Here is a 57671-nt window from a genome sequence, read left to right on the forward strand (position 1 = left end):
AAAAGAAAGGGAAAATATGTTAAAGAAATTTAAGTCATTAATATTTCTGTCTCTTGCTTCACTATATCTTATTTCTGGAACTAACTGCATTTGCCGCACAAGGCTCATGGTTTTCTGATTTCCAATTTGACGCAAACGGTGTTTCAGGAGTAGGGAACACTAATGCTTTTACTGAGGTAGGTCACTTTACTTTTAGAGTTATCCGAGCAAATGGTTCGTGGATTGGCTATAGTAATCACACAATAGGACCTCATCAATCGGCGTCTAATAATTACTGGGGGCAACCTGCTTTAGATAGACAGGGGCAGGTTATTATAAACGGTAGATATTGGCATTCACCTTGGTTTGATTCATAAAAACTTTATGTGTCTGAATATTAGTGCTTTTTAAGCTAATGTCTAACCCTTCAAAATAGCAAAAATCTATCAGTTGAGTTACATTAGTATTATTCTAAATAACTCAACTTTTATTTTGGGGAAAATATATTATATATCCGTAGTGCTTAGTCAATTAAAAATAGTAAAATCATACTGACATAAATTTGAACTATTTTAAAATTAACTAGTATCGTGATTCTACAGCAGGTTCTCATATTATTTTTAGATGTCACTGGAGAGTAAAAGGTATGTTAAAAATTTCAAATCTTAACAAAAAATACAAAGAAAAAATAGTTTTGGATTCAGTTACATTTAATGTAGAAGACTCAAATAAAATTTATTCATTAATAGGTGAGAGTGGAACAGGTAAATCGACATTGTTTAATATTCTGTTTGGTTTAGATCAGGAATATGAAGGAGAGTATACTTTATTCAATCAAAACGCAAAAGAATATAGTTTAGATACATGGGCGAGGTTAAGAGAATCCAAGATAGGGTTAGTTTTTCAAGATTATAAACTTTTGGAAGACTTTACTGTTTTTGAAAATTTAAAATTAGCAAGTAATGCATCGGATTCAGATATCGAAAGTATCATGAAAGAATTAGATATTTTTGATTTAAAATCTAATTTTTGCTTTGAGTTAAGCGGAGGGCAGAAGCAGAGAGTAGCTCTTGCACGTGCAGCCATAAAAAACCCAAAGATTTTACTATTAGATGAACCTACAGGAAACTTAGATGGTTTAACTAGCCAATTAGTTTTTAAATATCTACAAAAACTTCGAAATCGTGGAATTCTTATTTTCTATATCACTCATGATAGAGAGTTGGCTAATTTGGCAGATGTTGTATATGAGATAAAAGAGAAAACAATTAAAGAAGTCAGGAGAACAGAGGAAAATATAAAGTTATCTGATAACTTCAACGAAAATAATCGAAAAATTCCCTTTAACTTTACTATAGATTATGTAAAATTAAAGTCAATTCGAAATATGAAAAGGCTATTACTTCTAATAGTTCCTATGACTTTAATAATATCTATTTTTATACTAGGCTTTACTGCGTATCGTTCAGCTTCTTTACTTAGTTTTGAGCGTTTTTTTACAGGAATAAGTGAAAGAGTCATAATGGTATCTACTCAGCAACTCAATACAGATACAATAAAAGATTATACCGAAAATAATATACAAAGTTCTTATGATGGTAAGAGGATAGGCTTTTCAGAGAAAGATAAACAACAAGTTGAATCTATTGATGGAATTGAGAAGGTAATTTTATTTAATTATGGTGTAAAATCTAATTATAACAATGCTTATAATAGTTTAAATTTAAGTTTTTCTGAAAAAGATTTTTCTAGTAAAATAGGAAAGTTTAACTATGGCTGGAATAAAATTTCTTCACTTTCATTCAATTTCCAAAAACTCAATGTTCCTAAATACTTTATTCCAGATTATAATTCGGAGAATATAATCCTGTTATCAGGTGACTATCCAAAAGATGACAGTAATGAAGTTTTAGTACCAGATACTTTTGTTTTGCAACATTTCAATACTGAAGACTATCAAAAAGTTCTTAAAAAAGAAATTGATTTGGAAACAACAAATATATACTCTAAGGAAAAAAAGAATGATAAAGTAATAATTAGTGGTGTTTATCAAACCTATTATCAAAATAGTTTGAAATCAAATTATCCAATTTACTCATCTTATTTTGAAGAATCTAATCTTGAATATTTTTTAAGTCAAGAATCATATGAGCATCACAAACATATATTATCGTTGACTCCTGAAACTTCAAAGGCTAGTAAAGAAATTATAGATAGTTATGATAATTATGTAAATGCTGTAGGGACAAGTAAAGATGGACTGTTAATAAAAATAACTGGCGATGTAGAGACTATTTCTAAAAATCTGCAAAAACTATTTCCTAAGTATCGATTAGCTTCCAGATATGATATGAGGTCGGGAACTTTTAGTGATATTTATGGTGGCTTAGTGAGAATATTGATAGTTGGTTCGACTGTAATTTCTCTGGTCATAGGAGCAGTAATTGCATTTTTAAATAAAGGGTATATAGTCAATAGATCAAAAGAGCTAGCTATTTTATATAGCTTGGGGTATAAGAAAAAGTATATTTTTTCAATAATATTTTTTGACAATATATTAATTTTTCTTTTATCTTTCCTTAGTGCAATGCTAATAACTACAGGATTAAATTTAGTTTATATCAGTAGGACTGTGTACTTCTCCTATTTTTCATCATTATTATCATTATCAAATATGGGATATATTTTTGTACTTGTTATGTTGATGATGTTAGTATCAGATATATGGGGATTGAACACTGTTAAACAAAGGCAACTCCGGAAATTTTTGAATAATCAATTTTAACAATGTTAATCAAGAGGTTATTACAGCAAGTTTTGTGAATACTCTTTGGTTTTAGTTAAAATGCCTCATTGTCAAGGATACTGGGAGGCTTAAGATTTTAAAAGCGAGGGACTTGAACTCAGTAATATCATTAAGTTAGTGAGCTAACTATTTGAATAGGAGATATGATTGAAATCATCAAAGTGATTCTCTATCCCATCTTCTATTTTTTGCATAACAAATAGAGGTTTTTACCCCATTTTTTGAGATTTATAGTAAATTGAAATTAAAATAGTACATAACGACTGCTAAAACATTTTTAGAAACTAATTTGCACTCCCCAGTTGATTTGTCCATATCTTATTTCAATCCACTATATGTTACTCTATAGATGAAATCAACTACCGATTGGGCCTTCATCTTTCTTGAATATTTTCGATTCGGTCAATGAAACTGTTTTCCTATTTTTCTTTCTAAAATTACGGATTTTCTTCTATATAAATTAAATTCTCTTTACCTCACATTTATCTTCTGATTGTTTCACTAGAATGTCCGCCCTTGACTCAGTTTCTTTATAGTAGTGTAGATATTGCTCTCGTCTCATCTGATGGCTAGCCATTATAAAGGATGCATCGCGATTTCTCACTGCCGTATCTCGAGCTAGACGCCTCTTTAATTCTGTTTCTTCATCCGTGTAGAAACAGATGGTTTTGTCAAAGAGTTTCTCGGGTAGAAAGCCCACAGACATCCCTTCAACAATCAGAATTGGTTTGGCTCCAGATAAAATTTCGCTAGCCTTCCACGGTTCATCGATTGTTAAGACATCCATACCTGCCTGCAAGGCGAGAATATCTCTCTGTAAACTTGCCAGTTCATGCACCACTGGGAGACAAGCTGTCACCTTTTGATCTGGCGCTTGCTTTGGTACTACTAGGTGACGTTCTGAAGTGATACAGGAATCTGTTTCTAGTAAATTTACTTTAGAGCTTGATGTAATTCCTGAGCGAAGGTTGACTTGCATGAAGCCCCATGACCGTAGATCCCTAGCATCCTAATTCTTCCCGTTTCAATCTCTGAAACCAGTTGTTCTATCAGGTCTTTTTTCTTCATTCTCTCTTCACCTGTTCATAGCTTTCTTTTCCGTCATTAAGCTTGTCCCAAATCACTACTTGCCCACTTTGGAGCGATTTTTGTACATCGATGATGCGTTGATTGGACGAACCTCGAAACTGAAGCATGAGATTGCGCTTAGTTCGATCATACCGCCCATCGACAAGAATGTCAATCAGTGATAAGAGTTCCAGTTTATCTGGTGTCTCCAGCATCATTTCTTCCCAAGTGTAGCCGGTCCAGGACCAGATGTCTTTGTTTGGCAATTCCTTTCGGATGCGTTTAACAAGAGGCAAGAGAATGCCCGTATTGAGAAAGGGCTCTCCTCCCAACAAAGTCAAGCCCTGAACATAAGGTTGAGCAAGATCTGCCATGATCTGTTCTTCTAATTCTGCGGTATAGGGAATCCCAGCATTAAAAGACCAAGTCGCAACATTATAACATCCCTCGCAGTGAAACATGCAACCTGATACATAGAGAGAGTTACGCACTCCTTCTCCATCTACAAAGTTAAAGGCCTTGTAGTCAATGATACGCCCTTGACTAAGCTCCTCGCTTTTCCATTCACCTGGTTTTGGTGTATTCCATGTCATCCTTCTACTCCAAATCTATCCAATAACGTTCTACGCCATTGCGAACATCCTCAAGGAGACCTCCATTTGCTAGAATGACTGCTCTGCTAGCAGGATTATTCACGCTACAGGTCACAAGAGCTTTCTCGATGTTCTTTTCCTTAGCAACTTGCAAGCCCTGACGGAGAGCTTCCTTGGCATAACCTTTGCCTCTTTCTGATGGACGAATAGAATATCCTATATTCCCTGCATAATTCAGCAGTCCTTCATTCAGTCTCAATCGCAGATTCAAAAATCCTAGAGCACGACCTACATCATCAAATGATACAAATTGAATAGAAGGAACACGATTTTCAGGCAAGTTTATTCCCATCTCTTTATTACGGTTACCTTCTAGCCACTCCTCGTAAGAAAAATCCTCAACATCCCAAAAGCCCCCATCATGGGCTGAATGGGTCTGCTCAAACTCTGCCATCATGTCTAAAACAGCTTCTCTATCTACTATTGTCGGTCTGCGTAGTTCCATCCTTACCTCCCACTAAGAGAAAAGCGAGAGTTGACTCTCACTTTTATTTTTTCTTATTCTTGTTTAAAAATTGTTCTCTGAGGCTAAGCAAACGTTCTTTCTTACCAGCTCCGCCCTTAGAGTGTTTCTCGTGATAACGAGTTACTTGTGCACGTCCCTTATCATCTAATTGGTATTTCCCCATTTCATTTCTTTCTAATTTGTTACTTGATGCCCAGCTATTTTAATCGTTGAACCATTCATATGTTTCACACGCGCAGCGATTTCCTTGTGACGACCGTTGACCATCGGACGCGCTTGAGGATTGCCTAGATAGCCACAGGTTCGTTTCACCACATCTACTGTTTTAGGGTCGCTATTACCACAGTTGGGACAAGCAAAGCCCCTCTCTGTCGGTTCAAAATCCCCTTCAAAGTCACACTTATAACAACGGTCAATCGGAGTATTGGTTCCTAGATAGCCGACACGGTCATAGGCATAGTCCCAGACAGCTTCCAAGGCTTTTGGATTTTGCTGGAGGACTGGATACTCACAATAATGGATAAAGCCACCTGATGCACCTGCTTCCGGATAGACTTTTTCAAAGTCTAATTTTTCAAACGGTGTTGGATTTTTACGAACATCATAGTGGAACGAGTTGGTGTAGTATTCCTTGTCTGTAATATCAGGAATAGAACCGAACTTTTCTGTATCCAAGCGACAGAAGCGATCTGTCAAGCTTTCAGACGGTGTTGAGTAGATAGAGAAATGATAGCCATATTGGTCAGACCACTCTTCTACCCGACGTTTCATATCGCGAATGATATCCAGCGTGAATTCCTTGGCTTCTGGATTGTGTTCCCAGCTATTTCCAAAGAAGACTGTCGCTACCTCGTACAAACCGATGTAGCCCAATGAAACTGTCGCACGACGATTCTTAAAGAGCTGATCAACGCTCTCGTCTTTTCCAAGACGGCGTCCGAAGGCCCCGTACTGATAGAGAATAGGGGCGTTTGCTGGTGTTGCTTCCTTGGTCCGTTCAACACGGTAAACTAGAGCATCTTCTGCGATATTCATACGCTCGTTGAAGATTTCCCAGAACTTATTCATGTCGCCCTCAGACTCAAGGGCAATGCGAGGAAGGTTGACCGTCACAACACCTAGATTCATCCGACCAGAATTGACTTCTACGCCACCATTCTCATCCTTCCATCCTTGAAGGAAAGAACGGCAGCCCATAGGTACCTTGAAAGAACCAGTCAACTCGATAATCTTATCATAGGATAAGACATCCGGGTACATCCGTTTGGTTGCACACTCGAGGGCCAACTGTTTGATGTCATAGTTTGGAGTTCCTTCTTCCAAGTTAAGGCCTCTTTTAAGCGTAAAGATGAGTTTAGGGAAGATGGCTGTACGGTGTTCTGAACCAAGCCCCTTGATACGAATGGTCAAGATAGCTTTTTGAATTTCCCGCTCAAAACGACTAGTCCCTAGACCAAAACCTAGTGAAGTAAAAGGTGTTTGTCCATTTGAAGTGAAGAGGGTGTTAATTTCATACTCAAGAGATTGCATGGCATCATAGATGTCTCTTTGGGTTTTCTTCCAAGCATAATCATCCCGTTTTTCAGGCAAGACCCATTCTTCCGCATCTTTGAGGTGCTTTTGGTAATTCTTCTCTGCATAAGGTGCCAAGACTTCATCGATACGGTCAGCTGAACAACCCCCGTACTGGCTAGAAGCAACGTTGGCAATGATTTGCGAAATCTGAGCTGTCGCAGTCTGGATAGACTTGGGACTCTCTACCTCTGCATTACCAATTTTAAAGCCATTCTCCAACATGCCTTTAAAATCAATCAAACAGCAGTTGGTCATAGGTGTATAGGGACTATAGTCCAAATCATGATAGTGGATATCCCCTTTTTGGTGAGCATTGGCTACGTGCTTAGGAAGCATTTGCAATCCGATTGATTTCCCAACAATCCCTGCTGTCAAATCACGTTGAGTGTTGAAGACATCGCTGTCTTTATTGGCATTTTCATTGACAACTGCCTGATCTTTATTGAGAAGTTTATGAATGCTAAAGTTGATATCTGTCGCTTTTGAGCGCTCAAAATCCCTCTGTGTCCGATAAGTGATATACTCCTCAGCCAAAGCATATTCTTTGGCTTCGAGAAGTTCATGTTCTACGATATTCTGAATCTCATAAATCTTCACACCTTTAGGGAAACGACTGTGAATTTCGGTAACGATTCTTTCAACTAGACCATTTAGGCGTTTTTCTACTAGAGGCGTAACGTCCATAACCTTTTCCGCCGCCTTGTGGAGAGCCTTGTCAATCTTGTCTACATCAAATACTACACGTCTACCATCTCGTTTTTCAACGAACAAGGTGGGAACGGTTGCAAGCTTTTCTTCTAATACAATCATATCCATGCTCTTTTCTAAAATGTTGTTCTATGAAGTATTATACCACTCTAAAAATAAAAATCAATATCTTGTGGTAAAAATCCTAAAATTTTTAAAATTCCACAAGATATTGATTTTGTTATTTGGATTTATAAAGCTTAAACTCGCTAGTATCTGTCTGAACAAGCTCATAGTTTTCACTGAGCCAGCTCTCTACATCTGACCACAAGGCAACTTTTTGATTGACCATAATCATCTTCGGTTCATTCTCCTTCAGGTCATTCATCAGTTTGGTTTTATTTTCGTCACTTGCAGTATAAAGTGTTGGGGTCACTAGAGAGGTCGGTGCTAAGCGTTCACTTGTACGATAGAAATCTGGACGATCATCCCATGCATAGACACGCTCTTCAGAACTCGTCTGTTGTTTGACTACGCTAGCAAGTCGCTCTCTCTCCTGATAAGTCACCGGGTGCGAAAGGTAGCGACTCGCGATAGGGAGAACAATGAGGTAGGCAAGGGCAATCAGTGGTAGATAGAAATTTCCTTTGAGGAAAGAGGTTTTTTTCTCACGTCTTCTTCTACGACGACTGCCTCCATCAGAAACATTTTCTTTGATCCCTGTCAGAAGGAGTAGGGTCAAGAAAGGAAGGAGAATAACGAGACGTGTACCATTGACAGGTTCTTTTGAGAAAACCAAGAGCCCCAAAGAAAGCAATAAGCCCAAACTAGCAGCAATTGATAGGGAATACTGCTTAGCTGGCTTTGACTGGAATAAACCAGAAAAGAGCAAACTAAGGGAACCTAGCCCAATAGCAAGTAAGCCGTAGAAGGCTGCATTTTCAAGCAAATGTGCATTTGAAAAGAGGCTAAGAGTATTTACTGGATACAAGACCTGGCTAATGGCATCCCCAAAACTACCTGTTAATACTGTATAGTAGCCCAAAGGATAGAATAAGAGTGAGAAGCCTAAGGGTGACGCAAAAAATTGATATAAGCCATGAACAAAGTGACCTTTGCCTAAGTTAAAACCGATAATTCCCAAGGCTAGTGTAGCTGCAAATAAGGCTGTTGGGATTGGCGCAAGGAAGAAAGCGAGAGCAAGGCTCATACCAACACGTAAAAATCCTTTGTCATCGTTTGGATAAGCTAGATAGTTCGTAACAATGCTAAGTGAATAAAATAGGAAAGGCAAGGCTAGCAAGAGAGCATAGCCACCACCAAAAGCGAGACCTGCTACCAACAAATTAAACACAAACACAAGCTGCTTGGCTTCTTCTACACGGCCCGTAAGAGTATCCGCAGATTTAAAAAGAAAAACACCTGCTCCAAACAAGGCCAACCACTCAACCAAAGCAATCAGAATACTGCCTTGTGAAAGATAGGTAAGCAGGTAATAGAGCAATCCCTCAGTCCCAAAATAATCTGTATATATTTGACCATTTTGATACAAGGCCCAACCGGTATAAAGTTCCTGACTTTGTTGCGGGCTTGCTAAACCAAAAATAAGGGGGATAACCACAGAAATAGCTGTAGCCGCTAAACTCCAAAGCAAGATACTAAAAAAGGGAATCGGAGCTCCTTCTCGCTTTTCTGGAACGAACCAGTCTTGGTAATAAGATTCTTCTTTTTTCTCATCTATTTTCCCGTATACATTCATTCAATTTCTCCTCTAAGTTTATCTGTTTTAGTATATCAAAATCTTACAGGAATGTCAGCTTGGGATTGATATTTGCTGAATTTCTTATCCAATAGCGCAAAGCGTTCGATTTCACGAAAACGGTGAAATCGACTATTTCTATACTCTCTGATAAAATCATCATCTTCTAGATTAAGCATGGTTTTCTCCTTTACTTATCTATTCGTAAGAAAACAAAAAAGATCCAGCCTTGGGCTAGATCTTGATGGATAGTTAGAGCATAGGCGCAAACAACTGGACAATTTCCTTGATCAGGCTTTGATACCAGCTTGTTTTGATGGTGTGGGGATAAATTTCTTGAGAAACTTTAAAAATCTCTTCGAAGTCCCTTTCAATATCGATGATGGACTGCGTCCTATAAAGCAAGACGGCATTTTCATAGTGGTGAAGCAAACTCCGATAGTCAAAATTGATGGTTCCCACAGTAGCTGCCTCTCCATCGACAAGCATTTGCTTGCTATGAAGGAATCCCGGGCTGTACTCATAAATACGAACCCCTGCAGATAACAAGTCTGGATAGGCTCCTCGGGTAACTAACTGAATAACCTTCTTATCTGGGATACAAGGCGTCACAATTCGCACATCTACCCCTCTCAGAGCTGCATTTTTGATACTTTCTGTTAAATCATAGTCAGCAATCAGATAGGGAGTCGTGATGTAGACGTAGTCTGTAGCTTGATTGATAAGATTTTGATAGACCGTTTTTCCAACCTGAGATCGGTAGATGGGTTTTGGCCCGCTACTGTAGGGAATACAGAGCCCCATCCCATCTTTTGGTTGATTCTCGAGATGGTATTGGTCAAAGTCGCTAATTTCCCCACGGTTGATATACCAGGTTGACAAAAAGAGTCTAGTAAAAGCCTTAACTGCTGATCCATCCAGGCGAATACCGCTATCCTTCCAATAACCAAAGCGTTCGATATGGTTGATATATTCATCTGCCAGATTGACACCACCTGTATAGGCAATTTGACCATCGATAATCATGATTTTACGGTGGTCACGGTTGTTATAGGCGACGGTTAAGCGCGGAATCACCTTGTTAAATTTGTGGGCTTCAATTCCTCGACCGCGAAGGTGAATGGTATAATCTCCAGGCAAGGTTGCCATACAACCAATATCATCATAAAGGAGCTTCACTTCTACCCCTTGAGCTGCCTTTTCTTCCAAAATTTCCAAAATACTATTCCACATCAAACCTTCTTCGATGATATAGTATTCAAGAAAGATAAACTTCTCGGCTTTTTTGAGATCCTCTAGCATCTGATGCCACATACTTTCACCAGATGCAAAAAATTGTGTGTCCGTTCGATTATAGACATCGGCATTCGTGTCCATGCTGAGGAGAGATTTGATAACCCCATAAGCCGACTTGTCCTGCTCTTTTAACTCCAAACGGAGAGCTCTGCTATTATCCTCTCGGTGAACCATTGATTGGAGCTGCTTTAGCTGCTTCATTTCTTTTTTAGATGAACGGCGTTCTCCAAACATGATATAGAGTAAGGGGCCAAATACTGGCACAAAGGCTACTAACAGCCATGTTACCTTACTCTCAGGATTCATGGACCGATTGACAATCGATACAATGGTCGCTAAACTCACTAAAATGACTAGGATAATCCAGACAATCGGAGCCATCTGCCCTAGATAGAGAAATAAACCAAAAACGATAAATAATTCTGCCAACATAATGGTAATGCTAAAACCATATTTGGACATGAGTAGCTGTATTTTTCTAGCTGTCATACATCTCCTTTCTTTTCTAACATTCTCCTTAACTGCTTAATAAACTAATATTTCTACTAGTATACCTCAGTTTAGGGGTAGATGGCAACCTTTTACCTTTTTCTATTCAAACCATTCCAAGAACTGCAAGATTCTTAAACTACTCCTTCACTATATCATGCGCTATCCCTTTTTATACTTTTAACTAGGATAGTAAGAGGCTTAAAAAGAACTACCAAAATGATAGTTCTTTCCAATATTATTTGTATTTTGAGGAATAAGTCTCTTCTACTCTACTTGATATTTAGAAGAGTTCTTTGTAGAGAGCAATGGTTTCTTCCAGAGTTGGCATAAATGGATTTCCAGGTGCACAGGCATCAATCAAGGCATTCTTAGAAAGGTAGTCAAAGTCAAAGTCTTTTTCTTGGATACCGAGTTCAGTCAGTTTCTTAGGAATACCTACTGTTTCAGACAGTTTCTCAATTTTAGCGATAGCATAGGCAGCACATTCTTGGTCTGATTTACCTTCCACATGAAGTCCCAAGGCCTTGGCAACATTGCGGAAAGCTTCTGGTACACGTTTAGCATTTTCACGTTCTATAACTGGTAGCAACATGGCACAGCAAACACCGTGTGGCAAGTTATATACTGCGCCGAGTTGGTGAGCCATTGAGTGAACATAGCCAAGACCAGCATTATTAAAGCTCATACCACCAAGGAAGATGGCATTGACCATACCTTCACGCGCTTCAATATCGTGTCCGTTTGCTACCGCACGAGGAAGGTATTCCTTGATAAGCTCAATAGCACCAATAGATAGTTTCTTGGTCACATCATAAGCACCCGGTGTTACCAAGGCTTCGACAGCGTGGGTCAGAGCATCCATACCAGTAGCAGCAGTCAAAGCTTGAGGTTTTGAAATCATCAATTCAGGGTCATTGACAGAAATCAAGGCAAGGCTATTCTTATCAACCATTACCATCTTAACCTTGCGTTCTTCATCGGTAATGACATAGTTAATGGTAATTTCTGCAGAAGTTCCTGCCGTTGTATTGATAGCCACAACTGGCAAGCCTTTTTTAGCAGACTTATGAAGCCCCTCATAATCCTGTGGTTTTCCACCATTTGTAGCCATGATAGAGATACAACTAGCTGCATCCTGTGGAGAGCCCCCACCAAGACTGATAATAAAGTCACATCCATGCTCTTCCAAAGCAGCAACCCCATCTGTGACATTCTTACAAGTAGGGTTTGGCTCTACATCGCTAAAGATGACATATTCGATTCCTTCTGCATCTAGCGGTTTTAAAACCTTAGGCAAAATGTCACTTCCTTCGATGAACTTATCTGTCACCAAAAGTGCCTTTTTATAGCCAAGTTCCTTGATATAAGGACCCACTTCATTTACAACACCTTTACCAATAAGGTTGACTGCCGGAACATAAAATGTAGCCATATAATTTTCCTCCTGCGTATTTGCGCTATTTGATTATTTACCATAAGTATACGACCTTATAAGAAGTTTTACAAATTTTTATAAGCGCTTTAAACAAAAAGTTAGTAAAGAACAGACAGCCACTTTTTCAAGAAAAAAAGCTCCAAAAAGACAGATTTCAGCTCATTGGAACTTTTACTTACTCATTATTGCTTCGTTAAGACTACTCGGTCTGATGTCTCTCGGTCCATGTCATCAATAATCATTTGATTACCATTAACCGCGTAAATTTTAACATCATCACCGATAATGACACGTTGATTTCCTTATCTCCATCTGACTCGACCTCAGTCCATGTACCAGTTTTACCTGTTACAACAAGAGTAATCTGGTCATTCTCATCTTTTCCAGTGTAGGTACCATCGATGTTAGTCGGTTGAGCTACAGTCGTGTCTTGGCTTGAGGGTGCCTGTGGTTGACTAGCACTGGTTGCAGCGCTAGAAGATGATTGCTGTTGACTAGATGGCTGGGTAGGTGCTTGTTCCTTAGGTTCACAAGCTGCTAAAAGACTAAGAATTGCTAAAGAAGCAATAGAAAGTGTGAATATTTTCGTTTTCATAGCGATTCCCTTTCTTTTATGCTAATGTATTTCTAAAATCGTTTTCGAGTTTTCCTATCTCCAGTATAGCAACTTAAGTCTAGAAGCTCAACTAATCTCATGCTCTCCCACCAAACCCGCTCGTACTTCTGAGATAAAGTAGAGTGAGCCCGTCACGAAAAGTAAGTCCTGATCATTGGCATTTTCTTCAAATTCGCTGATAAAATCACGATAAGAGTCAACCAGTTTATAACCAGAAACATCGCTTTCTTTTATAGAACCTTGGTAATCAAAGCCAGTCACCTTGACTTCCACCTCTGGCAAAACATCCGTTAAATAACCTAGCATCCCTTGATAATCCTTGCGTTTAAGAGCTCCAAAAAGGACACGAACCTGGTGACCTTGCTGGATTTTCTCCTGGATAAACTCGACCAGACGAGTTAAAGCTGGAAGATTGTGAGCCCCATCTAGATAGATCTGTGGACGAATCCGTTCCAATCGACCTGCCCAGTGTGTCTCCTTCAAGGCCTGTCTCACAAGCTCTTCTTCAACTTTTTCCTCTCTTGATGCCATAAACAGAAGAAAAGTTTGTAAAGCCAAGGAAGCATTTTCTTGCTGATAAGCACCTTCCAAACCAATTTCAAGCTGGGAAAAACTTGCTAGCTTACTTGAAAAATCCCCAGCTTTCAAAGCGAAGTCTCGCCTAGCTTGGTAAAGGTCTACATCTAACTCTCTTGCTTTGCTTTGGCAGACAAGCTCCGCTTCTGGAGAAAGCTTGGCAATGACCGCCTTCTTTCCAGCCTTGAAAATACCAGCTTTCTGCTCTGCTATTTCTTCCAAACTATCGCCCAAGGTCTCCTGATGATCTAGACCAATCGAAGTAATAACTGCAATCTCGCATGTTACGACATTAGTCGTGTCAAGCAAACCACCAATCCCCACCTCTAGCAGGACTAGATCCACTCCCTGCTCTTTAAAGTAAAGCAAAGCAATCAAGGTCAACAACTCAAAGAAAGACAATTGATCATGTGTTTCTAAAAGAGTTTTTTCCATCTCCTTAACTTGGTTAGCTATACGGATAAAGTCTTCATCTGCGATTGATTGCCCATTGATACAGATTCGATCATGGATACTGATGATATGAGGAGAGGTAAAGGTGCCAACTTTTTTACCATGAGCTACGAATAGCTCCCTCATAAAGGCAATAGTTGACCCTTTACCGTTAGTCCCTGTTACGTGGATAATAGGATAAGTCCTCTCAGGATTCCCCAGCAAATCCACCGCTCGCTGCATTCGTCCAAGTCCAGATCTAAAGTTTAAACCAATTCGACTATGAAGCCATTCTTCTACTTCAAACATACATATCTCCTTAACAAAAGTCCACTCAACTACCGCATCAAAGTATGATTACAAATCGAGTAGGGAGGACTTTCTCCTCCCTCTCACACCACGGAGCGTGCCGTTCGGCACTCCGCGGTTCAATTCAAATAGTAATCTAAACAACTAATGAGTCCTCGTTTTGCGAGGATTTCTTTTGTTATCTTGCGAAGTCCCGCTGTTTTGGCTGCCGCCTGATAATAGTCTGTAAATCCTACGGATTGTCTAGCCATCCACTCTGGTACACCTAGCTTTCTTAGTCCCCACATCCTGTTCTTGCTAGTTTTCCATTGTTTCCATATAACTATCCTCATACGATTACGAAGATGTTTGTCTATTTTAGTCATATTTTGTTTCATCTTACCTATCCTAAAATAGTTTATCCATCCTCTTATCACCTGATTTAATCTCAGTATCCTCTAGTCCATAGGCACTGACCACGAACGATAGGTTAGTTTCTTGAGCTTTCTCTTGAATCTGTTTATTGAATCTTTATGTGGTCTGGCTTCCCATTTTCCATTCATTTTCACAAAGCCAAATCCTAGGTACTTGAGCCTTGTTGGTTTTGTGACTTTGGATTTAGTAGCATTTACCTTAAGGCTTAGCTTCCTCTCTATCCACGATGTGACCGTATGCATCACTCTATTTGCAGCTGCACTGCTTGCAACGGTTATTATACAGTCATCTGCATATCTAACAAAGTGCAAGCCTCGTGCTTCTAACTCTTTGTATAGTTCATTGAGCATTATCTTACTAAGCAAAGGGGATAAGTTACCTCCTTGCGGAATTCCTATAGTGGTTTCTTCGTATTTCCCTTTTACCATAACTCCTGCTCTTAGATACTTAGTTACAAGAGATATTACATCTGGGTCTTTCACCGTTTTACCTACCAAGTACATAAGCTTGTCCTGTGGTACGTTATCGAAAAATTTTTCTAGGTCAATATCCACTATGTATGTGTATCCATCATTTAGATATTCTAGTAGCTCTACTATTGCTTGTTGTGCTCTTCTACCTGGTCTAAAGCCATAACTATGTTCACTAAATTGTGGCTCAAACATTGGTATTAGAACTTGGGCAATTGCTTGTTCTATGATTCTATCTACTACTGTTGGAAGTCCAAGATTTCGTACTCCACCGTTTGGTTTTGGTATTTCTACTCTGAGTACTGGTTGTGGTTTATATTTCCTTTTCAGGATTTTCGTTTTGATATCTATCCAGTTTTCTTTGAGGTATTTGTTAACATCTTCGACGCTTATACCATCTATGCCTCCGGCACCCTTATTGGCTTTTACCTTTTTGTATGCCATTTTCATATTTTCTCTGGATAATATTTGGTTCATTAGTTGTCCCATAGATTGTCTCACTTTCCTAATTTTCTTTTGTACATATTAGTCCTAGCTCCTGTGAAATGTTCACTCCGTTACGTCTTTGCTACTATGTTTCTTGTCGGACTTATATACTCAGTTTGATTAAGTCACTTTGACTTTTAGAATTGTTCAGCCCTTCGCTCCATTTCCATTACAGAAACTTCCCCACTACTATGGCTTCTGCTGACTTCTCACAGTTCGTTGTTACTAGGTTTTCCCTCTGTGAGACCTCACGGGATAAGTCGTCAGTCTTTCCTCATCTACCTGCCTAATTTACTTACATCAGTTACGTTTGCCTTTTGGACTTTGTGACTTTATGCCCACTCATCCTTTATGTAAGCCTTGATATTAGGTTTCTGTACGTCAGGCTACGATTTTGCTATTGCTTCTTCTCGCCATCACCTCACGATGATAACCTTGCAAGTTGCTATGAGGTTCGTCGGAAACTACGCCCTACGTGGACTTTCACCACAGACTGACGGCATGCCCGTCATACATAAAAAGCGAGGTCGGGACAAAATCCCAACCTCTTACCTGGTTAGCTAATCACTAGCTACTATGAATTTCAACGTGGACTAAAAACAACCTCCGGACTTACTGACGGTTTTTTGTTTTTAGCGTAAGGGTAAAAATATCCCCCAGACGTTCCTGCGTTTCTAATTTCTGGCGCAGGGCTAAAAACATCCACTGGATGTTCCAACTCTTCCAATTTTTAGGAGTTGGGCTAAAAACGTCCCCCGGACGTTTTTACTCCTCCATAAAGCTGTTGAAGACTTCTTCAATCATGTTCCATTCGTCTTCTGAGTCTTCTGGGATTGGTTGTAATTCGCCTTCTGTTCCGTCTTCATTTTCGATAAATGAGTAGGCTTGGATTTCAACTTCACCATTTTCATCTTCTTCTGCATTAACTGGCACTAGCAGAACATAGTTTTTTCCAAATTCTTCTTTCCCATCGATAGTCAAAAGAATTTCAAACAAGGTTTCATTACCTTGCTCATCTACTAGTGTAATCAATTCACGTTCTTCGTGGTCATGGTTGTGATCGTGTGACATAGTTTCTCCTCTGTCTTAAAATTTTCTATCTAAATAATTTTGCAAAATCAGCTGAGCAGCCAGCTTATCAATAACTTTCTTGCGTTTGTTACGGCTGATATCTGCTTGTTCAATCAACATACGCTCCGCAGCGACCGTTGTCAAACGCTCATCCTGATAGTCTACTGGCAAACCAAAGAGTTCTTCTAATTTTGCTCCATAGGCTTGACTAGCTTCTACTCGCGGACCGCTGGTATTGTTCATATTTTTAGGCAGACCTACTACAAAGCGTTCCACCTTATAGCTGTCAACCAATTCCTTGATACGGTCAAAACCAAACTGACCTTGATCCTCATTGATTTGGATGATTTCAAGTCCCTGAGCGGTGAAGCCTAGGGGATCGCTAATCGCCACCCCTACTGTTTTTGAACCGACGTCCAATCCCATAATTCTCATAGATTATAGATCGACTCCTTGTCCCTTAAGGTAGTAGCGTACCAATTCTTCAACAATCTCATCACGCTCATACTTACGGATTTGATTTCGTGCATTGTTGTAACGAGGAACATAGGCAGGGTCTCCACTCAATACATAACCGACGATCTGGTTAATCGGATTGTAGCCTTTGTCATTCAAAGAAGCATAAACATCTGTCAACGTTTCGCTAATTTCTTTCTTATTGGAATCATCCAATTTAAACCGCACAGTTTCTTCAGTAAATCCCATTCTAACACCCTCTTTCCTTAGAATAGTACTATTATAGCACATTCCCTGACGTTCTACAAATAAGTCAGTCTATTTATTTGGATTTTCTATTGTTCTGTCGCCCCATTTGCCACTCTATCTGCGATATATTGGCTAGGTTCGTTTTTTAAGAGATTTTCAAGACCGATATTTTTTAAATATTCTAGCTGAGATGCCTTTTTGACATCCAATACTTGAAAATCATAAGTCGTTGTAGTCTGGATTTCTGTCTCGCTGAGTAGCTTGGTTTCCAGTGTAAATCCTGCTAGTTTGCGCGCCTCTTGGATGGTCTCATCCTTCTCTTCAGCTTCTAGAACCGCTTTTTGCGTCTCCTCTAGGCCATTTTCAGAGATAAAGGTCTTGAGTTCATCCCCGACAGGTCGTTTTTGCTGAATAGTCAAGGTCAAAAATTGATTGCCTTTATAGGTAATAGTCTGAATCTGCTGCGTTCCATTTTCTGACTTCGGCATCAACAGGGTCTTGGTGACAACCGTATTCTTTTCGGCATTGTCTAAAACGGGAAGATTTGATTGGAGAGGTTCAGATGCTGTTGTAGAAGCAACAGAAGTTTCCTTTTTTTGCCCACATCCCGCAAGCAAAAAGAGGAGAGCAAAACTAGCAATTAGTAACTTTTTCATAATTCCTCACATGATTTCAAAACAAAAGAGCAAACAAGACCAGGAGTCACTCCCAGCCTTGATGTTTTATAGAGCTGCACGTAGACGCGCTTCTGCATTTTCTACATTACGGACAGAGCGTGGTAAGAAGGCACGGATATCATCTTCTTTATAGCCGACTTGCAGGCGCTTCTCGTCAACGAGAATCGGACTCTTTAAGATCCGTGGTGTTTCCATGATTAAGTTGAGCACTTCATTGACACTCAAATCCTCGATGTCAACTCCAAGTGCCTTAGCGTAGCGGTTTTTTGACGAAACGATACTGGCAATTCCATTATCTGTTTTCGTGAGAATATCTAATAACTCTTCTCTTGTAATTCCTTCTTTACCGAGATTTTGTTCTTTATAACTTAACTGGTGGGCATTGAGCCAGGTTTTCGCTTTTTTACAGCTAGTACAACTTGAGACTGTATAAATTTTGATCATGTACCTACCCCTTTCGCTACATGTTACTATCAGTTTAGTCTATTATACCATAAAAAGCATCCGACTTGCGACCTATTTTTAAAAAAATTTAACTTTTCCGCGATTTTCGTACTTTTTTCTTGACAAATTCAATTTATAACCAACTTCTAAATTTTTTGATATAGATTCGTTTCACAATTGTAACACTTATCATATAAAGAATAATTATCAAAAGCAAAAAGAGGAAATAAATTGGTTTCAAAGGGGTTAAACGAAGGAGGTTAGCAATTGCAGAATAGGGAAGGAAGGTCACAAAGGCTGCAGCCAATAAGGTTGTCACAAGGACTAGCCAAGCTGGACGACTTTGTAAAAAGGGAATTTTGGCTGAACGCAGCATATGAATAACCATGGTCTGGGACCACATGGACTCGATAAACCAACCTGTCTGAAACAAGACAATAAAGCCTACGGCCGACTCTGCTCCATGAACATAGGCATGACCTGTCGTCATGCGTACAATGATAAAATAAAGCGAAATGAAGGTCAAAATATCAAAGGCAGAAGAAATCGGAGCCATCCAAATCATAAAGCGAGTAATAGACTTGGCTTCCCACTTATGAGGATGCTTCAAAAAGTCTTCATCCACATTATCAAATGGCAAGGGTATCAAGAAAGGTCATAGACTAGGTTTAACACAATCAAGTGAATCGGAGCCATAGGGAGGAAAGGTAAAAAGATACCAGACACTAAGAGCGAGAGAATATTCCCGAAATTAGAGCTGACCGTCATCTTGATATATTTGGTCATATTGGCATAGACCTTACGCCCTTCAACAAGTCCTTTTTCAAGTACCATGAGATCCTTATCAAGTAGGATAACATCAGCTGTTTCTTTAGCAATATCTACTGCTGTATCAACAGAAATCCCCACATCTGCGACTTTCATGGAAGGGGCATCATTGATCCCATCTCCTATATAGCCGACACAATGTCCATTAGATTTAATTTGTAAAATGATTCGTGCTTTTTGATCCGGAGAGAGTTTGGCAAAGACGGTCACATGTTCAACTGTTTGGGCCAACTCTTCGTCCGCCATAGCATCAATATCAGAACCCAACAAGATTTGATTAACGTCTAAACCAACTTTTTCGCATACTGCTTGGGTTACCTTCTCATTATCCCCAGTCAAGATCTTGGTTTGAACACCATACTCTAATAAAGCTTGGATAGCAGGTACTGCTGATGGTTTTGGTGGATCTAGGAAGGCAAGATATCCTGTTCGAATCATCTCCTTTTCATCTTCAACAGAGTAAGCAAAACCTTCCTTTAAGCCTGTTTTATAGGCGACTCCCGAGACTCGTAAGCCCTGTTGATTGAGTTGGTCTTCCACTCGGATATCATCCGTCAGAGGGCTAATCTGACCTTTATATTCCACATGGGTTGAAATCGCAAGCATTTCCTCTAGGGCACCCTTGGTTACCAAACTAACAACTTCGTTCTCATCCTTGACGATGACACTCATCCGTCTGCGTTCAAAATCAAAGGGCAATTCATCTATTTTTTGAAAGCTAGTTTCCAATTTTTGTAGAATAGCGTGTTCTTTAGCTTCTTTTTCAGTTCTACTGATAATGGCACGGTCCATCAAGTTTTTCAAACCGGTTTGAAAATAGGAATTGAGGTAGGCTCGTCTCAACACAGATAAATCCAAATCTCCATGTATATCCAAAGGATATTCAAGGACAATTTCGTCTTGGGTAAGGGTTCCGGTTTTATCCGTGCATAGGATATCAATAGCACCTAGATCTTGGATGGCATTGAGTTTTTTAATGACGACTTTTTCCTTGGCCATGATAATGGAGCCTTTTGCTAGACTGGCCGTGATGATCATGGGAAGCATCTCAGGTGTAAGCCCAACTCCTACGCTCAAAGCAAATACGCCAGCCTCTAACCAATCTCCATCCGTCAAACCATTGGAAAGAAATACGATGGGAACCATGACCAACATCAAACGGATTAAAAACCAGGAGATACTGTTCATATCCCGTTCGAAAGAGGTGGGCTCGTCATAAGTATAGAGAGTCTGCTCTATTTCCCCATCATGGTGTCATCACCAACTGCTAAAACCACAGCCTTGGCACTACCAGACAAGACATTGGTTCCCATAAAGGCGAGCGCTTCTGCTTCTAGCAGACTATCAGATTGTTGAACTGTTGCCTTGGTCAAGGTCAATTTTTCAACCGAATCACTTTCACCTGTCAAACCAGACTGTTGAACAAAGAAATCACGTGATTCAATTAAAATGAGGTCTGCTGGAATCATATCCCCAGCACTCAATTTAACCACGTCACCCACTACCAAATCATCGATAGGTACTTCTTGGATTTCTCCTTGACGAATGACAGTCGCTGTGTTGACAATCATTTTTGATAGATTGGTCGCAGCTTTGTCACTTCGCAGTTCTTGGACAAAGCGTATGCCACCAGAGATTAGAACGAGAACGACGATGATGATAGAGGTCGTCGGATCTTCTTGTCCAGGCTTCGCCAACCAGACATTGGTCACCATGGAGATTATAGCGATGACGAGGAGGATGATTGTAAATGGATTGATAATAGATTCGTAAATCTTTTTAAGGATACTGTCTTCTTAACCCTTGGTGATGGTGTTTTCACCATATAAATCACGATTCTTTTCTATCTGTTTCTCAGTTAAGCCTGTTAGACTTGCCTTGTAAAAAGATAGAGTTTCGTTTAAAGGTGTATGAATAGCTGCTGCTAATCTTTCTTTTGTAGTTTTCATTGGTTTCTCCTATCTGTATGAATGATGTGTTTCATACACAGAGACCAATCACTTTATGAGGGCAGAACGACACAAATCAGCGATTGGCTGTGTATGTGCGGTTCTGGGTGGTCGTCAATTTGCATCGTCTGTCTCCTTTCCCTATTCTAAAACAGTAGAAAATCCTGCCATAAAATGGCAGGATTAAAAAACTAATTATCTGTTTTTTCGTTCAAGCTTTAACTCCATAGGGCAATGAAATGAGCTTAGTCTTGGCCTTCGCGACCAGGACTGTTGACCAACGAGTAGTGTCTCCACTGCTTTGCGGTAGTCATCCGTATCCCTATGGTAGCCTCACCTACCGTTTTCGTCTTTCAGTATAAACCTTTAAAATATAAAAGTCAATGATTTATCTCATTTTTTAGATAACAATCAATTCTTTTGAAGCAAGTGTCAATAACTCACAACCATTATCTGTAATCAGGATATCATCTTCAATACGAACCCCGTATTTACCTTCAATATAGATACCCGGTTCATCAGTCAAGACCATACCAGATTTAATGACTTCTTTGGAAGTTTGGCTAAAGTAAGGTTCTTCGTGAATATCTAGTCCAATACCGTGTCCGATACCGTGGGTAAAGTAGTCACCATAGCCTGCCTCGATGATAATATCACGAGGAATTTTGTCAAAGTCACGGAAACCTAATCCTGCCTTAGCCTGGTCAATCAGAGCTTGGTTAGCCTTCAAAACTGTGCTATAGATTTCTGCTTGCTCGTCGCTGACATGGCCTAGATAGATAGTCCGTGTCACATCGCTGACATAGTGATCGTAGAGACAGCCGAAGTCCATGGTAATTGCTTCTCCCAGCTCTACTGGTTTGTGCATTGGATGGGCATGGGGTTTGGAAGAGTTGATACCACTTGCTAGGATTGTATCAAAGGATAAGCCAAATGCTCCTAGCTCCCGCATACGGAAGTCAAGGAAGTTGGCAATTTCGATCTCAGTCTTTCCAGGTTTGATAAAGTCAAGTGCATCGTGGAAAGCTTGGTCTGAGATAGAACAAGCCTTGCGAATAGTCGCAATCTCCTTCTCATCCTTAATCATACGAAGCGCTTCCACAAACTGAGCCTGTGGAACTAGTTCCAAATCTTCAAAAGCAGTTTGCATACGGTGGTAATAAGAGACCGAAATCTCGTCCTCAAAACCGATGCGAGACAAGCCCATATCCTTAACAATCCCTGAAATGACAGCCAATTCATCACGGTCAGCCACAATTTCAAAACCTGTTACTTCTTGCTTGGCTGCAATGATATAGCGAGAGTCTGTCACCAAGACCTGGCGGTCACGGCTGATGAAGACTGTTCCGTTTGAACCCCAAAAACCAGTCAAATAATAGACGTTTTTAAGGTTGTTGATAATGATTCCATCTAGTTCTTTTTCTTGCATTTTAGCGAGAAATGCTTGTACACGTTTATTCATGATGTAACTTTCCTTTCAAATAGTGTCCTGTGTAGCTGGCTTCATTGGCCGCTACTTCCTCTGGTGTTCCTGTTGCGATGATGGTTCCACCACCGACACCGCCCTCAGGTCCCAAATCAATAATATGATCTGCCGTCTTGATGACATCCAGATTGTGCTCGATAACGAGGACGGTATTGCCATCGTCAACAAAGCGAGCCAAGACTTTAAGCAAGCGAGCGATATCCTCGGTATGAAGCCCTGTCGTTGGCTCATCCAGAATGTAGAAAGATTTTCCTGTCGAGCGTTTATGGAGTTCGCTAGCCAACTTCATACGCTGAGCTTCTCCTCCAGAAAGGGTAGTAGCCGGTTGCCCTAGCGTTACATAGCCCAACCCCACATCCTTGATGGTCTGAAGTTTGCGTTGAATCTTGGGAATGTGTTGGAAGAATTCCACCGCATCGTTGACGGTCATGTCCAAAACCTGCGAGATATTTTTTTCCTTGTAGTGAACTTCAAGGGTTTCACTGTTGTAGCGAGTCCCATGGCAAACTTCACAAGCCACGTAAACATCTGGCAAGAAGTGCATCTCAATCTTGATAATCCCGTCACCTGAGCAGGCTTCACAACGACCACCCTTAACGTTGAAACTGAAACGCCCCTTCTTGTAGCCTCGAATCTTGGCTTCATTAGTCTGGGCAAAGAGGTCACGTATATCGTCAAAAACTCCCGTATAGGTAGCAGGGTTAGACCTTGGAGTCCGTCCGATAGGGCTCTGGTCAATGTCAATCAAGCGGTCTACATGCTCAATCCCTGTAATCGTCTTAAACTTACCAGGCTTGTCTGAATTGCGGTTGAGATTCTGGGCAATGGCTTTTTTGAGGATGCTGTTGATTAAGGTTGATTTCCCTGAACCTGACACCCCCGTCACTGCAATGAATTTTCCTAGTGGGAAGCGAGCGGTGATATTTTGCAAGTTGTTCTCACGCGCTCCCGTCACCTCGATAAAGTGACCATTTCCGGAACGGCGCTCTGCTGGCACTGGAATCGCTCTTTTTCCTGACAAGTACTGACCAGTGATAGACTTGCTGTTGCGAGCCACCTGTTTGGGCGTTCCTGCAGCAACAATCTCTCCACCAAAAACACCGGCACCCGGACCAACGTCAATCAGATAATCCGCCTCACGCATGGTATCTTCGTCGTGTTCCACCACGATGAGAGTATTGCCCAAATCACGCATCTTTTTGAGACTGGCAATCAGACGGTCATTATCCCTCTGGTGAAGACCGATTGACGGCTCGTCTAGAATATAAAGGACACCTGATAAGTTAGAACCAATCTGAGTTGCCAAACGAATACGCTGACTTTCCCCACCTGAAAGGGTTCCTGCCGAACGTGACAGGGTTAGATAGTTAAGACCCACGTTATTAAGGAAGGTCAAACGATCCTTGATTTCCTTGAGAATAGGCCTAGCAATGATGGCTTCATTTTCAGACAAGGTTAGCTGGCTCACCAAGTCTAAGTGGTCAGCGATAGACAGGTCTGAAATTTCTCCGATATGTGGCCCTTGCTCGCCACCCACACGGACAGACAAGGCCTGGTCATTGAGACGATAGCCGTGACAGGTTCCGCAGGTCAGCTCATTCATGTAGAGACGCATCTGGGTGCGCGTGTAGTCACTATTAGTCTCGTGATAGCGACGCTTAATATTATTGACAACTCCCTCAAAAGGAATGTCAATATCGCGCACACCACCAAATTCATTCTCATAGTGGAAATGGAATTCCTTGCCATCTGACCCATAGAGAATCAAGTTCTTATACTCTTCTGACAAGTCCTCAAAAGGCTTATCCATATCCACTCCAAAAGCTGTCATAGCCTGCTCTAGCATATTTGGATAGTAGTTAGATGAGATAGGATTCCAAGGTGCCAGCGCTCCCTCACGTAAGGTTTTGCTGGCATCTGGCACTACCAAATCAGTATCCACCTCCAGCTTGATGCCCAAGCCGTCACACTCACTACAAGAGCCAAAAGGAGCATTGAAAGAAAAGAGACGAGGCTCTAACTCTGGGACAGTAAAACCACAAACTGGACAGGCATAATGCTCAGAGAACAACAACTCAGAGTCGTCCATAGTGTCGATAATGACATAACCTTCTGCGATACGAAGGGCAGCCTCAATGGAATCAAAGAGACGGCTACGGATGCCTTCCTTGATGACAATACGGTCAACCACAACATCAATATTGTGTTGCTTGCTCTTGGACAGCTCAGGGACTTCGGTCACATCATAGACCTCCCCATCCACTCGGACGCGGACATAGCCGTCTTTCTGAACCTTTTCAATGACACTCTTATGTTGCCCTTTTTTCTTGCGGATGACAGGAGCTAAGATTTGCAGGCGCTGGCGTTCTGGTAGCTCCAAAACCTTATCCACAATTTGCTCCACCGAAGAAGCCTTGATAGCTCCATGCCCGTTGATACAGTAAGGCGTCCCCACACGTGCATAGAGGAGACGCAGATAGTCATTGATTTCAGTCGTGGTTCCCACGGTCGAACGAGGGTTTTTGCTAGTCGTTTTTTGATCGATGGAAATAGCTGGGCTGAGACCATCAATGGCATCCACATCTGGTTTTTCCATATTGCCCAAAAACTGGCGAGCGTAGGCTGATAGACTCTCTACATAGCGACGTTGTCCCTCCGCATAAAGGGTATCAAAGGCCAGACTGGATTTCCCAGACCCTGACAAACCAGTCACAACAACTAGCTTGTCTCGCGGAATCTCCACATCAATATTTTTTAAATTATGGGCACGCGCCCCATGAATGACAATTTTATCTTGCATCTTTGTTCTTTCTAGTTCATTATTGCTTACCATTATACCAAAAAAAGTGAGATTCTATTACCCAAAAGGCTGAATTTGTAGTATAATAGTACGGTGTGAAAAAATCTGAAAAATGAGAAAGGATAAGGGGTATGAAACAAGTTTTTCTCTCTACAACAACTGAATTTAAAGAGATCGATACGCTTGAACCGGGTACTTGGATCAATCTCGTCAATCCGACTCAAAATGAATCACTCGAAATCGCTAACGCCTTCGATATTGATATTGCCGACCTTCGAGCACCGCTCGATGCGGAAGAAATGTCTCGTATTACGATTGAAGACGAGTACACCCTGATTATCGTTGACGTGCCGGTCACAGAAGAAAGAAATAATCGCACCTACTACGTAACCATCCCGCTTGGTATTATCATCACAGAGGAAACCATCATCACTACTTGTTTGGAACCATTACCGGTCCTCGATGTCTTTATCAACCGTCGTTTGCGTAATTTCTATACCTTCATGCGTTCGCGTTTTATCTTCCAGATTCTGTATCGCAATGCAGAGCTTTACCTAACAGCCCTTCGTTCAATCGACCGTAAGAGTGAGCAAATCGAAAGTCAACTGCATCAATCAACTCGTAATGAAGAATTGATTGAGCTCATGGAATTGGAAAAAACCATCGTCTATTTCAAGGCTTCCCTCAAAACAAATGAGCGTGTGATTAAGAAATTGACCAGCTCAACCAGCAATATCAAGAAATACCTTGAGGACGAAGACCTGCTTGAAGATACCCTGATTGAAACCCAACAGGCCATCGAGATGGCAGACATTTATGGAAACGTCTTGCATTCTATGACAGAGACCTTTGCCTCTATCATTTCCAACAATCAGAACAACATTATGAAAACCTTGGCCCTTGTGACCATCGTCATGTCCATCCCAACCATGGTCTTTTCTGCCTACGGGATGAACTTTAAGGATAATGAAATCCCTCTGAACGGTGAGCCACACGCCTTCTGGTTAATCGTCTTTATCGCCTTTGCTATAAGTGTCTCGCTCACTCTCTATCTCATCCATAAAAAATGGTTCTAAGAGGAATCCCTATGTCTCAGATTGATTTACAAAAATTAACTAAGAAAAACCAAGAGTTTGTCCACATCGCTACCCAACAATTTATCAAAGATGGTAAGACAGACGCTGAAATTAAGGCTATTTTTGAGGAAGTTATTCCACAAATCCTTGAAGAGCAAGCCAAAGGTACGACCGCTCGTTCCCTTTACGGCGCACCAACCCACTGGGCTCATAGTTTCACTGTCAAGGAGCAATACGAAAAAGAGCATCCAAAAGAAAATGACGATCCAAAACTCATGATTATGGACTCAGCCCTTTTCATCACCAGCCTCTTTGCCCTCGTCAGCGCCCTCACAACCTTCTTTGCCGCAGATCAAGCTCTCGGCTATGGTTTGATTACCCTCCTATTAGTTGGACTGGTTGGTGGGTTTGCCTTCTACTTGATGTACTACTTTGTTTACCAATACTATGGACCAGATATGGACCGCAGTCAACGTCCACCTTTCTGGAAATCTGTACTAGTTATCCTAGCTTCTATGTTCCTTTGGTTGCTTGTCTTCTTTGCAACAAGCTTCCTACCAGCTAGCCTTAACCCAGTACTTGCTCCATTGCCACTAGCTATTATCGGAGCAGTCCTCCTAGCCCTTCGCTTCTATCTCAAGAAACGCTTGAACATCCGCAGTGCAAGTGCAGGACCAACACGTTATTAAGAAGAATGATAAAAGCAACTGCAGGTGCGGTTGCTTTTTTACTGCTTTCCTGATTTAAAAGCATTCTTCTGGAAACCCACATAGCTTTCTCTTATCTTTTGTGATAAAATAGGCTTATACTCAATGAAAATCAAAGAGCAAACTAGGAAACTAGCCACAGGTTGCTCAAAGTACTGCTTTGAGGTTGTAGATAGAACTGACGAAGTCAGCTCAAAACACTGTTTTGAGGTTGTGGATAGAAGTGACGAAGTCAGTAACCATACATACGGCAAAGCGACGTTGACGCAGTTTGAAGAGATTTTCGAAGAGTATCAATCTATTTCTAGGAGGATAAGATATGGTTTCTACTATTGGTATTGTTAGTTTATCTAGTGGCATTACCGGAGAGGATTTTGTCAAACACGAAGTGGACTTGGGTGTCCAACGTCTCAAGAATCTGGGACTCAATCCTATCTTTTTGCCCCATTCGTTAAAAGGCTTAGACTTTGTCAAGGTCCACCCTGAAGCGCGTGCGGAGGATTTAATGCAGGCCTTTTCTGATGATAGCATCGACATGATCCTATGTGCCATCGGTGGAGACGATACCTATCGTTTGTTGCCCTACCTTTTTGAAAATAACCAACTAGAAAAGGTTATCAAACAGAAGATTTTTCTTGGCTTCTCAGATACAACCATGAACCATCTCATGTTGCATAAACTAGGTGTTAAAACTTTTTATGGTCAATCCTTTTTGGCAGACGTTTGTGAATTGGATAAGGAAATGCTGACCTATAGCCTTCACTACTTTAAAGAATTGATCGAGACGGGAAGAATCTCAGAAATCCGCCCTAGTGACGTTTGGTATGAGGAACGAACTGACTTCAGTCCCAAGGCTCTGGGAACACCTCGTGTCAGTCATGCAAATACTGGTTTTGTCTTGTTGCAAGGAAATGCCAAATTCGAAGGGGAAGTCCTCGGTGGTTGCCTCGAATCTCTCTACGATATCTTTGACAATTCTCGATACGCAGATAGCACGGACCTCTGCCAAAAGTACAAACTCTTCCCTGACTTGTCAGACTGGGAAGGAAAAATCCTCTTGCTAGAAACAAGCGAAGAAAAACCTAAGCCAGAAGACTTCAAAAAGATGTTGCGGACTTTGAAGGACACTGGGATATTCGAGGTCATCAGCGGACTCTTGGTCGGGAAACCTATGGATGAAACTTTCTATGACGACTATAAAGAAGTACTATTGGATATCATTGACAGCAATATCCCGATTGTCTATAATCTGAATGTCGGACACGCAACTCCAAGAGCTATTGTTCCCTTTGGCGTTCACGCCTATGTAGATGCACAGGAGCAAGTCATCCACTTTGACTATAACAAATAAAGCTGGGAAGAGTTTCTCAGCTTTTTTCTATATTCTCAGATATGCTAGTTACCTGTACTCACTAATGACCGCTTTTCCACTCACAATCAAATGTAGAATGTAATCTTTTTGCAATCAATCAGCTGGGCAGGATTATTAGGATTTTTAACTTTTACATCTACAACAGATAGTTCTGGTACCTCTCCCATCAAAGTCAGTAATTGATCTTTATTACTAAATTTCTCAAAATGTTCAATAGATACTAGAGCAAACAAATTAAAATTTCTATCATGAACCGGCTCATAGATGTAATTAAAAACAGCAAATGGATTTTCCAATAACCACATACCTCGAATACATAAACTGGTAATTCCTAAAGGGGCTACTTTGTTTACGCGACCAAGCTCGTTTGTAGGAGCAAAATTTATATCTGGAATAGTCGCAATTCCTTCTTTTATTTTTTCAAATGTATCTTGATAAACAACTTTATCTGCACAATAAATCGAGGCATCTATTAAAGCTAATTCTTTCAACTGTTGATTCTTCACCCATCCAATTGAATAGATAAAATCTTTTTCACTCCAATTCTCAGCTTCTCGAGCAGACTTCTTCAATCGAACATCATCTACATATAATCTCGCCTTAGGACTTGAACTGTTAAGTTGCAAATGTGCATGCCGAGTTTCAATTTTCTTAATTTCAATCGCCGCCCCTTCTCTCAACATCGCATCAGGCGGATTCGAATCATTCCCCAAATAGGAAAATACCTGATTTACTTTCAAGAGCCTCTCTGTTTCGTCACTCTCCAAAATTGTGTCAGCAAAACTATCTACAACATATTGTTCAAGAGCATCTCCCATTGAATTGGCTCTATTGGAGCTAACATAAGTCTGTTTAAGATTAACTTCACGGCTTCTTATGACATTTATAACAGCAGTTAAAATATTCGCCATATTACTCCCTTTCTAACATTTCTTTATATATAAAATCTGATATAGGTTGCATAATAGCTTTTCCTAATAGCACTGGAACAGCATTCCCAATCTGTTTGTAAATCTTATCAAGTCTTCCATTTTTCTTCATTTTCATATTATTTCCATCAGAAAATTCAAACCAATCAGGAAATGTTTGTATCCTTGCAATTTCTTTTATAGATAATCTCCTATTCACACTACCATTGAATATCCATTTATTTTTGTCTACTTTAGTCATTGGTTGACCATCTGGATGCTGTGGAGCTTGACGACCCGAGGCTTGAATTGTGAAAGATTGCTCTGACCAAGCTTTTTTTCGATTTCTACTCATATAAATTGTCGAGTATTCTCCCTCAAAATACGGACCAGGATTACTCCGTAAATCACCTATAGCATTTTCTAGCGTCACAAAAGGTAATTTTTCTTCTAATAAATTGATTTCATTAGTTTCGCCATGGCTAGGAGTAGGAAGTTGATAATAAAATCCATATTTCTTTTCAATCTTTTCTTTGTGAACACCAATCAAGAAAACACGTTCTCTTAATTGCGGAACTCCGTAATCTCTAGCATTTACTAAATGAGCAGTGACTGTATAGCCAGATGCTTCAAAATCTGCCACAATTTGTTTTAAAACCTCTCCTTTTCCAAGCGTCATCATTCCTTTGACATTTTCTGCTACAAAAAATTCTGGTTGAGTTTGGATAAGCGCTCTAATAAAATGAATGTATAAAAAGTTTCTAGGATCATCAATCAAACGTGGTCCAGCTTCTGAAAAACCTGGACAAGGAAACCCTCCAATCATCATCTGACACTTTGGAAAATATGCAACTTTTCGGATATCTTTTTCATGTTGAATGATATGATTAGGAAAATTCAATTTATAACTCATATTCGCCTCTTTAAACATATCATTTGTATAAACTGTATGAAAAATACTTTTAGAGCGATAGCGATTAAATTTTTCTTTATCTGAATTAAAATATTCTAAAGCTTTACTTTCCCCCACGACGCTACTCAATCCGGCCAACTCTAAACCTAAATCTAATCCTCCGGCACCACTAAATAGCGACACAACATTTACTTTATCCTTACGATAATCAATATTTTCTAGTAAACTGATAATCCTTCTCATCAACTGGGACTGAAAGTTCTTCTTCTGAGATTTTTTTCAATAATATCTCTCTTACTTCATCAGCTGATAAATTACGCATCTCTGGTTTAAATTTCCCACGTGATCGTTTCTCTTGCTTTACTTCTTCTATCTTTTTACTCACTAATTTCTCCTTTTCCACTCACAATCATTTTCGTGGTCATCAACTAGGCCTGCTGCTTGTAGAAAAGACAAGACGGCAACTGGTCCTGTGAACTTGAAACCTCGTTTTTTGAGATCTTTGGCTAATTTTTCAGACAAGGGTGTTTTAGCTGGGGCTTGGCGGTAATCGGGAACATCGTTAACGATCGTTTTCCCCTCAACAAAAGACCAAAGATAGGCATCAAAAGAGCCGTACTCTGCCTGTAGTCGTAGAAAGGCTTGGGCGTTAGCGCGTGTAACAAAAATCTTGGCTCTATTTCGGATGATAGCTGGATTCTCCAGCAAGGCTTCCAATTCGGTGTCGGTCATCTCTGCGACTGCTTGAATTTGATAGCCATGAAATACTTTTCGGAAAGCCTGGCGTTTGTTGAGCACTGTTTCCCAAGACAAGCCTGCCTGATAGGTTTCCATACACAACAACTCAAATAATGCTTGGTCATCATGGAGGGGCTTCCCCCACTCCTCATCATGATAGGCGATGTAGAGCGGATTGGTCATCTTGACCCACGAACAACGTTTTGTCATGCTCTGCTCCTATTTGACCAACATCTTAAGGGCTGACTTGATATAGTTCTCAGCTGTATCTGTCGTTCCTTCAAAGAATTTCTTGATTTTCTTGAGCTCAGTCGCCTTGTAGCCCAGTGCCAACATGGCTTCCATAGCTTCTTCCAGTTCTTGGTTCTCAGCGCTGATTTGCACTGCGACCTTGGCAGGAAGGTCATCACTAGCCACAACTACCTTGCCTTCCAAGTCCAGCACCATCTGCTGGGCTGTTTTCTTGCCAATTTTAGGAAACTTGGTCAAGTAGGTGATGTTCTTGGTTTCGATGGCTTGAAGCAAGCCAGCATTGTCATCAGCAGCGATAATAGCCAGAGCTGATACAGGACCAATCCCAGAAACCGAAATCAGACTGAGAAAGAGCTTTTTCTCATCTTCTGAGCGAAATCCATAAAGCAGATGGGCATCCTCACGCACGACCTGATACACATAAATTTGAGCTTCTTGATTGACCTGTCCTGAGTAGGCATAAGGATTGGCCACATGCAGGATATAGCCGATACCGTTGGTTTCAAGAACAATGTATTTAGCAGTAATTTTGGTAATGATTCCTTTTAAATATTCGTACATAGTTTTCCTTTTATGCTCAATGAAAATCAAATAGCAAACTAGAAAGCTAGCCGCAGGTTGCCCAAAACACTGTTTTGAGGTTGCAGATAGAGCTGACCTGGTTTGAAGAAATTTTCAAAGAGTATTCGTTTAATATTTCCCCAACTCACGAAGACTGGTGTGATTTTCCTGAATGCGTCGGAACATCTTTTCCATATCTGACTTGGTAAAGTGCACCAAAACAGGGCGTCCATGGGGACAGTTATAGGGGTTGTCACATTGAGAAAGTTGATGGAGAAGCTGTCTAGCTGAATGATCATCAATACGATGGTTGGCCTTGATAGACCGCTTGCAGGACATCATAATAGCCAACTCTGCTCGGTATTTATTGATAGAAACCTCCTTGGTCAAGAGCAGCATGTCACACATTTCATAAATGCCTGATTCAATCTCTTCTTCTGCCATCCAAATAGGATGTTCACGTAGGATGAATTGATTTTCCCCGTACTCTGCTAGAAAGACACCCACTTCCTCCAAAAGTGCCATTCTTTCCTTGAGACGGAGGACATCATCTGCTGGAAATTCAAAGATATAGGGCACTAGGAGTTGCTGCTGGCACTGGTCAACATCGCCAATGCTTTCACGATATTCCTCATACTTGACCCGTTCCTGAGCCGCATGTTGGTCTATGATGTAGAGCCCATCTCGCCCTTGGGCAAAGAGATAAGTCCCATGCATCTGTCCGAAAAATTCCAATTCTGGGAAGCTAGATGATTCTTCTCGCTCCAGCTTGTCATAGACCTTATCAAGACTAGCTAAATCTAGCTCTGGATGGTCTAGTTGATCATAGTTAGCAGGCTTTCTCTCTGCAAAATGCAGTTTTGCTGGCTTGGTCAACTGGTCCAAGGTTTCCTTGGCAAAGAAGGGTAAATCCTGCCCTTCATCAGTCAATTCTACCTGATAATCAGCCACCTCAGCTTGACTTGGTCTTGTAGGCTCAGCCTTCTCATAATAGAGCGTATTTTCTTTGAGTGGGAGAATAGTTTGCTCCACCTTTTGACGATTGTGCACGGTCGATTTGGCAAGATTTTCCAAGGCATCAGGAATCAGGGCTTGTTCCTTGAGACTATTGGAAATGGCTTCTGAAAGCAGCGCCATCAGTTCTTTTTCCTTGGAAATCCGCACCTCTTGCTTAGTCGGATGCACATTGACATCCGCTAGATAAGGGTCGATATGGATGTGAATGACAGCCAGTGGAAAACGACCTACCATGAGCTTACTTCCGTAACCATCCAAAATAGCACGGTTGAGTAGAAAGTTCTTGATATATCGCCCATTGATGAAAAGGCTGATATAGTTGCGGTTGGCTCTAGTCAACTCAGGCAAGGACACAAAACCTGAAATTTCGAAATCAAGGTCAGAGTTCTCAATTTCAATCATCTTCTTGGCACTCGCCAAACCGTAAATCCCTGCAATAGCTTGTCGCAGTTGACCAGTACCTGCTGTCCGCGTCATTTCCTTGCCATCACTGATCAAACTAAAAGAAATCTCAGGATGGGCCAAGCCCAGACGGTTGACAATATCAATGATATGAGACAGCTCCGCTTGCTGGCTCTTCATATACTTGAGGCGGGCAGGCGTGTTGAAAAAAAGGTCCTCCACACAAACCTTGGTTCCTACAGGACTGGTCGCTGGGATAATTTCTTCGACTTCTCCCCCACGCGCTACTAACTTAGTCCCGTGGCTTGCGCCATCCATCGCCGTCAACAGAGTCAGCACACTAACAGACGCAATAGAGGGCAGAGCTTCACCACGAAAACCAAGCGTCCGAATCCGAAAGAGGTCTGCTTGATTTTTTATCTTACTAGTCGCATGACGACGCAGGGCCAATCCCACCTCATCATGGGCAATTCCATGACCATTATCTGTGATTTGAATCTTCTTGAGACCAGCTTCCTCAATCTCAATGATAATCTGGCTAGAGCCAGCATCAATGGCATTTTCTATCAACTCTTTAACCACACTGGCAGGACGTTCGATAACCTCTCCTGCCGCTATCTGGTTTGCCAGCACCTCTGGCAATTCAATAATATGAGACATCTTTCAGCCCCTTTCTGTATCTATTTTCCTAGAAATTGATTAGTGCTATTATACCATATTTCAGATGGGACAGAAAAGCTCCACCACATAGACTCCAAATCTGTCCACATAGGCAAAAGCTCTTGCCAGAGGTCGTAAAATAGTGGTATACTCAATAAAAATCAAAAAGCAAACTAGAAATCTAGGCGAGGAGGCTCTCGTAAATAAAGATGTTTTAGAGGCTTATTTACCATGGACTAAAGTTGTACAAGAAAAGTGCAAATAAGAAATCTCCAGATTAGGAACTATCAGTGAGTTCTCTAGTCTGTAGATTTTTCAATATACCTCGTTATTGGGCGATTACCATGAATCTCACCAAATTGACCAAGAATCTAGCCTCTAAAACATCCACTATTCAAAAACCACATAGTGTTTCTTTCAGTTTGATTGGATTCAAGACTGAAATCACTGTGTGGTTTTATTTAGAAACTAATTTTTGCCCAGTCTCGTAACATTAATGAACGAATTTAAGGGCACCTCTAAAAACCCCAAAAAATCGTAAAACATGAGATACTAGAGATAGAGGTAAGCTAGGCTAGGCGATGAAATTTTTTATAGATGATGAACAAACACTATCAAAATTGAGTTCAATGGGCAATCCATTGGAAGGCTTAGATAAGGTAATGGATTGGGAGCAATTTAGACCGATTCTTGAGAATATTTTTAGAAACCATCAAAAGGCGGACGCCCTCCGCATGATTTTTTCATGATATTTAAGGTGCTCTTGATCCAACATCTCCATAATTTATCAGATGATACGATGGAATATCAACTCTTTCATCGTCTGTCATTTCGTCGTTTCACAGGTTGTGATGAATGTAAAGTCCATGATGCAAAAACCATCTGGTTGTATAGAGAACGCTTGACCAAATCAGGGAAAGAACAAGAATTATTTGAGCAATTTTATCTAACACTGGCAGAAAAAGGCTTATTAGCTCATCAGGGACAGATAGCAGATGCCCCATTTGTAGAATCCCCTAAACAACGCAATACACGAGAAGAGAATCAACAAATCAAACAAGGAAAGATTCCGACAGATTGGAATACAGCGAAGCGTTCTCAAAAAGATAGGGATACAGGATGGACTAGGGAGAACCAACTTACTTTGGTTATAAAAATCATATTATGCTCTTTGGAAATCAAATTAAAACCACGTCAACTCTATCTGCAACCTCAAAACAGTGTTTTGAGCAACCTGCGGCTAGCTTCCTAGTTTGCTTTTTGATTTTCATTGAATATTAGTATCGACCAAAAATCAAAACTAATCAAGAAATTTGAGATTACTTCTGCCAATGTTCACGATTCTCGCGTCTTGAAAGAGTTGTGTGAGAGTAAGGTGCCGATCTTTGATGATAGTGCTTTTCGAAATAAAACCTTGACTGATTTGGATAAGCGTATCAATCAGTCTATTTCTCGTATCCGCTGTCGTGTGGAACATGTTTTTGGTGTTATTAAAAATACGATGAAAGGAAGTCATTTTAGAGGAATTGGATTAGCGCGTACAAAAACGAATGTGATTTTGACAAATTTGTTGTATAATATCTGTCGTTTCGAACAAATCCAATGATTAGGGTTGAAAACATGGGGGAGTATACCCTAAAATAGAATAATCCTTAATTAGAGGTGAGAAAAAAAGAAAACCAGCTAAAATAGGTTCAAGTATTTCTTTACTTTGGGACTATTTTAGTTGATTTTTTTACTGTATTTTAATCTTCTGTTTTTTAGAGGCGCCCTTAAGAATTTTTATTATTCCGTAAGTAAAATCTGTTAAATAACACAGCGTTGAATAATAATAACACAGAAAACAAATAAATACTGTATTTCATATCTTGGTTAAATAGCCAACCTCCAATAAATCCTCCCAGAGTATCACCTATAAAATAGGAAGTTTGAGAAATGCCGTAGAAATATGAAATTTTTTCCTTTGGATAAATTGATAATTCCATTAACTCTTGTGTAATTGATGATAGGTTTACAAAAAATACTCTAATAATCAATATAGTTATTACTAAATAATATTTTAAATGAAAACTAAATAATAAAGTAAGTATCGAAATCAATAACTCGGACAAAGTATAATATCCTTGTTTATGATTATCTACTTTTCTACTTGAAAATATGGAAGAGAAGTAAATTGTTAATAGACTTAAAATAGTTAGAACAGGCCCAATAAAAACTTCTGATATTTCTTGACGTCTTAAAATAACGGGTAGATAAGGAGAAAATATACTAGCAATTAAACCTGAGAAGATACCAAAAAAGATTATTCTCTTTTTCATGTAATTACTAGATTCTAAGATTCTTTCTGCTCTTTCACTCTTATCAACAAAACTGTCAATTTTAGGAATACAAAAGAAAGTTACTAAACATAGCATACTTGCCGAAGCTAAAACAATAGGATACGCCATACTATGAAAAAAATATATTAAGCAATATAGCAAAATGCCTGACAATATCCCTCCAATAGAAGTTCCTAAACTGCTGGAAAATCTTTTTAAGGAAATCGTAACTACTCTGTCTTTTTCTTTTCCTATTCCGACAGCCCATGTTCGCAATAAAAGAATTATTGTTGCCGCTCCAATACCTGAGATAAGACCAGAGATTAATGATATCAACCAATCATTAGGAAATAATCTCAATAATAAACCGATAGAATATAGTATTACTCCTATTCTTATCAGATTTCTTAAATTAAAATAATTGATTCTTCTGCCTAGAATTCCAGCAAACATTCCTGAAAAAGCCATTGCTGAATATGAAATACTATAATTCAGTAAACTTCCATTCAAATCAAACCAAATTGAATGAACACTCCTAGAAAGTGACATTGATAAATAAAACAGAATATTAAAAACTAAAAACTGGAAGGAATCAGGATACTTTATAAATAGAGTTTTATATCTTTTCATTCGGCATTCTCTATAATTTCTTTAATACTTTCTGAGTCAGGAAAAATTCTGTGCCCAATCTCTATAGTTCGTTTAAATTCAGCCAACCTGTCTAAATTATAAAAAATTTCTGCCGAAATTAAAATATAATTTAGTAAATCTTCATCATTCAGCTCATACAATTTATTATTCAATAAAGGTAAATTATTGTATGCTTCATTGTAAAGATTAAACTCCGTTAGTTCATAAGTTATATCGTACCAAAAAGAAAACGTTCTATTTGACAATTCAAAAGCTTTACTAAAATATTCTAATGATTTCGCAGTACCTCTAAAATAGTAGCCTAGGAGCGAATATTTTTCAGCAAAATTATTAGAATGATGTGGCATACTTTCTATAAATTCTAGAAAATTTTCGACATCTGTCTCTAAAAGATTTCTAGAATATTCTAGATAGTACTCAATAAAAAGCGGATCCATATTTTTCAAAATATAAAAAGTTTTCCGAGAATTACTATTGTCACCTATAGTGACATAGCACTGATATAAATTAAACCAAAGTACACTTTCATGAAGAACAACCGAAGAACTAGAGGTATCTAATTGTTTTATTTGATTTAAACAACGTTTTAATAATATGATTGTTTCCTCTACTTTGCCCGTTTTAAATAATAGTAGGGCATACCCATTTCGATTAAAAATACTCTCTAATGTCACTTTATCTTTAATTAAATCATACGCTTCATTCAATAATACAATAGCTTTTTGATCATCTTGAAGGTATTTAGGATGATGGCGTGCATAGAGCATTGCAAGCATATAGTTTGCTGCCACAATATGGTCAACTTTTCCATCATGTTTGTATAGGTTGTAGTAGTATTCTGCTTTTTCTGTTTCCAATAACATATTATAAGTTGTAGCTAATTTGAAAACATCTCGTCTATTATCATATTTATTTACTAAGTAAGTAAATATTTTTTTAGAAGCCCATAAATCACCTGCTGATAAATATTTTAATCCTAATTCATGTAATTCCTCTGCTGATTGATTGAGAAAGATATCTTCATATACATAACGTATTTTTTTTTATTGGAGTAATTTTAATATTTATTTTTACATGACTTGATAGTTCCTTTAATATGAATTGATCACCTTCTGATAAATAACTTAAATCACTCAGCTCAATGTCTAAAATTTTTAAATGTTCTCTAAGTTGATTTACAATTTTCTTCATGATGTCCTCAACTCTAGGTAACATCGAATACCTTAACTGGCTATCATAACTTTGACGAGCAGTTAAACTTAGCTCACCTCCTCTAGGTAACTCTGGAAAAATTAAAAATTTAGCTTCTTCGCTACCCATTTTTGAGAAATTAAAATCCATTTTCTTTAAAATTTCTCTTGTAATTCCAAAACTAGTTACATTTACTTCAGAAATTAATATTTGCATTTTCTTCTCCAAATACATAAAATTCTTCTTTTTTCAAAATATTCATACTCAATACAATAATTATCCAGATTTACTGAAATCTAACGAATTCTGATCAATTTTTCGTTTTCAACTAAGTAGCTTAAAAGTAAATCAGATGAGTATATCATATAATATAAATTATACTTGTCTATTATTTTTAGAATAAATATTATAAAATCTAATAAAAAATTAAGAATCTAAGATTTAATCTTAGATTCTTAATAAAAACAAATACATACTTGTACTTATTTATCACCGCCATTGTAACCTAGTACAAAACGAATTTTCTTAGGCTTTAAGCTCTTCTTCTTAAACTTCAATTTAATTTCTCCCTCTATTATAAAATTTAAGATTTTTATCCGGTGAGGAGAAATCTTATCAAACCTCATAATGTCATTATAGATTAGTCTGAACAGTTAGAGAACTTTTCCATTCGCAGGACCAGGATCAATCCCTCTAGCCATCTTATGAACTTGAGGTGTTCTCGTAAGTCCCAACAGAATTAAGCCAATAGCTAATACAGCAACTATTTTCCTAAACAAACTTCTCATATACCTCTCCTTTTGTTTTCTTGCATTTATTTTATCACTTCAAAATTAACTTGTCAAGTATTTTATAATCTTTTTTTATTATTTTTTTATATATACGTTTTTGTATCTTGATTGAATTTAAAAAATGGTGCTCACTTGAACACCGTATGCATTATTCTGTTATATCTGCAATGTAATGCTCAACTTTCAGAGTCATTGACATGTTCTCCTCAAGTTTGTATAGGAAATATGCTGTCTCAAAATATTCTTTCACTGAACTTTTAGAAGAAAAATTTTCACTTACATTTCCCATTAATAAATACAAATCAGCCAAAAGATAATTCGTTCTGTAAGCCTTACATTGTTTTATCGTAGCTGTGATTTTAGTAATAGCTTCTTCAATATTTTTCTGTAACCATAGATAACGACAAACGTTGTAGTTAAACTTAATAGATAGCTCTAACTCTTCGATTGTACTCAAATTGAGTTGATTTACTTGATACTCTAGTTTTTCACGAATTTTATTGAAACGGTCTAAATCTCCAATATCATAGTAAAAATTGAATAGGGTGTTTGAAACTTGGAGATAGTTCAAATCAGATACACTTAACTGTGATAATACCCCCTCTAATCGTACAATCGCATCTTCTTTCTGTCCGTAAAAATAAAAATCTATCAGAGATTTTATCCATTCCATGTAGATTTTATCTGCTAAAGATAGGCGGTGAGCTTTCACATTCTCCAATTCATATATATATTTCAAAGACTCATAATTGCGATTTGTAATAAAGGTCTGTGCTAATTTCTTAAATTCTGATAACTCCTCAACTTTCTCTACAACCTGCTCATCAAAAAAATAATCCATACTGACTTTTAACTTCTTAGCAAGGGCATGCAGGAAATCTGCTCCAGGGGTAAACTCTCCGCTCTCTAATCGACTGATTTGCCCCTGTTTACAGATACCTTCAGCTAGTTCTCGCTGAGACATTTTTAATTCTTTCCGTCTATTTTTTAATCTTGTTGCTAATAGTGTACCCACGTTTGCATCTTCCTCTTCTATTTGATTTCAGTTTTAATTGTAACATGATTAAATCTAAAATTCAAATCAATGATTCAAAAGATGCAAATTGTAGATAAAATATATTTTTATAATTCATCGTCAACTTATTTACTTTCCATTTCTTCATTCAAACGCTTTATAAACTTATCCAGCTTCAACGCCACTTTTCATACCTATCACCTTCTAATTCCAACTGTTCCCCTAGTTCTTCCAGCCCCTTTCTGTATCTATTTTCCTAGCAATTGATTAGTGCTATTATACCATATTTCAAATAGGACAGAAAAATCAAGCGCCACATAGACTCCAAATCCCTCCACATAGACAAAGTCCCTTGCCAGGGGGCATAAAATAGTGGTATACTCAATAAAAATCAAAGAGCAAACTAGAAAGCTAGGCGCAGACAGTACTTTAGTACGGCAAGACGGCGCTGACGTGGTTTGAATTTGATTTTTGAAGAGTATTAATAAAGGCGTACAAGAAGTGATCACAATTTTGTATGAAAGACAAGGAGAGAAATTTATGAAAGTAGAGCTACAAATTAGTGAAACTTACGAGGAGGAAAAACTGATTGTCCAAGCATCTCGAGAAACCGAAAAAGTCCAGAAAGTCATTGAATTTGCAGAAAATCTGGATCTCAAAGAAAAAATTAAAGGGAAAATCGAAGATCAAGTCTATCTAGTTGAGATTGGCAATATTCAACGCTTCTATATCGAGAATCGAAAGGTTCTAGCAGAAACTGCATCTCAGACCTACAGCGTTGATTTGCGGCTCTATCAAGTTTTTGAAATTCTACCGACCACTTTTATCCAAATTTCCCAATCAGAAATCGTCAATATCAACTCCATCTCTCATCTCAAGCTCACGCCCAACGGTCTGGTTGAAATTTTCTTAAAAAACGAAAGTTTCACCTACTCTTCACGCCGCTACCTAAAAACCATCAAGGAGAAATTAGAACTATGAAAAAACAAGTATTTCACGACGCAGCTGCTGGTGTCCTCATCGGTCTCATCCTCTCTATCCTCTTTTCACTCATTTATGCACCGAGTACTTATTCCCCACTAAATCCCTACTCTCTCATCGGCCAAGTGATGGCTCAGCATCAGGTTCACGGTGCCCTGGTCTTGCTCTACTGTACACTTATTTGGGCAGCTATCGGTATGCTCTTCAACTTTGGCAACCGCTTATTCAGCCGTGACTGGAGCATGCTTCGTGCCACTCTGACTCATTTTTTCCTCATGCTAGTAGGCTTTATCCCATTAGCAACTCTGGCTGGTTGGTTCCCCTTCCACTGGACCTTCTATCTCCAGCTCATACTTGAGTTCACAATTGTCTACCTCATCATCTGGGCTATTCTCTATAAAAGAGAAGCTAGAAAAGTTGACCACATCAATCAACTCTTGGAGCATAGAAAGTAATAGAGAAAAATCCCACTCGCAAATGCATGAGTGGGATTCTTTTTATAACTTTTGTTTGAGCTCGACCAAGACATTCATAGCTTGCATAGGTGTCATGTTGTAAACATCCAGTTTAGCTAATTCTGCTAGGATAGGATGCTCTTCTGCCGTATCAAAGAGTGAAATCTGTTCAGTGACGGCACTTGTTTGTCTCATAGGAGCAGGACTTTCTGTTCCTTGACTCTCTAGCTGAGTCAAAATCTTATCCGCCCTTGCTAAAAGTGCTGCTGGCAAACCAGCAATCTTAGCAACATGGATACCGTAGGATTTATCAGCTGGCCCTGGTTCAATCTTGTGAAGGAAGGTGACCTGTCCATCCTGCTCCAAGGTTGCCACGTGAACATTGACCAAGTGTTGTAAACTAGACTCCAGGCTAGTCAACTCATGGTAGTGGGTCGCAAAGAGGGTCTTGGCTCCGATATGTTCATGAATGTATTCAATGATGGACTGGGCCAGAGCCATCCCGTCATAAGTCGCAGTTCCCCGTCCTAACTCATCAAAGAGAATCAAGGAATCCTTGGTCGCATGCGAAATAGCATTGTTGGCCTCCATCATCTCCACCATGAAGGTTGATTGGCCTGAAACCAAATCATCGGCTGCTCCGATACGGGTAAAGATGGCATCAAAAATCGGCAAATGCGCACTTTCTGCTGGCACATACGAGCCTAGCTGGGCCATAACCGCTGTTATGGCTAGCTGACGCATGTAGGTAGACTTTCCACTCATGTTTGGCCCTGTGATTAGCTGAATACTGGTATCTTCTGACATCTGGATACTGTTTGGAATGTAGGTCTGAGCCCCCATAACCTTTTCAACGACAGCATGGCGCCCTTTTTGGATATCAATTTGTGAATTGTCTCCAAACTCCGGTCGAATCAAATGCTGGGTTTCAGCCACAACTGCGAGACTTTGCAAGACATCAACCGTTGCAATTCCTTGGGCTAGAGTCTGCAAACGCTGGATGTACTTGCTGACTTCCTCACGAATACGCATAAAGATTTCGTATTCTAGATTGGCTGACTTCTCACGCGCCTCCAACATATCGCCCTCGATACGGGCTAATTCTTCAGTTCCAAAACGTTCTGAGTTTTTCAGCGTCGCCTTGCGGAAAAAGTGGGCTGGCACATTTCCCAGTTGCGAATTGGTCACATGGAAATAGTAGCCATCCTTTTTATTGTAATCAATCTTAAGCGTGCTGATGCCCGAGTTTTCTCTCTCCTTAGCCTCAATCTCAGCAATCCAGCTAGTCCCTTCTCTGAGCACTCGGCGGTACTTGTCTAAAGTCTCATCAAATCCCGTCCGGATAATACCCCCATCTGTAATCACGTGAGGGGCTTCAGGAGCAATGGCAGCACTAATCAAGCTCTCCAACTCAGGGATGGCATCTAACTGTTCGATAAGGTAGTCCAGGGCAGGTTTCTTCATCCCCTCTAAAATCGCACGAATCCGTGGCACACTGAACAAGGTAGTCGCCAGCTGCAAGAGGTCTTTTGGATTAGTCTTACCAAAAGAAACCCGACTAGCCAATCGTTCGATGTCATAAACACCTTTGAGACTGTCTGTCAAATCACTACGCTCAAAGAAGTGGTCAAGAAAGACCTGCACTACCTCTTGACGTTGGACGATTCGCTCCTTATCAATCAGGGGACGATGAATCCAAGAACGCAAGAGACGCATGCCCATAGCTGTTTTGGTTTCATCCAAAAGCCAAAAAAGACTGCCTTGCTTCTTGCCTGAACGGGCATTCTCAACCAAATCCAGACTAGCCTTGGTCGCATAATCCATCTGCAAGAAATCTTTGATTTCATAGCGGATAACAGGTTTGAGATGATTCAATTCCCTCATCTGGGTTCGATGGACATACTGAAGTAGCTTACTAGAGGCCGCTTGCTCCACAGCTGCCAATCGTGAATCCAGTAAATGAAGGTCCTCAAAGCCTTCTTTCTCATAAGAAAGCACCAGATTCATCTGGCGACTGAGAATCTGTCCTTCTGCCTCAGACAAGTCATAGCCCAGCACCACTTCTCGAGCCTTGAGGTTACGAATTTCCCCACAAACCAGCGTGAAATCCAAAAGACCTGTCACATAAAAGTCACCCGTCACCAGGTCCATATAAGCCAGGCCGAATTGATTACCATCACGGTCTATGGCAACCAAAAAATTATTCTGACTATCCGGCTTACTACTATCGACCACTGTCCCAGGTGTAATGACCTGAACAACCTCTCGTTTCACAACCCCAACTGCTTGTTTAGGATCTTCCATCTGCTCTGCGATAGCTACCTTATAGCCCTGCTCAATCAAGACATCAATGTACTGTTGGGCAGAATGATAGGGAACACCCGCCATAGGAATCGGATTTTCTGCATTTTTATTCCTACTAGTTAAGGAAATTTCCAGAATCTGCGCAGCATTGACCGCATCCTCATAAAATAATTCATAAAAATCACCCATACGGAAAAGCAAAAAGGCATCTGGATATTGCTTTTTAATATCCACATACTGTTGCATGCCGGGTGATAGCTTTTCTGTCGCCATTTTCCGTCTCTCCTTGTCAAAAATAAGTCTTGAGAGGAACTCCCAAGACCTTACTTATCTTTCATCAAATCTAGCAAACGATCTTCCATGAGTTTGGCAACGTGCTGGTCTCGACAAATGACCAATAAGGTATTGGCACCAGCAACTGTTCCTAAAATCCATTCATCCTTATTTGCATCTACAATATTTGCCAAAACAGAGGCTTCGCCCAATTTGGTATGAAGCACCAAGGTAAACTCTGCTCTTGCAACACCTTCTAAATGATGAGACAAAAATTCCACCAAATCAATCTTTTCTGTCTCATTTGCTAGTACATAATACACCATATCATTTTTCTTGACCTTGGTCAAGCCGATTTCGCGCAAATCACGAGACAGGGTTGTCTGCGTCACAAAGACATTGTGTGCCTCCAACCGATCCTGAATTTCTTTTTGTGTACTTAATTTCTCCTCAGTAATCATTTTTTTTATTAACTGATGACGATCTCTTTTTCTCATAAAATCCTCTTATGTGAATATTTATAACTATTTTTATAACTATATTATACCAAAAAAATAGGAGATTTCAAAAATTTTTTCTTCTTTCTTTAAAATTGTGATAAAATAGTAGAAAAGTCCAAAAAGGAGCTCTTAATGAATACAAAAGAATTGATTGCTAGCGAATTGGCTAGCGTCATTGATAGCCTGGACCAAGAGGCTATTTTAAATTTACTGGAAACCCCTAAAAACTCAGAAATGGGAGACATTGCTTTCCCTGCTTTTTCTCTTGCAAAAGTCGAACGTAAAGCACCTCAAATGATTGCTGCTGAACTGGCTGAAAGAATTAACAGCCAAGCCTTTGAAAAAGTTGTTGCAACAGGATCTTACGTTAACTTTTTCCTTGATAAATCTGCCATTTCTGCTCAAGTATTGCAATCTGTTATCACTCAAAAAGAACACTATGCTGATCAAAATATTGGTAAACAAGAAAATGTTGTTATCGATATGTCTAGTCCCAATATCGCTAAACCATTCTCTATTGGTCACCTGCGCTCAACTGTTATCGGAGATAGCTTATCACATATTTTCCAAAAAATCGGTTATCAAACAGTCAAGGTCAACCATTTGGGAGACTGGGGTAAACAGTTTGGGATGTTGATTGTTGCCTACAAAAAATGGGGCGACGAAGAAGCTGTAAAAGCTCATCCAATCGATGAACTTCTTAAACTCTATGTCCGCATCAACGCTGAAGCTGAAAATGACCCTAGCTTGGATGAAGAAGCACGCGAATGGTTCCGTAAACTTGAAAATGGAGACGAGGAAGCTCTCGCACTTTGGCAATGGTTCCGTGATGAAAGTTTGGTGGAATTTAACCGCCTGTACAATGAATTGCAGGTTGAATTCGACAGCTACAACGGGGAAGCCTTCTACAATGACAAGATGGATGCAGTTGTAGATATCCTTTCTGAAAAAGGCCTTCTTGTTGAATCAGAAGGTGCCCAAGTTGTGAATCTTGAAAAATATGGAATTGAACACCCAGCTCTTATCAAGAAATCTGACGGTGCAACTCTCTACATCACACGTGACTTGGCCGCTGCCCTTTACCGTAAAAACGAATATCAATTTGCTAAATCTATCTATGTCGTTGGTCAAGAGCAATCTGCCCACTTTAAACAACTCAAGGCTGTTTTGCAAGAGATGGGCTACGACTGGAGTGACGACATTACTCACGTTCCTTGTGGTTTGGTTACAAAAGAAAGGAAAAAACTCTCTACTCGTAAAGGGAATGTCATCTTGCTAGAGCCTACTATTGCAGAGGCTGTTAGCCGTGCCAAGGCCCAAATCGAAGCTAAAAATCCTGAACTAGAAAATAAAAATCAGGTAGCTCATGCTGTTGGAGTTGGAGCCATAAAATTCTATGACCTCAAGACCGACCGTACAAACGGATATGACTTCGACCTAGAGGCTATGGTATCCTTCGAAGGTGAAACTGGACCTTACGTTCAATACGCTTACGCTCGTATCCAATCTATCTTACGTAAAGCGGATTTCAAACCTGAAACAGCTGGCAACTATAGCTTGAATGATACTGAAAGCTGGGAAATCATTAAACTCATCCAAGACTTCCCACGTATTATCAACCGTGCGGCGGATAACTTTGAACCTTCTATCATTGCGAAATTTGCGATTAGTTTGGCCCAAGCCTTCAACAAGTACTATGCACATACACGCATCTTGGATGAAAGCCCAGAACGCGACAGCCGTCTAGCTCTCAGCTGCGCAACTGCAGTCGTTCTCAAAGAAGCCCTTCGCTTGCTTGGAGTGGAAGCGCCAGAGAAGATGTGATTCAGTACTAACAATTGGAACTAAAGTTCCTAATTGTTAGACGCTAGCCACTTATATACGGACTAGCTAACTGCTTCACTAGTCATGTTCTCTAAATATAATCGATTTAGAGAACATGACGTCGTAACTATGGTGATTTGGTTAGGCGCTTCACTAATTCGACCTATTCACTACTATTTCTTTATCATACAAGGAGATTTCCTATGAGCCAATATGCTTATATCCTCGTTGTAATTAGCTTGGTGTTCCTTTTTCTGCTCAATAAGTACGAGAAGGAAAGACTTCAAAAGCTCTACCAAGAGCAACTCTTGAAGGATGAAATATTTAAGGCTGACATCAAAGAGAAAATTCACAAGACTGAAAACATCAATGATGTCATTGCTTACATCAATAAAACTTACCATCTAGGAATCTTGCTATCAAAAGACATCACAGATCAATTAAAATGACCAAAATCCGAGAAGAAAACTTCTCGGATTTTTATTCGCCCTAGTCATCATCCCCTTGAAACAGCCACAGTTATTCTTATATGATTTTTGTAAATTTTTCAGGATTTTCTAACTTTTTTCAAAATATTCTTGCATTTCTTTTAAGTTTTTTGTAGAATAGAAGCTACCTATTCAGATTATTCTGAAAATTCAAAAACGGGAGCATCTATTATGTCACAAGTTACTTTATCAAACCAGTCAACCTGGACAAGCAAACTAAAGGCAATGGGGCCAGGTATCCTAATGGCTTCTGCCGCCGTTGGAGGTTCTCACATCGTATCCTCCACTCAAGCTGGTGGTTCTTATGGTTGGTCACTACTCCTCTTGGTTATCTTGGCCAATGTTTTTAAATATCCATTTTTCCGTTTTGGTGCAGAATATACTACCGATACTGGTAAAACCTTGGTCGAAGGCTACGCTGAAAAAGGCAAGTTCTATCTCTGGATTTTCTTTATCCTCAATGTCTTTTCTGCTATGGTCAACACAGCCGGGGTCGCTATCCTTTGCTCAGCCATCATCGCTAGCGCTTTTCCAATGATCGGTCTGAGCATCACTCAATGGTCCCTTATCCTTGTTGCGGTCATTTGGGGCATGCTACTCTTTGGTGGCTATAAACTATTGGATGGTATGGCAAAATGGATCATGTCCTCTTTGACCATTGCAACAGTTCTTGCAGTTATCATTGCAGCAATTAAGCATCCAGAATACAGCTCTGATTTTGTCGAGAAGACACCTTGGCAAATGGCAGCCCTCCCTTTTATCGTTTCCCTCCTAGGATGGATGCCTGCTCCTATTGAAATTTCAGCCATCAACTCACTCTGGTCTGCTGAAAAGAAAAAGACTGTCAACTTTAATACAGCAGACGCTCTTTTCGACTTTAATGTTGGTTACATTGGGACTGCTATCCTAGCTGTCTTCTTTGTAGCACTCGGAGCACTCATTCAGTATCCTACAGGGCAGGCAGTTGAAGCTGCTTCAGCCAAATACATTTCTCAATTCGTGGGTATGTATGCCTCTGTTCTTGGAGAATGGTCCCGTTATTTGATTACCTTTATCGCCTTTCTCTGTATCTTTGGAACAGTCATTACTGTTATCGATGGCTATTCTCGCGTTAATCAGGTTTCCCTACGACTCTTGCTAAGTCAAAAAGAGGATGATAGCAAATCTTTGAACATCTGGATGACCATTACCGCTATCATCGGTATCGTCATCATCAAGTTCTTTGCTGGTCAGGTTTCAACCATGCTCCGCTTCGCCATGATCGGTTCTTTCCTGACAACACCATTCTTCGCTCTTTTGAACTATGTATTGGTGACACGTGAAAATAAACCTCTTCCTTCTTGGCTAAAACTCCTCGCTATCGCAGGATTGATTTTTCTCTTTGGCTTCGCTATCTTCTTTATCTATGCACTTGCCATCGGAAAAGCAGGATAGTTTATAAAATGGCATCCTTAGGGGGTGCTTTTTGTATACACAAAAAGCAGTTGAAAATCTCAACTGCTCCTCATCAGTACTACTTTATTTTTTTGTCTCTAACTCATACAACTCCGCAAGAATTGCTGCGACATGTTTGATATCTCCCAGCGTACCACGCATTTCAAAGTCTGCTAGGGCCGGGAAGCCAAAGCGCTGGCTATACTGCTTGGCTGTTAGGCAGTATTGATTGTTAAAATTGCGGTTACCGGAACCAACCACGCCAAAACACTTACTAGCATTGTCACCATAGGCGATAAAATCCCCAACGGGTGTCGTCAAAATCTCAACATCTCCGTTATCCACGCCATTCCCACCTTCGAGGTAGGTCGGCAAAAAAGCGACATAGGGATGGTCCATTTCATAGAAATCTTGGCCTTCCTTGACCAAATCCTTGATATGAATCTTTTGGATATCAATCCCTTTGTACTGGGACAAGAGATAGTCTTTCAAGCGTGTCACAAAACTCTCAGTATTGCCACTCAAACTGATATAAACTAAAGAAATTGTCTTCATATGTACCTCCATAATTTTATATAATCGAAAAAGAACTACCAAGATTGTAACTTGATAGTTCTTTTTTGTCAATACTTACACAGCATCTTCTGTTTCCTCTTCTTCTGCCAAGGCTTTTTGCTGACGCCATATCTTGTAAAAGACAAGAGCTAGGAAGAGAACATTGATGACGATAGAGAGAATGCTAACGGCTTGTGAAATAACACTTATCCCTAAACGCATGGTCTCATCGTGAACTAACTGCACAGCGTCTTGTAAAGTCACATAGCTATAAATCGAACCAATAATGGCTAGCAAAACATAGCCGACATAAGTATAGTTTGCATATTGCAAATTCTTACGAACAAGGAACACAATCGCTACTACCACTAAAATAGCAGATAGCACAATCAAGACCATATTAAAAATAGAATGAGTTGATTCTGCTACTCTATAGGTGTAATTAAGCTGGTCTTCTAATTGCTGAGCACTGACCCCTGCAACCTGTTTCTGAGCAGTACGAAGGACTTCTTTGCTAGGCAAGGGACTCAACATTCCAAACAGAGACGTAGCTGAAATGAAAGCTGATAAAACTAACAAGATCCATAGATAAATCGGTTTCTTTTTCATGATAGAACCTCCTAATAATATTGTTTATATTATAGCACTTTTTGTAAAGGAATACAAATCTTATAGCATCGTTTCTACCTGTTTTCGGTAGGCTTTGGGAGACTTTCCACACAATTTTCGGAACACTTTATAGAAATATCCAAGGTTACTGTAACCAACAGCATAACAAATATCTTCGATACTGTCACTGGTTGAAAGTAGGATCTGCTGGGCGGCCTTAATGCGTTGTTTGTTCAGTAGATATGCGAAGATTGAATTTATTTAAGCCTTACAGTAAAACAATCTAATCATCTACTATTAATAAATCTATAAAAAATCTATAAAAAATTTAGTTTGACAAGCAAATAATCACACTTTCTCCCCATTTACAATCCCATCAAACCGTGGTAGAATGAGAATTGTGAAAAAATTATCAGGAGACAATTCATGAAGAAATCTATCTTAACTACACTGTTCTTTGCAGTTCTTGACTTCCTCTGCATGACGATTGGTGTCCTTTTGGGCAATCTCCTTGACCAAACTGGAAATATGTTTTATGCGCCTGCCTTTACTGCCCTTGTCGGCGGTAGCGTCTATATGATTCTGGTCGCAAAAGTTCCGCGCTTTGGAGCTATTACCACTATCGGCCTTGTTATTGCCCTCTTTTTCTTGGGGACTAAACACGGCGCCGGTGCCTTCCTGGAATTATCTGTGGTCTCCTAGCAGATGGAGTAGCTAGGCTCGGAAAATACAAGGGCCAAACAAAGAACTTCCTTTCTTTCCTTATTTTCGCCTTCAGCTCAACAGGTCCAATCTTGCTTATGTGGATTGCTCCCAAAGCTTATATGGCCACCTTACTCGCGCGTGGAAAGTCACAAGAATACATTGACCGTATCATGGTCGCTCCCGAGTTAGACAAAATCCTGCTCTTTGTCGTAAGCATCCTCCTAGGTGCCTTGATGGGGGCTGTGATGGGGCAAAAATCACCGATAAAATGTAACGTAAAAGCCCTGAAGACTAGCAATGCCTAGTTCCAGGGCCTTTTGTATACAATCTTAGAATTCACTATAGATAAATTCTTGAATATTCGAAAAATCGGTCACAAAACAGTAAACCACGATGCTTAAGATAACCGTATAGAAAAATAGTGTCCACAAGATTAAACGCTGTGTGTTAGTTAGCTTGGCTAGCAAATTTGTAAAGTTCTTTTTCAACTTCCATCCATCCTTTCACTCCAACGTGCATCACGTCAAATAAAAAGTAATCATCATACTCTCTGTTTCCATAGTTTAGTACCGTTGCACCATGGCTTTTTGCGACATCTTCTATTTTTTTATAAGTTTTTTCTCGCATCTCTCTTGAGACACCAGTGTAGTCGCTCCATTTCCCGTTTACTGGGAAAATAATAACTTCAACTTCAATGCCCAATTCCTTAGCAACTGTCAAGAAAAGTTCCATATCTGAATACTCTGGTGACTCCAGATAACTCAAATCTTTATTAGAATCTTTCAGTGATGCATAGCGGTCTTTTAAGTAAGTATTGTAGTAGTTATTATCAACAGCATAGTCGTTATTGTCTGTTTTCTTTTTGACCTCTTCCACAAACCGATTCGTCATTTTTTCCCAATCATAGTCTGGGGTTTTGTCTCCTGATGAGGGATAATCTGATTTCTCTTGATTTTCATAAAATTTTCGTTTGAGCTTAAAGGAATACATCGCGTTCTCAAACTCTAGTAGTTTTTTATCAACAATGGTTCCTTTTCCATCTATGAAATAACTTTTGTATTTTTTGTAGATGTCATTTTGTTGCTTGTTCCCCTTGGTAATCTCAATAATCCGATTGATCAGTTTTTCTTTCGTTTCCTTACTAATCTTGTCATTATCTAGCATGTGGAAAATATGTTCCTGAGAAGCCTTATTCAAAAAAGCATCTTGATGAATCCCATCTTTTTCAAACCACTGAACCGACTCTACTATAGCCACTTTTCGCTTACTCATAGACCCTTCAATAGAGGCTAAAGTAGAGGCTTGAATGATATTTTGAGAATAACTAGTCCCAATCTGCATGATATTGAAATCGTTGTAATTAAAAATTCTATTGGGATGATAATCTTCATCCTTTGTCGCAACCAACTCGGATGAGCCCAATAAAACCAGTGTATTGGGAGTGATATTGCTTGTTAAAATATCTCTACTTTTATACTTTTCATACGAGGTGCTATAACGAATACTGTTATCCTTGACTTTATAATAATCATCAATCTTCTTGACATATGTCACATTTAAAAGGGCAAGCGTCGCAATTACGAGCACAAGCGATAGTAAAAATGCTTTTAATTTAATCATCTCGTTTTATCCTATCCCTTCGATCTGGCAGACTTCTTTTCAATCTCTTATCTCTTTAAAATCATAAGCAAGATTTTATAGGGTTCACCTGAAAAGATAAAGAAACCAACCATAACCAAATGCATGGTCACAAACCAACTTAGTAGCTTATACCAGTTTTTGTTTTTATTTTTATAATAAAAATAAGCTAAAAGTCTCCAAACACTGTAACCGCAAGGCTATAGAGCACAACACCAACAAAATATACTACCAATTTACTACGTTTGAAACACTGAGCCTTGATATGCGACTGTGAACATGAACAATTGATATGAAAAGCTAACCACCATTTTTAGTATGAATGCTGATTAGCTTTTTCTTTTTTTGGCATTACCTCTGACACTCATCGTGTAAAAAGTACAAAGGAACATTTATCACATACAACAATCTACTGGTAAAGTTTCTTTACAAGAACATGATAATAACAAAGGAGAAATTCACATGGCACAAGACTTTGGTGACGAAATCGGCGATATTCTACTCAGGGAGATGAAAAATGCCACAAAACAAGCTCTTTCTAAAGGATATCAAAAGCACAAACAGGCTCTTGCAGAAAAACAAGCCCAATTCTATAAACAGCACGGAATCAGCCTCGGCATGGATGCTGCACAAGCAAACCAATATGCTGCGCGTCAGGCAACCAAAGAACTCGCCATCCTTTCTTTCGGCTCTTATACAGACAGCGCATATTTCGCTAAACTCTGCCAAGAAAACGGAACGAATCTGATGTCTTTTACAGACAACCAAGGAAACGGATACATCCAATTTGCTAAAGATGACCTACCTAAACTCCTCGCAAACATCCCTCAATTCAGCACACTGATGACCGCGCTCTATGAGCAACAGTTCATTAAGCGTATAAAACCCATCGAACCCACTCCTGAACTTTTTAACAATCTCAGTCTGATAAAAAAGTTACCAGAACTTCCATCTCTCGACACAGCGGTACATGACGATCCCCTTAACCGCACTGCACACATAGCAGAAAAAGTCTCTTTTGCTAAAGAAACAGCGAAAAACTTTGAAGAGTTCAAAGAACTTCTCGCCCAAGACAACCTTGGACTAACAACCAGCGTTAAAGGCGAACATCTCTTCTACGAAGCTCGCCTTGGAAAAGACGGAAAACTACTCCCCTACAGTCACGAAAAAAGAGACTGGTCAGTCAGCGCCGAGACACTAAAAAATAAATATGACATTGATGCCACTATGGACACTCTAGAACAACACTTCACAGAAGATAGAGATAACAATAGCGATGGTTCTTTAGATGTCAAAGGCGAAACAGCCGATATTAACCAAGGAATAGCATCTCACGATGGAATGGATACCAATGCTACAACGCTCAGAATAGAACGTGAGGGAGTAAATACCGATATTCCATCGTCCGTGACCAAAGCTAGCACAGCCACGAAAACCACAGATAAAGTCCCACCCTATTCTTTGGAATCGCAAGCTAAAGCTGCCCGTCAAGCAGCCAAAGAACTCGCCAAAGAACGTCAGGTAAAAGAAAGAATCACGGATATTTCCGACAAACTTAACCCCGTTCGCTAACCAACACTATGTCACAAAGAAGGGGGATATTATGTCCAGCCAAAAAACAAGCACGCATCCAGAAACCAGTAAAAAACTGGCAGTTTCTGCCATTGCAACACTCATTGTCTCTATCATTGTCTTTTATCTAGGGAATCGCTACACGGAAACGCTCCTCTCCTATGACGGAGATGTTAGCCAACATACATCCCAAGCATTCACAGAAATGTTTCCTCTCATCTGGAAAACACCATTTCACCTCGATACCCATACGGCATCACTGCTCGTAGGACTTACCCTCTGCATTCTTCTCTGGCTTGCATGGGTGTACTATATACAAAACATGGAAGTGCTCCGTGTAGGCGAAGAAAATGGTTCAGCCAGATGGGGCACAAAAAAAGAAGGCAAACAATTCCTTGATACCACAAGGAAAGATAACAATCTTCTCTTCACAGAAAACTTTGGGCTGGCGCTCTCACGTCCCACATTTAACCAAGAACTTGATCGAAATCTCAATGTTCTTGTCGTTGGCGGTTCAGGTTCAGGAAAAACCCGTAACTATGTGATCCCCAACACCTGCCAACTCAATACAAACTATTTTATTACTGACCCCAAAGGAACACTCTTAAAAGATACAGGATTCTTATTCACCGATCACGGATACCAAGTGAAATCGTTCAATACCATCAACTTGAACGAATCCATGCACTACAATCCGCTAAAATACGTCACAACAGACACAGATATTCTATCTTTTGTGAACTGCTATATCATGAACACCAACGGGGATGGTAAATCAAGTGACCCATTTTGGGAAAACTCTGAAAAAATGCTCTACACAGCCCTCATTGCCCTACTTCGAGACTGGTTTCCCAAAGAAGACTACAACCTCTCTAGCCTCTTAACATTACTATCCTTGGCAGAAGCTAGTGAAAATGACGAAAACTTTCAATCACCTTTAGATTTAATCTTCCTACAAATTGAAGAAGGCAAACAATACATCAACACCAGTACGTCACAATCATCTCCTTTACCTACACCGAGTGGGTTGTCCCGAGAGTTCGCCCAACAACAAAATGCCAGTTCGTGGGCATGGGAAGATTCCCCCTTCGTCAGAAACACAGACGGTGTAAAACCAGCAGAAAAAGGGGGACTATCTCCTGATGAAGATTTTGCTTTAATGAACTACAAAAACTTTAAGGTTGCGGCTGGAAAAACCCTCAAATCAATTATCATCTCCTGTAATGTACGGCTTGCCCCTATCGCAACTACTGGTGTACGAGAACTACTGACAAAAGACGATATGGAGTTAGATACTCTAGGGGATAAAAATACGAAAAGTGTGATTTTCGGCATCCTTTCAGACACAGATAAAACACTCTCTTTTCTTTTTGCCATTATGATGTGGCAATGCATAGATCAGCTTTGTCGAAAAGCTCTCACCGACTATGATGGGCGACTGCCCACACCCGTTCATTTCATCTTCGATGAGTTCGCCAACATCGGTACTATTCCACAAATTGAAGAAACAATCGCTGTCACACGTTCACGCAACATTGGAATCAGCATCATCTTACAGTCGATTGCGCAACTCGAATCCAAATATGATAAAAAAGCCAAAACCATTATTGACTGTTGCGACACAACGCTATTTTTAGGGGGAAAATCACCCTCCACCAATAAAGAAATATCTGAAATGATTGGTAAACAAACCATCCGTCAAAAAACCTACAGTTCCTCTAGTGGGCAATCCTCTAGTTCTTCAAAAAACACCCAGATAAGTGGGCGTGACCTTATTGATGCGGCAGAAATAGGCAAAATGTCACGAAAAAAAGCCATCTTGTTGATAGCAGGAACAAACCCACTCATGGATACCAAATATGACCTTAGAAAACATCCCAGATATTGTCATATTGTAGACAAACGCAACCCCAACGCACTTCACAATACAAGTTTTGACTTTGTTCGCTATATGGAAGAAAAAAAAGACTATCTTATTTGGCAATAAAATGCCTCTCAACCGTGTAATGTTTGTACAGGAATAAAAAGCATGAGGAAAGGAGACTATTTTTATGGAAGCACTTGTCCGACTAGCAGTTCAGCCTATCGCATATTGTGGAAATGCTATCTTGCTGATCGGATTGATTTATCTCGGATTTCAACTAAAAGATGGGATGCAAGGCGGTGGTGGAGAACAACGCAAAGCCATTGGCATGATCGCCGCAGGCGCTGTGATTACCGCCTTTGCTATCCTCTACGGATTTACTGGCTTTTAACCCAAAACTAACAACAAACACAATAATAAGGAGAAAATTCTTATGCTTAACAACGTTATTACCCTACTGACCCAAGGCATCACGTTCCTCGGTGGCGTTCTGATCGTTTTTGGACTGATTAACCTAGGCATGACCATTAAAGATGGGATGCAAGGCGGTGGCGGTCAGCTCTCAGGCGCAATCGCCATGATTGTTGGCGGCGCTATCGTCATTGGTGCAGCAGTCTACTTCGGTTCTCTCAATACAGGGTGGGCAAATGTCTAAAGAAAGAAGGTGATTATTTATGCTATCCGTTGTCGTTCATAAAAACATCGCCGAATATCAGCCAAAAGTAGTTGGAAAACTAACCATGCGCACCCTCATCTCTTTAGTGGGTGCGCTAGGAAGCTCCGTCCTTACAGCACTATACATCTATTTTGTACTTGGCTGGAATGTTGGAGACTGCATGATATTCATCTATGCCGTCTCTCTTCCCTTTTGGCTGTGTGGCTTCTTTCGCCCCAAAGGAATGCCCTTTGAACAATTCCTACCTTTATGGATAAAAGCGAAGCTCAGCACTGACCGCATTTTCTATACCCCATCACTGTATCTATCTGGACTTGTGCGCACACCTGAACACACGAGCCGAAAGAAAGGAAAAATCTATGACAAGCAATATCGAAAAGAACGAGGACTTAAAGGAATCGAAGCCTACGCTCCCAGAGCACACCGCGTCATTATCTGACGAACACGGCGAGCAAGAAAACACCGCCATCTCTAACATTGATGACTTTGTGCACACAAACAAGTCGGTGCACAGCCATTCCTCTTTCCCCAGTGAAACAATTGATACTGAGGCACTAATCTCACTTATGCCCACCAAGCACACTGATAGGCAGAAACTCTCACGCAAAGAGAAAAAACAAGCCGAAAAAGAGCTTGCTCACAAGGCGAAAGAATCAAGGAAAAAATATGTTTCCGTCAAATCACAGCTGAAAGATCGTGATAAAGAACTCTCCGACAAAACCGCAGATTTGCGCAGAAAACGAGAGAGCGCCAAAGATGTACTTTCCTACATCGGGTACAACGCCATGCATCAAGATGGTATCTGTGAAGTCGAAGAAGGCTTATTCTCAGCCTCTCTTTCTTTTGACGACACATCCTACCATTCCGTCCGTGACGAGCAGCAAAAAGCCATGTTTTCAGGATTAACCCGTCTATATGACCAGTTTGGTGCAAACACCTTGGTACAGATGAGTGTTATCAACACTCCGCTTTTGAAAGAAGAAGTTGGAAACAGGCGATTTTTTAATCCCGACACACAAGGAAATGATGCAGCCACACATGATGCGTCAGTCTTTAACGATATATTAAATGATAAAGTCAAAGAAGGCGTTTCTAACATTCGCCGACATCGCTATCTCACATATTCCATCAATGCAGAAACCGCAGATGATGCGGCACACCAGCTTTCCCGTATTGAAACAGAAAGTAGCCGTATTCTTTCTTCAATCGGATCAAAAGCACACTTAATGAATGGTTCAGAACGTTTGTCCGCTATACATTCGCTCCTAAACCCATACAAACCATTCTATTTTGATTACCAACAAGACATTTCGGCAAAAAGCATTCAAACCACCAAAGACTGTATCGCGCCAACGCAGATTGACTTCAAGCCCGATGGACTTTTCACCGACTGCTTCAAACTTGACAACGGTATCTATGGGCAAGTACTCGTCATGAAAAAGTTCGGTTCAGAACTCTCAGATCGTGCACTCGCCGACATCGTAGATTTACCGATCCCTATGGCAGTCACATGGTTTGTGCAGCCTATGGAAAAATCAAAAGCAATCAACTTTGTGCGTACAAGGAGCGCATGGATTGACAAAGAAATCATCGAAGAACAGCGCTCTGCCGTAAACAAAGGCTACGACTTTTCTATTCTCCCACAAGAATTGAAATACTCTAAAGACGAGACAAAAGACGTCCTTGACCACCTGCAAAACAAAAACCAGCGGCTCTACATTTTCACAGGTCTTATCTATACC

The 57671-nt window shown here is 39.9% G+C and carries 47 protein-coding genes, 9 pseudogenes and 1 riboswitch (1 of these 57 cut by a window edge); of the genes and pseudogenes, 19 read left to right on the forward strand and 37 right to left on the reverse strand.

Going from position 1 to position 57671, the window contains the following annotated elements:
• Positions 1-625: 625 nt before the first annotated feature.
• Positions 626-2764, forward strand: coding sequence for an ATP-binding cassette domain-containing protein (locus tag OVN21_RS03810; protein ID WP_267247351.1), 2139 nt, complete (start codon positions 626-628; stop codon positions 2762-2764).
• Positions 2765-3245: 481 nt separating this feature from the next.
• Here the strand turns inward: OVN21_RS03810 and OVN21_RS03815 are convergent.
• From OVN21_RS03815 to mgtA, 18 genes and pseudogenes are all read right to left on the reverse strand, one after another.
• Positions 3246-3853 (reverse strand): annotated as a pseudogene (locus OVN21_RS03815) (phosphoribulokinase).
• Positions 3850-4446: an anaerobic ribonucleoside-triphosphate reductase activating protein gene (gene nrdG / locus OVN21_RS03820; RefSeq protein ID WP_267247352.1), complete on the reverse strand. Its 597-nt coding sequence runs from the start codon at positions 4444-4446 to the stop codon at positions 3850-3852. The pseudogene OVN21_RS03815 and the gene nrdG overlap by 4 nt, the downstream one beginning before the upstream one ends.
• A gap of 4 nt (positions 4447-4450) precedes the next feature.
• Positions 4451-4951 carry a GNAT family N-acetyltransferase gene (locus OVN21_RS03825; RefSeq protein ID WP_267247353.1) on the reverse strand — a complete coding sequence of 167 codons (501 nt, stop codon included), beginning with the start codon at positions 4949-4951 and terminating at the stop codon, positions 4451-4453.
• A gap of 43 nt (positions 4952-4994) precedes the next feature.
• Positions 4995-5135: a hypothetical protein gene (locus tag OVN21_RS03830; protein ID WP_000521621.1), complete on the reverse strand. Its 141-nt coding sequence runs from the start codon at positions 5133-5135 to the stop codon at positions 4995-4997.
• 11 nt (positions 5136-5146) lie between these two features.
• A complete protein-coding gene (gene nrdD, locus OVN21_RS03835; protein WP_267247354.1) occupies positions 5147-7357 on the reverse strand; it encodes an anaerobic ribonucleoside-triphosphate reductase in 2211 nt (736 codons plus the stop codon).
• 118 nt (positions 7358-7475) lie between these two features.
• Positions 7476-8993, reverse strand: coding sequence for a damage-inducible protein CinA (locus OVN21_RS03840; RefSeq protein WP_267247355.1), 1518 nt, complete (start codon positions 8991-8993; stop codon positions 7476-7478).
• A 35-nt stretch (positions 8994-9028) separates the two neighbouring features.
• The gene (locus tag OVN21_RS03845; RefSeq protein WP_000933184.1) at positions 9029-9172 is read right to left on the reverse strand and encodes a hypothetical protein; all 144 of its coding nucleotides are present in this window, start codon (positions 9170-9172) and stop codon (positions 9029-9031) included.
• A gap of 73 nt (positions 9173-9245) precedes the next feature.
• Positions 9246-10778 carry a cardiolipin synthase gene (cls, locus tag OVN21_RS03850; protein WP_267247356.1) on the reverse strand — a complete coding sequence of 511 codons (1533 nt, stop codon included), beginning with the start codon at positions 10776-10778 and terminating at the stop codon, positions 9246-9248.
• Positions 10779-11061: 283 nt separating this feature from the next.
• Entirely contained in the window at positions 11062-12213 is a 1152-nt protein-coding gene (locus tag OVN21_RS03855; RefSeq protein WP_267247357.1) for an iron-containing alcohol dehydrogenase, read from the reverse strand.
• 251 nt (positions 12214-12464) lie between these two features.
• A pseudogene (locus OVN21_RS03860) lies at positions 12465-12811 on the reverse strand (SP_0198 family lipoprotein); the annotation flags it as partial.
• Between the two features lie 87 nt (positions 12812-12898).
• A complete protein-coding gene (locus OVN21_RS03865; protein WP_267247358.1) occupies positions 12899-14149 on the reverse strand; it encodes a bifunctional folylpolyglutamate synthase/dihydrofolate synthase in 1251 nt (416 codons plus the stop codon).
• Positions 14150-14268: 119 nt separating this feature from the next.
• Positions 14269-15522 (reverse strand): annotated as a pseudogene (gene ltrA, locus OVN21_RS03870) (group II intron reverse transcriptase/maturase).
• Between the two features lie 762 nt (positions 15523-16284).
• On the reverse strand, positions 16285-16590 hold the full coding sequence (locus tag OVN21_RS03875; protein ID WP_000017624.1) for a DUF1292 domain-containing protein: 306 nt from the start codon (positions 16588-16590) through the stop codon (positions 16285-16287).
• A 15-nt stretch (positions 16591-16605) separates the two neighbouring features.
• Positions 16606-17025: a Holliday junction resolvase RuvX gene (ruvX, locus tag OVN21_RS03880; RefSeq protein ID WP_002876031.1), complete on the reverse strand. Its 420-nt coding sequence runs from the start codon at positions 17023-17025 to the stop codon at positions 16606-16608.
• Positions 17026-17028: 3 nt separating this feature from the next.
• Positions 17029-17295: an IreB family regulatory phosphoprotein gene (locus tag OVN21_RS03885; RefSeq protein WP_000507059.1), complete on the reverse strand. Its 267-nt coding sequence runs from the start codon at positions 17293-17295 to the stop codon at positions 17029-17031.
• A gap of 86 nt (positions 17296-17381) precedes the next feature.
• Complete coding sequence (locus tag OVN21_RS03890; RefSeq protein ID WP_267247359.1) at positions 17382-17951, reverse strand: SP0191 family lipoprotein; 570 nt, start codon at positions 17949-17951, stop codon at positions 17382-17384.
• 66 nt (positions 17952-18017) lie between these two features.
• The gene (gene spx, locus OVN21_RS03895) at positions 18018-18416 is read right to left on the reverse strand and encodes a transcriptional regulator Spx (protein WP_000591165.1); all 399 of its coding nucleotides are present in this window, start codon (positions 18414-18416) and stop codon (positions 18018-18020) included.
• Between the two features lie 133 nt (positions 18417-18549).
• Positions 18550-21193, reverse strand: a pseudogene (gene mgtA, locus OVN21_RS03900) (magnesium-translocating P-type ATPase).
• A gap of 55 nt (positions 21194-21248) precedes the next feature.
• Here mgtA and OVN21_RS03905 point away from each other — a divergent pair.
• Positions 21249-21380, forward strand: coding sequence for a hypothetical protein (locus OVN21_RS03905; protein ID WP_267247360.1), 132 nt, complete (start codon positions 21249-21251; stop codon positions 21378-21380).
• Positions 21381-21388: 8 nt separating this feature from the next.
• Positions 21389-21540, reverse strand: a riboswitch (M-box (ykoK) riboswitch).
• 53 nt (positions 21541-21593) lie between these two features.
• Here the strand turns inward: OVN21_RS03905 and OVN21_RS03910 are convergent.
• Positions 21594-22655, reverse strand: a complete 1062-nt coding sequence (locus tag OVN21_RS03910) for a M24 family metallopeptidase (RefSeq protein ID WP_267247361.1) — start codon at positions 22653-22655, stop codon at positions 21594-21596.
• Positions 22648-25479: an excinuclease ABC subunit UvrA gene (gene uvrA, locus OVN21_RS03915; RefSeq protein WP_267247362.1), complete on the reverse strand. Its 2832-nt coding sequence runs from the start codon at positions 25477-25479 to the stop codon at positions 22648-22650. The genes OVN21_RS03910 and uvrA overlap by 8 nt, the downstream gene beginning before the upstream one ends.
• Positions 25480-25610: 131 nt before the next feature.
• On the opposite strand from uvrA, the gene OVN21_RS03920 reads away from it, so the two are divergent.
• The 3 genes from OVN21_RS03920 to OVN21_RS03930 all read left to right on the forward strand — a co-directional run bounded on the left by OVN21_RS03920 (position 25611) and on the right by OVN21_RS03930 (position 28613).
• Positions 25611-26555, forward strand: coding sequence for a magnesium transporter CorA family protein (locus OVN21_RS03920; RefSeq protein WP_267247363.1), 945 nt, complete (start codon positions 25611-25613; stop codon positions 26553-26555).
• 11 nt (positions 26556-26566) lie between these two features.
• A complete protein-coding gene (locus OVN21_RS03925) occupies positions 26567-27244 on the forward strand; it encodes a DUF1129 domain-containing protein (RefSeq protein WP_267247364.1) in 678 nt (225 codons plus the stop codon).
• 337 nt (positions 27245-27581) lie between these two features.
• The gene (locus tag OVN21_RS03930) at positions 27582-28613 is read left to right on the forward strand and encodes a S66 family peptidase (RefSeq protein WP_267247365.1); all 1032 of its coding nucleotides are present in this window, start codon (positions 27582-27584) and stop codon (positions 28611-28613) included.
• A gap of 86 nt (positions 28614-28699) precedes the next feature.
• Here OVN21_RS03930 and OVN21_RS03935 read toward each other — a convergent pair whose 3' ends face one another.
• The 6 genes from OVN21_RS03935 to mutL form a co-directional block, all read right to left on the reverse strand.
• A complete protein-coding gene (locus OVN21_RS03935) occupies positions 28700-29545 on the reverse strand; it encodes an NgoPII family restriction endonuclease (RefSeq protein WP_267247366.1) in 846 nt (281 codons plus the stop codon).
• Between the two features lies 1 nt (position 29546).
• Complete coding sequence (locus OVN21_RS03940; protein ID WP_267247367.1) at positions 29547-30698, reverse strand: DNA cytosine methyltransferase; 1152 nt, start codon at positions 30696-30698, stop codon at positions 29547-29549.
• Complete coding sequence (locus OVN21_RS03945; RefSeq protein WP_267247368.1) at positions 30664-30840, reverse strand: hypothetical protein; 177 nt, start codon at positions 30838-30840, stop codon at positions 30664-30666. The genes OVN21_RS03940 and OVN21_RS03945 overlap by 35 nt, the downstream gene beginning before the upstream one ends.
• Positions 30840-31403: a DNA-3-methyladenine glycosylase I gene (locus OVN21_RS03950; RefSeq protein ID WP_267247369.1), complete on the reverse strand. Its 564-nt coding sequence runs from the start codon at positions 31401-31403 to the stop codon at positions 30840-30842. Before OVN21_RS03950 ends, OVN21_RS03945 begins: the two co-directional genes overlap by 1 nt.
• A 9-nt stretch (positions 31404-31412) precedes the next feature.
• Positions 31413-32006 (reverse strand): Holliday junction branch migration protein RuvA, encoded by a 594-nt coding sequence (gene ruvA / locus OVN21_RS03955; RefSeq protein WP_267247370.1) that lies wholly within the window; start codon positions 32004-32006, stop codon positions 31413-31415.
• 129 nt (positions 32007-32135) lie between these two features.
• Positions 32136-34085, reverse strand: a complete 1950-nt coding sequence (gene mutL / locus OVN21_RS03960; protein WP_267247371.1) for a DNA mismatch repair endonuclease MutL — start codon at positions 34083-34085, stop codon at positions 32136-32138.
• A 581-nt stretch (positions 34086-34666) separates the two neighbouring features.
• Here mutL and OVN21_RS11130 point away from each other — a divergent pair.
• Positions 34667-35246 (forward strand): annotated as a pseudogene (locus OVN21_RS11130) (transposase); the annotation flags it as partial.
• A gap of 115 nt (positions 35247-35361) precedes the next feature.
• Positions 35362-35691, forward strand: a pseudogene (locus tag OVN21_RS11135) (transposase); the annotation flags it as partial.
• 166 nt (positions 35692-35857) lie between these two features.
• Here the strand turns inward: OVN21_RS11135 and OVN21_RS03970 are convergent.
• The 4 genes from OVN21_RS03970 to OVN21_RS03985 form a co-directional block, all read right to left on the reverse strand.
• Positions 35858-37033, reverse strand: coding sequence for an MFS transporter (locus tag OVN21_RS03970; RefSeq protein WP_267247372.1), 1176 nt, complete (start codon positions 37031-37033; stop codon positions 35858-35860).
• Positions 37030-37917 carry a hypothetical protein gene (locus tag OVN21_RS03975; protein ID WP_267247373.1) on the reverse strand — a complete coding sequence of 296 codons (888 nt, stop codon included), beginning with the start codon at positions 37915-37917 and terminating at the stop codon, positions 37030-37032. The genes OVN21_RS03970 and OVN21_RS03975 overlap by 4 nt, the downstream gene beginning before the upstream one ends.
• A 157-nt stretch (positions 37918-38074) precedes the next feature.
• Complete coding sequence (locus OVN21_RS03980) at positions 38075-38461, reverse strand: hypothetical protein (protein WP_257618700.1); 387 nt, start codon at positions 38459-38461, stop codon at positions 38075-38077.
• 723 nt (positions 38462-39184) lie between these two features.
• On the reverse strand, positions 39185-40051 hold the full coding sequence (locus tag OVN21_RS03985; RefSeq protein ID WP_267247374.1) for a helix-turn-helix domain-containing protein: 867 nt from the start codon (positions 40049-40051) through the stop codon (positions 39185-39187).
• A gap of 540 nt (positions 40052-40591) precedes the next feature.
• Between OVN21_RS03985 and OVN21_RS03990 the strand changes: the two genes are divergently transcribed.
• On the forward strand, positions 40592-41032 hold the full coding sequence (locus OVN21_RS03990) for a LytTR family DNA-binding domain-containing protein (protein ID WP_267247375.1): 441 nt from the start codon (positions 40592-40594) through the stop codon (positions 41030-41032).
• On the forward strand, positions 41029-41487 hold the full coding sequence (locus OVN21_RS03995; protein WP_267247376.1) for a DUF3021 domain-containing protein: 459 nt from the start codon (positions 41029-41031) through the stop codon (positions 41485-41487). Before OVN21_RS03990 ends, OVN21_RS03995 begins: the two co-directional genes overlap by 4 nt.
• 42 nt (positions 41488-41529) lie before the next feature.
• Here the strand turns inward: OVN21_RS03995 and mutS are convergent, their stop codons facing one another.
• Together mutS and argR are read right to left on the reverse strand one after the other, a co-directional pair.
• On the reverse strand, positions 41530-44064 hold the full coding sequence (mutS, locus tag OVN21_RS04000; RefSeq protein WP_267247377.1) for a DNA mismatch repair protein MutS: 2535 nt from the start codon (positions 44062-44064) through the stop codon (positions 41530-41532).
• Between the two features lie 50 nt (positions 44065-44114).
• Positions 44115-44561 (reverse strand): arginine repressor, encoded by a 447-nt coding sequence (argR, locus tag OVN21_RS04005; protein ID WP_001231476.1) that lies wholly within the window; start codon positions 44559-44561, stop codon positions 44115-44117.
• A 135-nt stretch (positions 44562-44696) separates the two neighbouring features.
• Between argR and argS the strand changes: the two genes are divergently transcribed.
• The 3 genes from argS (at position 44697) to OVN21_RS04020 (ending at position 48310) form a co-directional block, all read left to right on the forward strand.
• On the forward strand, positions 44697-46388 hold the full coding sequence (gene argS / locus OVN21_RS04010; protein WP_267247378.1) for an arginine--tRNA ligase: 1692 nt from the start codon (positions 44697-44699) through the stop codon (positions 46386-46388).
• Positions 46389-46591: 203 nt separating this feature from the next.
• Positions 46592-46837 (forward strand): MarR family transcriptional regulator, encoded by a 246-nt coding sequence (locus OVN21_RS04015; protein ID WP_267247379.1) that lies wholly within the window; start codon positions 46592-46594, stop codon positions 46835-46837.
• Between the two features lie 210 nt (positions 46838-47047).
• Positions 47048-48310, forward strand: coding sequence for an NRAMP family divalent metal transporter (locus OVN21_RS04020; RefSeq protein ID WP_267247380.1), 1263 nt, complete (start codon positions 47048-47050; stop codon positions 48308-48310).
• 84 nt (positions 48311-48394) lie between these two features.
• On the opposite strand, the gene nrdI is transcribed toward OVN21_RS04020, so the two are convergent.
• The 3 genes and pseudogenes from nrdI to OVN21_RS04035 form a co-directional block, all read right to left on the reverse strand.
• The gene (gene nrdI / locus OVN21_RS04025; RefSeq protein ID WP_267247381.1) at positions 48395-48865 is read right to left on the reverse strand and encodes a class Ib ribonucleoside-diphosphate reductase assembly flavoprotein NrdI; all 471 of its coding nucleotides are present in this window, start codon (positions 48863-48865) and stop codon (positions 48395-48397) included.
• 75 nt (positions 48866-48940) lie between these two features.
• Positions 48941-49474: an ABC transporter permease gene (locus OVN21_RS04030; protein ID WP_267247382.1), complete on the reverse strand. Its 534-nt coding sequence runs from the start codon at positions 49472-49474 to the stop codon at positions 48941-48943.
• A gap of 60 nt (positions 49475-49534) precedes the next feature.
• Positions 49535-49732, reverse strand: a pseudogene (locus OVN21_RS04035) (helix-turn-helix domain-containing protein); the annotation flags it as partial.
• A gap of 168 nt (positions 49733-49900) precedes the next feature.
• Here OVN21_RS04035 and OVN21_RS04040 point away from each other — a divergent pair.
• Positions 49901-50484: pseudogene (locus tag OVN21_RS04040) on the forward strand (MptD family putative ECF transporter S component).
• 142 nt (positions 50485-50626) lie between these two features.
• Here the strand turns inward: OVN21_RS04040 and dltD are convergent.
• Both dltD and OVN21_RS11070 read right to left on the reverse strand, forming a co-directional pair.
• Entirely contained in the window at positions 50627-51799 is a 1173-nt protein-coding gene (gene dltD, locus OVN21_RS04045; RefSeq protein ID WP_267247383.1) for a D-alanyl-lipoteichoic acid biosynthesis protein DltD, read from the reverse strand.
• Positions 51800-51846: 47 nt separating this feature from the next.
• Positions 51847-51981 (reverse strand): annotated as a pseudogene (locus OVN21_RS11070) (D-alanyl-lipoteichoic acid biosynthesis protein DltB); the annotation flags it as partial.
• 298 nt (positions 51982-52279) lie between these two features.
• Here OVN21_RS11070 and OVN21_RS04050 point away from each other — a divergent pair.
• The 6 genes from OVN21_RS04050 to OVN21_RS04075 form a co-directional block, all read left to right on the forward strand.
• Positions 52280-53389, forward strand: a complete 1110-nt coding sequence (locus OVN21_RS04050) for a hypothetical protein (protein WP_267247384.1) — start codon at positions 52280-52282, stop codon at positions 53387-53389.
• Positions 53390-53420: 31 nt separating this feature from the next.
• Positions 53421-55376 carry a VirD4-like conjugal transfer protein, CD1115 family gene (locus OVN21_RS04055; protein ID WP_267247385.1) on the forward strand — a complete coding sequence of 652 codons (1956 nt, stop codon included), beginning with the start codon at positions 53421-53423 and terminating at the stop codon, positions 55374-55376.
• Between the two features lie 64 nt (positions 55377-55440).
• Positions 55441-55644 (forward strand): hypothetical protein, encoded by a 204-nt coding sequence (locus OVN21_RS04060; RefSeq protein ID WP_267247386.1) that lies wholly within the window; start codon positions 55441-55443, stop codon positions 55642-55644.
• 42 nt (positions 55645-55686) lie between these two features.
• The gene (locus tag OVN21_RS04065; protein ID WP_267247387.1) at positions 55687-55908 is read left to right on the forward strand and encodes a hypothetical protein; all 222 of its coding nucleotides are present in this window, start codon (positions 55687-55689) and stop codon (positions 55906-55908) included.
• 19 nt (positions 55909-55927) lie between these two features.
• Positions 55928-56368 (forward strand): PrgI family protein, encoded by a 441-nt coding sequence (locus OVN21_RS04070; protein ID WP_267247388.1) that lies wholly within the window; start codon positions 55928-55930, stop codon positions 56366-56368.
• On the forward strand, positions 56289-57671 hold the 5' portion of the coding sequence (locus OVN21_RS04075; protein WP_267247389.1) for a VirB4-like conjugal transfer ATPase, CD1110 family. Its footprint extends 1365 nt past the window's final position; the window shows 1383 of its 2748 coding nt (coding positions 1-1383); its start codon is at positions 56289-56291; its stop codon lies off the right edge, out of view. The genes OVN21_RS04070 and OVN21_RS04075 overlap by 80 nt, the downstream gene beginning before the upstream one ends.

This window comes from Streptococcus sp. Marseille-Q5986, from assembly GCF_946902915.1.
Classification (GTDB): Bacteria; Bacillota; Bacilli; order Lactobacillales; family Streptococcaceae; genus Streptococcus.

Excerpts from the sequence above, each read along its gene's own strand:
- OVN21_RS03810 (WP_267247351.1), top strand. The coding sequence starts at position 626 with ATGTTAAAAATTTCAAATCTTAACAAAAAATACAAAGAAAAAATAGTT.
- nrdG (WP_267247352.1), bottom strand. The coding sequence starts at position 4,446 with ATGACATGGAATACACCAAAACCAGGTGAATGGAAAAGCGAGGAGCTT.
- OVN21_RS03825 (WP_267247353.1), bottom strand. The coding sequence starts at position 4,951 with ATGGAACTACGCAGACCGACAATAGTAGATAGAGAAGCTGTTTTAGAC.
- OVN21_RS03830 (WP_000521621.1), bottom strand. The coding sequence starts at position 5,135 with ATGGGGAAATACCAATTAGATGATAAGGGACGTGCACAAGTAACTCGT.
- nrdD (WP_267247354.1), bottom strand. The coding sequence starts at position 7,357 with ATGATTGTATTAGAAGAAAAGCTTGCAACCGTTCCCACCTTGTTCGTT.
- OVN21_RS03840 (WP_267247355.1), bottom strand. The coding sequence starts at position 8,993 with ATGAATGTATACGGGAAAATAGATGAGAAAAAAGAAGAATCTTATTAC.
- OVN21_RS03845 (WP_000933184.1), bottom strand. The coding sequence starts at position 9,172 with ATGCTTAATCTAGAAGATGATGATTTTATCAGAGAGTATAGAAATAGT.
- cls (WP_267247356.1), bottom strand. The coding sequence starts at position 10,778 with ATGACAGCTAGAAAAATACAGCTACTCATGTCCAAATATGGTTTTAGC.
- OVN21_RS03855 (WP_267247357.1), bottom strand. The coding sequence starts at position 12,213 with ATGGCTACATTTTATGTTCCGGCAGTCAACCTTATTGGTAAAGGTGTT.
- OVN21_RS03865 (WP_267247358.1), bottom strand. The coding sequence starts at position 14,149 with ATGTTTGAAGTAGAAGAATGGCTTCATAGTCGAATTGGTTTAAACTTT.
- OVN21_RS03875 (WP_000017624.1), bottom strand. The coding sequence starts at position 16,590 with ATGTCACACGATCACAACCATGACCACGAAGAACGTGAATTGATTACA.
- ruvX (WP_002876031.1), bottom strand. The coding sequence starts at position 17,025 with ATGAGAATTATGGGATTGGACGTCGGTTCAAAAACAGTAGGGGTGGCG.
- OVN21_RS03885 (WP_000507059.1), bottom strand. The coding sequence starts at position 17,295 with ATGGGATTTACTGAAGAAACTGTGCGGTTTAAATTGGATGATTCCAAT.
- OVN21_RS03890 (WP_267247359.1), bottom strand. The coding sequence starts at position 17,951 with ATGAAAAAGTTACTAATTGCTAGTTTTGCTCTCCTCTTTTTGCTTGCG.
- spx (WP_000591165.1), bottom strand. The coding sequence starts at position 18,416 with ATGATCAAAATTTATACAGTCTCAAGTTGTACTAGCTGTAAAAAAGCG.
- OVN21_RS03905 (WP_267247360.1), top strand. The coding sequence starts at position 21,249 with ATGAGGGCAGAACGACACAAATCAGCGATTGGCTGTGTATGTGCGGTT.
- OVN21_RS03910 (WP_267247361.1), bottom strand. The coding sequence starts at position 22,655 with ATGAATAAACGTGTACAAGCATTTCTCGCTAAAATGCAAGAAAAAGAA.
- uvrA (WP_267247362.1), bottom strand. The coding sequence starts at position 25,479 with ATGCAAGATAAAATTGTCATTCATGGGGCGCGTGCCCATAATTTAAAA.
- OVN21_RS03920 (WP_267247363.1), top strand. The coding sequence starts at position 25,611 with ATGAAACAAGTTTTTCTCTCTACAACAACTGAATTTAAAGAGATCGAT.
- OVN21_RS03925 (WP_267247364.1), top strand. The coding sequence starts at position 26,567 with ATGTCTCAGATTGATTTACAAAAATTAACTAAGAAAAACCAAGAGTTT.
- OVN21_RS03930 (WP_267247365.1), top strand. The coding sequence starts at position 27,582 with ATGGTTTCTACTATTGGTATTGTTAGTTTATCTAGTGGCATTACCGGA.
- OVN21_RS03935 (WP_267247366.1), bottom strand. The coding sequence starts at position 29,545 with ATGGCGAATATTTTAACTGCTGTTATAAATGTCATAAGAAGCCGTGAA.
- OVN21_RS03940 (WP_267247367.1), bottom strand. The coding sequence starts at position 30,698 with ATGAGAAGGATTATCAGTTTACTAGAAAATATTGATTATCGTAAGGAT.
- OVN21_RS03950 (WP_267247369.1), bottom strand. The coding sequence starts at position 31,403 with ATGACAAAACGTTGTTCGTGGGTCAAGATGACCAATCCGCTCTACATC.
- ruvA (WP_267247370.1), bottom strand. The coding sequence starts at position 32,006 with ATGTACGAATATTTAAAAGGAATCATTACCAAAATTACTGCTAAATAC.
- mutL (WP_267247371.1), bottom strand. The coding sequence starts at position 34,085 with ATGTCTCATATTATTGAATTGCCAGAGGTGCTGGCAAACCAGATAGCG.
- OVN21_RS03970 (WP_267247372.1), bottom strand. The coding sequence starts at position 37,033 with ATGAAAAGATATAAAACTCTATTTATAAAGTATCCTGATTCCTTCCAG.
- OVN21_RS03975 (WP_267247373.1), bottom strand. The coding sequence starts at position 37,917 with ATGTTATTGGAAACAGAAAAAGCAGAATACTACTACAACCTATACAAA.
- OVN21_RS03980 (WP_257618700.1), bottom strand. The coding sequence starts at position 38,461 with ATGCAAATATTAATTTCTGAAGTAAATGTAACTAGTTTTGGAATTACA.
- OVN21_RS03990 (WP_267247375.1), top strand. The coding sequence starts at position 40,592 with ATGAAAGTAGAGCTACAAATTAGTGAAACTTACGAGGAGGAAAAACTG.
- OVN21_RS03995 (WP_267247376.1), top strand. The coding sequence starts at position 41,029 with ATGAAAAAACAAGTATTTCACGACGCAGCTGCTGGTGTCCTCATCGGT.
- mutS (WP_267247377.1), bottom strand. The coding sequence starts at position 44,064 with ATGGCGACAGAAAAGCTATCACCCGGCATGCAACAGTATGTGGATATT.
- argR (WP_001231476.1), bottom strand. The coding sequence starts at position 44,561 with ATGAGAAAAAGAGATCGTCATCAGTTAATAAAAAAAATGATTACTGAG.
- argS (WP_267247378.1), top strand. The coding sequence starts at position 44,697 with ATGAATACAAAAGAATTGATTGCTAGCGAATTGGCTAGCGTCATTGAT.
- OVN21_RS04015 (WP_267247379.1), top strand. The coding sequence starts at position 46,592 with ATGAGCCAATATGCTTATATCCTCGTTGTAATTAGCTTGGTGTTCCTT.
- OVN21_RS04020 (WP_267247380.1), top strand. The coding sequence starts at position 47,048 with ATGTCACAAGTTACTTTATCAAACCAGTCAACCTGGACAAGCAAACTA.
- nrdI (WP_267247381.1), bottom strand. The coding sequence starts at position 48,865 with ATGAAGACAATTTCTTTAGTTTATATCAGTTTGAGTGGCAATACTGAG.
- OVN21_RS04030 (WP_267247382.1), bottom strand. The coding sequence starts at position 49,474 with ATGAAAAAGAAACCGATTTATCTATGGATCTTGTTAGTTTTATCAGCT.
- dltD (WP_267247383.1), bottom strand. The coding sequence starts at position 51,799 with ATGATTAAATTAAAAGCATTTTTACTATCGCTTGTGCTCGTAATTGCG.
- OVN21_RS04050 (WP_267247384.1), top strand. The coding sequence starts at position 52,280 with ATGGCACAAGACTTTGGTGACGAAATCGGCGATATTCTACTCAGGGAG.
- OVN21_RS04055 (WP_267247385.1), top strand. The coding sequence starts at position 53,421 with ATGTCCAGCCAAAAAACAAGCACGCATCCAGAAACCAGTAAAAAACTG.
- OVN21_RS04060 (WP_267247386.1), top strand. The coding sequence starts at position 55,441 with ATGGAAGCACTTGTCCGACTAGCAGTTCAGCCTATCGCATATTGTGGA.
- OVN21_RS04065 (WP_267247387.1), top strand. The coding sequence starts at position 55,687 with ATGCTTAACAACGTTATTACCCTACTGACCCAAGGCATCACGTTCCTC.
- OVN21_RS04070 (WP_267247388.1), top strand. The coding sequence starts at position 55,928 with ATGCTATCCGTTGTCGTTCATAAAAACATCGCCGAATATCAGCCAAAA.